The following is a 55646-nucleotide window of genomic DNA, read 5'->3' on the forward strand; positions in this document are numbered from 1 at the left end:
TTGATTAGAAAAAGTAATCCTCACTCGCGGGCGATGCGCTCGGGGCCGGGGGCTATCGCCACGAGCGAGTTGTGATAATTTTGTTAATTAATCGACAATTGAGTAATGAAAAGGTCAACGACTCAGGCAAAGGGGGACTTGCTGACACAGCCCGGGGTTTTGGGGGCCTGTTCCCGCAATTGCCACTCCGCCTCGGTATAGGTATGCAGCGCCAGCGCATGGATGGCGTGGGCCAACTCGTCCGCCAGCACGGCATTGACCTGACGATGACGCCCCAGCAGGCGCTGCCCCTCGAACGCCTGGCTCACCACTATCACCTTGAAGTGGCTCTCGGAGCCCGGCTCCACCCTGTGCATGTAGCTCTCATTGATCACCTCAAGGTGACTGGGGGACAAGGCTGCGGCCAGTTTGGCCTCGATCTGTTGTTGCATGCTCACGACAAAGACTCCCAAGATGGATGTCTGGCCATTGTAGCCAGGGTTGTGCCCCCGATGCATCAGGCCGGCGGGAAATAGGGCCGCCACCGTGCGTCGCGCCGGGCTGGTGAAATTCTCCGCCCCCGCTAGAATAGCGCCACTTCACACGCCTGCCGGGCAACACTCTGCGGGCAGTTGTCATCTATATGCATCATCCTGGACGCTTTCTTATGCAAACCCTTCTCGACACGGCCCATTGTCGCCTGACCCTGTATCGTTACCCGCGGCAGAGCCAGGATCCCCTGCAGGCCTGGGATGCGGCGGACGAGTACCTGATCAACCAGCTCGCCGAGACCCCCCTCGCGGCGGACGGCCCCGTCATCATCATGAACGACGGCTTCGGCGCCCTGACCGCCTACCTGCACGGCCATGCCCCGGTCTGTGTGAGCGACTCCTATATCAGCGAGCGGGCCACCCTGGCCAATCTGAGCGAGAACGAGCTGGATCCCGCGCAGGTCACCCTGCAGGATGCGCTGGCGCCACTGCCCGCGGCCCCCGCGCTGGTGGTGATCAAGGTCTCCAAGTACCAGGCCTTGCTGGAGCAACAGTTGCTGGCCCTGCGCCAGGTGGTGACCCCGGCCACCCGCATCCTGGCCGCAGGCAAGGCGAAAGACATCCACAGCTCGACCCTCAAGCTGTTTGAAAGATACCTGGGGCCGACCCAGACCTCCCTGGCCTGGAAGAAGGCGCGCCTGATCCACTGCAGCGTCGATGACACGCCGTCCGCCGAACGCCCGGCCCTGGCTAACCCCTTCCCGACCACTTGGCCACTGGAGGGCAGCAACCTGCTGATCCACAACCATGCCAACGTGTTTTCGCGCACCAGCCTGGATATCGGCGCCCGCTTTATGCTGGATAATTTGCCTGTGCACAGTGCACGCAAGGTGATCGATCTGGGTTGCGGCAACGGGGTACTGGGGCTGGCGCTGCTGGCGCGGGATGCCGAGGTGGAGGTGACCTTCATCGACGAATCCTATATGGCGGTCGCCTCGGCGCGGCTGAACGTCGAGCACAATCTGCCGGATGCCCTGCCCCGCGCCCGCTTCATGGTCAACAACTGTCTCGACGGCGTCGCGGTCGGCGCGGCGGATCGGATCCTCTGCAACCCCCCCTTCCATCAGTTGCAGGCGATCACCGATCATATCGCCTGGCAGATGTTCAGCGACGCGCACCGGGTATTGCCTCAGGGGGGGGAACTCTGGATAGTTGGCAACCGTCATCTGGACTATCACAACAAACTCAAGCGCCTGTTTGCCAACGCACAAGTCGTTGCATCGAACAGCAAATTCGTTATTTTGAAAGCCATCAAACGCTAAAGATAAAGCTAAAGGAAACCCACGATGAAAAAGTCACTCTTGCTGCTGGCCGCCCTGATGCTGGGTGGTTGCGCCACTCACTGGCCGGAGACCGCGCTGCTCAACCCGCAGGTCATCCCCTCCAATCAGCAGTACTACTCTGGCAACCGGATCACCATGGAAGGGGTGGACAAGCGCGAGGCCGCCTATGTCTTCTCCATCAAGAAGAAAGAGAAGGCCGCCGTGCTGGTCAACAGCGAGCAGCCGCTCAACAACCTGCTGGCCGAAAAACTGGCCGAGGGGCTGCGCAGCCAGGGCCTGGAAGTGGGCAACAGTGGCACCACCAACCTGACCCTGGCCATCTCCACCGCCGCGGTCAATGTGGAAGAGAAGACCTTCACCTATGTCACCAAGTCCAAGGTCAGCCTGCAGGTGATCGCCGACTTCCAGGGCAGCAAGCTGACCAAACAGTTCAACATGTCTTCCAGCAAGGAAGAGCCGGGTGAACCGAGCATGGCCGAACTGGAGTCCATCCTGAACCAGCAGCTTGGCAGTTTATTGCAGCAGATCATGGCAGACGAGGCGCTGCGCGGTTATCTCAAGGGCCAGCCGACGAGCTGAGCGAGGATAGTTAGATGAAAAAACTCTGGTTACTGGTCATGCTGATCGCCCCGCTGGCGTTCGCAGGCCCCAAGGTCAGGATGGAGACCAACCACGGCAACATCGTGATCGAGCTGGCCTCCAAGCAGGCGCCGCAGACGGTGAAGAACTTCCTGCGCTACGTGGCGGACGGTAGCTATGACGGCAGCCTGTTCCACCGCGTGATCCAGAACTTCGTGGTGCAGGGCGGCGGTTACAACCAGCAGTTCCAGCAACTGCCGACCTTCGAGCCCGTGGTCAACGAGTCCAAGGGCGGCCTGCCCAACAAGCGTGGCAGCATCGCCATGGCCCGCACCCAGGCGGTGGACAGCGCCACCCGCCAGTTCTATTTCAACCTGACCGACAACGATAACCTCAACGCCAATGCCGGCGCCGGTTATACCGTGTTCGGCCAGGTCGTCGAGGGCATGGAGGTGCTGGACAAGCTGGCTCAGGTGCAGACGGGCTACAGCTCGATCCTGCGCGCCAACGACGTGCCGACCAGCCCCATCATCCTGAAAAAGGTGGTGTTGCTGGCCGAGAGCAGCACCGACAAGAAAGCGATCAAGTAACCCCGGCTCATCCCTGTCGCCATGCAGTGACAGAGATTGCCGTCAGGCTGAAGGCCCACCCCGCCTGGGGTGGGCCTTTTGTCTGCCGCCCGTCGGGCTTGCCTTGGCTATCCCTCCCGAACCTGACAAAATGACCCCCTTTTCCCAGAGGAGTCAGGCATTTGAACACTGTTCGCCCCCCGAGCCGCACAACGAGCTGGCGCGACTCTCTCGTCGTCTATCTGGAGAGGCGGGTTCTCACCCTGTTTGCCATGGGCTTCTCCTCCGGCCTGCCACTGCTGCTGGTGTTTGGCACTCTCTCGTTCTGGCTGCGTGAGGCCGATGTCAGCCTGACCGACATCGGTTACATGAGCTGGGTCGCGCTGGCCTACGGCTTTAAATGGATGTGGTCACCGCTGGTCGACCGGCTGCCGCTGCCGCTGCTCTCCCGATTGCTGGGGCGGCGGCGCAGCTGGATGCTGCTCTCCCAACTGCTGATCGCCCTCTCCCTGGTGGGCATGGCCTACTGCGATCCCAAGACCCAGCTCGCCCAGCTCGCCCTGTTTGCCCTGCTGGTGGCGTTTTGCTCCGCGACGCAGGATATCGTCATCGATGCCTATCGTATCGAGTCGGCCCCTGAACGGTTGCAGGCGGCCATGGCGGCCTCCTACATGACGGGGTACCGGCTGGCGATGATCATGGCGGGGGCCGGCGCGCTGGCGCTGGCGGCCTGGCTCGGCAGCAACAGCGGTTACGACTACCGCGGCTGGCAGCTCACCTACCTGCTGATGGCGGGAATGATGTCCCTTGGCATCATCACCACCCTGCTCAGTCATGAGCCCGATATCGATGTGAAGCGTCAGGATGAACAGCAGGCGATGCGCAAGACGCTGCTGCTCGGCCAGGGCTGGCCGCGTCCGTTGGCGGGGCTGGGTGCCTGGCTCTACGAGGCTATCTGGTGCCCCTTCGCCGATTTCTTCCGCCGATACGGCGGCTCCGCCCTGCTGATCCTCGGGCTCATCGCCTGTTATCGCATCTCGGACGTGGTGATGGGGGTGATGTCCAACAGCTTCTACGTGGATCTGCAGTTCAGCAAGACCGAGGTGGCCACCATCACCAAGGTGTATGGCGTCATCATGACGCTGGTAGGCGCCGCTTTGGGAGGCGTGCTGGTGATGCGCTTCGGCACCCTGCGCATCCTGTTTCTCGGCGCCGTGCTCACCGCCAGCACCAACCTGCTGTTTGCGCTGCTCAATCAGGTCGGCCACAACCTGGAGCTGCTGACCCTGATCATCTCGCTGGACAACCTCAGCGCCGGGATAGCCACGGCGGCCTTCGTGACCTACCTGTCGAGCCTGACCAACGTCGCCTTCTCGGCGACCCAGTATGCGCTGTTCAGCTCCATCATGTTGCTGTTGCCCAAGCTGCTGGCCGGTTTTTCCGGCCACTTCGTCGAGCTGTTTGGCTACAGCAGCTTCTTCATCGGCACCAGCCTGCTCGGCATCCCGGTGATGGTGCTGATCATCATGGTATCCAAACGAAACAAACACTTGTCTTCGAAAGCGAACAAATAGCAAGCGTTTGCGCCAATGAGGGGGTGATTAGATTCACAATTCCTGACAAAGTTCCCTGGCTCTTGTTTATCCGCTGAATTTATTTGGCTAGAATCCCTCCCGCTCCTTGTGGGCAGGCTACGGAAAACCTCAACTAAATACACAAGAGACCAATAAAATGGCCAAATTTACCAAGACTCTGATCGCTGCCGGTCTGCTGGCTGCCTCCGCCACCCCGGCTTTTGCTGCCGATTACAGCGGTGACATCCACAAGAACGATTACAAATGGATGCAGTTCAACCTGATGCATACCATTGACCAGCGCCCCTTTACTTCTGGTCAAGATAGTTACAACGACACCTATCTGGAAATGGAATTTGGTGGTCGGTCCGGTATTTTTGATCTGTATGGCTATGTCGATATTTTCGATGTTTTCGATACCAGCCACAGTGACAAACACAATGGTCAGAACCTGTTCATGAAGTTTGCTCCGCGTATGTCTCTGGATGCGCTGACTGGCAAGGATCTCTCCTTCGGCCCGGTACAGGAACTGTACATTGCTAACCTGAACAACATTGCTGATGGCCAGATGGAGAACCAAATCGGTCTGGGCGCCGATGTGATGGTGCCTTGGTTCGGTAAGGTTGGGATGAACCTGTACGCTCGTTACTCCAACGAAAACGAATTCTTCCGCGAAGAAGAGAACTCATGGAACGGCTATCAGTTCTCCATGAACTGGTTCAAGCCATTCTACACCTTCGGCAATGGCAGCTTCGTCTCCTACCAGGGTTACCTGGACTATGCCTTCGATCTGGATACTTACGGTCGTGCTGACCGCACCAGCGATAACCTGGCAACCTTCCACGGTATCTACTGGCACTCCGATCGCTACGCTGTTGGTTACGGCCTGAAGTACTTCATGGATGCCTATGGTAACAAAGACGGTTCCACCGCATTTGACGGCACTCCTTGGAAGAGTTCTGGCTTCAGCCACTACTTCTCCGTTACCTACAAGTTCTAATCGAACTCGTATCGCGGACACAAAAAACCGGAGCAGCTGCTCCGGTTTTTTTATGGCTCGACCATCGACGGTCTTGCCATTGAACGTCTTGCCATTGAACAAGGGGGAGGGCCGAACCCTCCCCGCCTGCGATCAATCGCGGAAATTCTGGAACTGCATCGGCTGACCCAGCTCGGCCCCGCGCACCAGTGCCATGGCCTCCTGCAGATCGTCACGCTTCTTGCCGGTGACGCGCACCTCGTCACCCTGGATGGCGACCTGCACCTTGATCTTGGAATCCTTGATCAGCTTCACCAGCTTCTTGGCGATCTCCTTCTCGATCCCCTGCTTGAACTTGACGTTCAGGTGGAAGCGTTTGCCGGAGTGAACGCTGTCACCCACGTCGATGGAATTGCCTTCGATGTTGCGCTTGAGCAGGGCTCCGCGCAGGATCTCGACCATCTGCTTGAGCTGGAAATCGGCATCGGCCTCCAGCTTGACTTCTTCTTTGTTCAATTCGAAGCTGGCTTCAACACCACGAAAATCGAAACGGGTCGCTAGTTCACGATTGGCGTTATCGACGGCGTTCAACACCTCGTTCATTTTGACTTCAGAGACAATATCGAATGACGGCATGTCAGGGCTCCTCAAGTTGCGCTTATAGGGGGGCAAATCTACCAGAAAACCGGCAAATTTGCTGATTTCTATGGGGTTGCTCTGCTAGAATCCCCTGCGCACAGGAATGGCGAGACCCGTTAGTGTCCGCCACGCGACATCTTCACTTATCCCCGGCAGGTGGTTGTTCGGAACGCGACCCCTACCTTGATTGAGCCTCTCCATGCCAAGCGGATTACGCGATTTAAACCTTAAAAACAGCCGACAGCCCTCCTCCCCCCAATGGTCACTGCTGGGCTGTGGTGCCCTGGGTGGCGTGTTCGCATCCCTGTTGACCCTGAGCGGCCAATCGACCCGCGTCTTGCTGCGCGATCGGCACCGCTCCACCCTGCACCCCGGCATCGATTTCACCTCGCTGGAAGGCCATACCCAGTTGATCGCCATCGAGCGGGGCTTCGTCAGCCAGCCCGGCCAGATCAAGCGGCTGCTGGTGATGACCAAGGCCGGTCAGGTGGTATCGGCCCTGACCCCGCTGGTGGGCAAGCTGGCGGCAGGCATCCCCATTATCTTGCTGCACAATGGCATGGGCATCGCCGAGCAGGTGGTGCAGCTGTTCCCACACAACCCGGTGATCGCCGGCATCACCAGCCACGGCGCCATGCAGAACGGTCACTTCGTGTTCCGCCATACCGGCAAGGGTGAGACCTGGCTCGGCCCGGTCAACGAGGCCGCCAAGGCCCACGCCGGCCTGGCGGACGAGCTCGCCGCCGCCCTCGGCCAGGCCGGTTGGGATGAGCACATCTTGGCCCGCCAGTGGCAGAAGCTCGCCATCAACTGCGCCATCAATCCGCTGACCGCATTGTATAGACTCAAGAATGGCGATCTGACCGGTCCCCGCTTCGCCGACGCCCTGCAGCAGATCTGCGTGGAAGTGGCGGACGTGATGCACGCCGAAGGCCAGCCGACCAGTGCCGAGGAACTGCTGCGCCGGGTGATGATGGTGGTGGAGCTCACCGCCGACAATTACTCTTCCATGTATCAAGACATGGAGCTGGGCCGCGAGACCGAGATCGAGGCCATCACCGGCTTCCTGCTGGCCAGGGCCGCCCAGCACGGCATCGCGGTGCCGGTCAATCAGGGCCTCTATCAGGCCATCAAAGAGAAGAGCTGAGCCCGGCTGGATAGCCGGCAGAAGGAGTAACAGATGAGCGTACTGGTATTGGTAGCCCCGGGTTCGGAAGAGATCGAGACCGTCGCCATCGTCGACACCCTGGTGCGGGCCCGCATCGAGGTGTTGCTCGCCTCCTGCTGCCCGGCGGGTCTGCGCCAGATCCGCGCCTCCCGTGGGATGCAGCTGGTCGCCGACTGCCATATCGACGAGCTGGCCAGCCGTGACTTCGAGGCCATAGTCGTGCCGGGCGGCCTGCCCGGCAGCGAGGCGATCCGCGATACGCCGCTCGCCATCGACCTGCTCAGGGAGCAGGCGGCGCTCGGCCGCTGGCGGGCGGCCATTTGCGCCGCCCCCGTGGTGGTATTGCAACATCACCATCTGCTGGGGGATGCCAGCGTTACCTGTCACCCGGCTTTTCAGGCCCGGCTACCCGTCGGCCAGCTCAGCACGGCGCGGGTCGTGCGGGATGATGCCCATCGTCTCATCACCAGCCAGGGACCCGGCACCGCCATCGAATTTGCCCTCGAGATAGTGCGGGTGCTGCGCGGCGACGAGGCCGCCCTCGCGGTCGCCGGTCCCATGGTGATGCCATAAAGCGAAGGTTGTGAACGCGGCTGGCTAGTTGACTGGCTCCAGATCCGTTCTGGGCTGTTTGGCGCGGTAGGCATCCATAATCGGAGCCCAATCCATGCCCATCGGCACGGGATATTGCTTGAATAGCTCGCCATATTTTTTGTCGAAATCATCCATGCCATATTGGCGAGCTACCGGGACTTTTTTATCATACCAGTCGTCGGTCACCTCTTCGGCAATACCACGGATGAGTAGTTTGTCGGGGCTCAGTTGTAGTCCCCCTCCGGTTAGTACAACCTCAAAATAACCACCAGGAGCCAGACCAAAATAGAGGCGATTTCGGCGATCATAGCGTCCGTCAACTAAATAAACTTGGCGCATCTGTTTTTCTAAATCTACGGGCAAATTCACCTTGATGCGGTAACGCTTGCGATCATGAGATGAAACCATCTCGATCACGGCTTTATCGGGTACAGGCACGCCGTCAGTAGGCAGACCACCACCGCCAGCCCAGTAATAGCGCTGCCCTTTGATACGATCGGCAAGCAAACCGCCTGCTCCCCCTCCGGCCAAGCGGTCGGCATAAACCAACTCGCCACCACGATAAAACTCGGTCTTGGTATTTGTAGTTATATCGATATTGCTGCCGGTACCATAACGCCAAGAAAAGGGTTTCAGTGGCGCCTCCATCGCGCAGGCCAACAAGGGGCAGAGTATCCCCAGGATCCACAACCATCGCTTTAACATCATGACTCCTTGTTCCCTATCAGCTCGCGTCTCTCTTTGCTGACAGTAGGTTCATATTTATTGGTGTTGGCCGGATTGGCGATGCCTTGACTGCTGGCACTGTGGTGCAAATAATCACGACGCAAAGCACTATAAACGTCGAGTGACAATTGATGGGCCAGATTCTTGGCAACCTTATGCTCAATAGCTAATTGTGCCCAGAGTTTATCCAAAGCCTTCAAATCAGCCCCTGGCCGTTTGCTTGAGAGCGGTTCAAGCTGCAATGCTCTATTTTCCGGTTTCCACTCTTTAAAGGGGACCCCCACAGCACGCCCTGCCTCCACCATCATATGCAGTGGGATACGAGAATATTCTCCTTCTACCACTCGATTCATCAACACTTCTACATAGACAGATTTCTTGCCGGGGCCAGAGCTATTTTTCTCCTCAGGACGCCTAAAAGAGTAAGGCTTCAGACTTATGGTCCCAACCGACGGGACTGCACCACGGGGCAAGTTGGGATTGATGCGCTCTACCCATCCCATGGCTCGCTTTTCTTCGGCATAGGCCTTGGCTTGCAAATAAGCATGGCTCGCAGTTTCCGGTATATCGGCGCTTTCGATACTCATAAAACGCTCCAGCTCGATGCATTCCGTCAGTGCAGGATCGCTATTGGGATCACCCAGGCTCCAACGGCTATAGTAACCGCCGCCTACATCCGAGTGAGCCCCAGGTAGCGCTAATTCGGTGAAGTGGGCCGGGATGCTGGTACCCGCAGCATCCACTGTGATGCGCGACAGCGGGAAGTGTTTGCGCACTTCATCCAGTGCGGTGAGATGCACCACTCGCTCGGCACAATCTGCCTTGAGCTGCACATTGACCTTGGCGTTAAAAGAAGAAAGGACAGTATCGAACAGGCCGACGAAGGTAAAGCGCACATCGTCCCGGCTAGCCCAATCAAAACCAGCCTTCAGTCGAATATCCGGATTATTGGCCATCGCCATTACTAGCGGATGATTGGACTTTTGATCGATCACATTGACAAAATGGCGAGCGGCGGCGGCTCCTCGGCTAAAGCCAAATACATCGAACTCAATTCGATGGATACAGTCCACGGCCGGTAATACATCATGAAGATCATCGGTAATTCCCGTTAGAATAATGTCTGTGCAAGCTAGTGTTACCTTGCCAATGATGGAGGTATTTTCACCGGCAAAGTCGAGATCCAATCCCTGAGTCAGGGTATCGTCCGAACGATATTCAAGGCCATTGTCTCCTGCTATTGGATCTCGAGTCCCAATACCACTGATATAGCTATGCGCAACCAGAGAGCCCGCAGTAATGTCATATTGTTCAAACAATTTACCTACATTGGTCACATCATTGGCGGCACTCCCCTCGACCGGACTTCTCCCCATTTGACAACCACGCAGCTCCTTCTCCCGCTGGTATGGATCAGAGCAGGTCTCTAGCAGCCACTGCTCTACCTTTTGCAACCCGGCCTGAGCATTACGGGTATTATTGCCAGTACCATCAAAGAAGACCCCGATCCTCAGAGTATTGATTTGATAACCTTTTATCTCAATTACATAGGAGTGCCTGGTAAAGAAACGGGCATTGCCTGCTTTTCCTTCCTGATGTGCCTCCGGTAGTGGAGCTTGCGGTTTGGTCAGGCAGAGATCCCCTGTAGTGACCTTGATATGTTCCCGCTTAGTATCGTCGTACCCGAGCAGCTTATCGGTATAGGCCGGCACCTCGCTCTGTTCCCCCTCCTTGAGCATCTCGCGAGATTGCGCCACCTTGAGCCAGGGTTGTGTCTCAAGTTTTACCGTCACGGGGCCAACCGCAAAACCGCGCACCAGGATAGGTCCATCCTTCAGGGTGACAGTTCCAGACTTGCCGGTCTCGTCAGTCAGCGTGGCCTTGAGCCCCTTGAACGAGCGGTTATGTTCATCCCGAACATCTATCTCGATCCAGCAGTCATAACGCTCACAAGGGATACAGTGGGGATCTGCCGCCATCAACATACTCCTGTCAGTTCGTTGCGTTTGTTCAGCCAGTTGACCACCTGAGCCAGTTCATCATCGGCCAGCATCAGTGGCACCCGTATCTCTTCAAGAGGTGTCTTGGCCTGTAAGGCCAAGGCTCCCGCCACCACACCATCGCGCACATCCTCTTGCAGCCCATCCTGATTGGCCTGCTTAAGAACAGGTAAAATAGTGCCTTCCGGGTCTGGATGGCGTTCCATCATAGCCGTCATGGTCTGCCATAGGCGCCGCCGCAAGATATAGGCATGACGATTCTCGTCGTACAGGGGAGCCAGGTGATGGGGTTGGATCCTAAACCAGGGCGCATACCTAGGAATGAAATCAGCGCCGTCACTTCGTCGCCAACCACTTTCGTTGACCCACAGTCCGGCGCAAGGTCCCAATATGTCATCGAGATCCCGCTGGCTCATGGCATCTAGCATCTTCGAAAGAATCCGGTTGTCGGCATAGCGAAACCACATCACTTCCCCCTCTCGAGCCACCTCAATCAGACTCTGCCAATGCTTGCGCACCGTTTCAGACGATGCGCTGCTGACGACATAAAACCCGCATAGCTGGGGATCCGAGTCGATAAAGTTAGAAGAGGGGGACGGCAGCAGCCAGGGGCCCTGCTCTGCCTGGTCGGCAAACGCGGTACCGGCAAAGAGTGGGTAAGCATCTTCACCACCGGTTTCGTAGAAACGAGCGACCAATGTTTGGTCCAGCGCCGCATCGATGACAGCAAACAGCTGGCCGTGCAATTGGCTTCGCCACTCGTGGAACCTCATACCTTGCCCCCTGTTTCAGCCAGTGGGCATGATTTGGCGAGGGGCGCCATGGACTCCATGCTCTTTTGAATAGCAGGCGCCGGTATGGTCGCCGGTGGTGCTGTTGGGATTTCGACACCACCCGGCAACCCTGGCATCTGCCCACCCCAGCCGGAGCCAGCCCCCGGACTGCCACCCGAGTTCATCTTGATGGAGCCGCCGCTGAGGGTGACACCGCTCGGGTCGATTTTGACGAAGCTACCTCCCACTTTCAGGGTCAACTCGGAGCCCGCCTCCATCACTATTTTCATGCCCGCCTTGTGGTGCACCTCACTGCCCGCTTCCACCAGTAGGGATTGACCCAGCTTCTGGTGCATAGACGCATCCACGGTGAGCGAGTAATCAGCCTTGACCTGGTCCCGCTTCTCCCCCTCCACCATCAGATGGTCATTGGCCTTGATGCGGGCCACCCGCTCATTGTCGATGTCGGTGTGCTGGTCATGCTTGATGTGCCAGGCCGCATCGTTCTCAATCAGCACGTTCAGGTCTTTCTGACCGTGAAGGTAAATCTCTTCCTGCCCCGCCTGGTCTTCGAAGCGCAGCTCGTTGAAGCCCTCGCCCTGGTGGGTCTCGGTGCGCAGCACGGTGCGGGTCTTGTTAGCCGGTAACTCGTAGGGGGGTCTGTTGGTGGCGTGGAAGGTCCGGCCTGTGACTATGGGCTGGTCCGGGTCCCCTTCCAGGAAGGAGACAATCACCTCGTGGCCGATGCGCGGGATGGCCAGCATGCCGTACTGTCCGCCGGCCCAGCCCTGGCTCACCCGCACCCAGCAGGAGCTCTGGTCGTTGGAGCTGCCATATCTGTCCCAGGGGAACTGCAGCTTCACCCGGCCATGCTCGTCGCAGTAAATCTCCTCCCCCTCCGGCCCCACCACGGTGGCAATTTGCGGGCCGTCCACCATCGGCTTGTGGGGCACCTGTGGGCTGCCGATGCGGGCACGCCAGCTGGTGCTCGCCTTCACCACCGCAAATTCGTTGTGGTAGACGGTGGGGCCGCTGCCGCCCTCTTCCTCCAGCGCCTGCGGCTGCAATCCGGTGTGGCTGATACGCACCACTTGCCAGTCGGTGTTCAAGCTACCGTTCGGGTGCTCGGTCAGGGCAAAGGTCTGGCCCGGCAGCAGGACCGCGCAGTTGGACTTAGCCAAGCCGGTCACCGCATCGTTGCGCAGCGCATCCAGCCGGTGTTGGGCAAAGGCCTTGCCGCTCGGGTCCAGCTTGTAGCGGCCCGGGTAGTCGAAGTGCTGGTAGGTATCGCGCTGGTGTTCAAGCTCGGCCCCCAGCTTCTTGTGGGACAGGCCATAGGCCGGGGTCTTGAAGCTGTAGTCTTTCAGCTCCACATCTGAGGGGCGCACCGCCTCCCGGTAGTGGAACTGGCGCACGTAGGGCCCTTGCTCCAGCGAGCGGTTGCCCAGGTTGAAGAACAGCTCGGGACCGGCAGTCAGGGCCGCCGCATCGTCGGCAAACACCAGCCGGTGCTTGCCCTGCTCGAATTCGTGGAAGTAGAACAGTCCCTCCTCGGCGGCCATCCGGTTGACGAACGCGAGGTCCGTCTCCCGGTACTGCACGCAGTACTCCCGCTGAGCGTGCTCGTTTTTCAGCGCGAAGGCGTAGTCGGTGATGCCGTGCTCTTGCAGCAGGATGGAGAGGATTTCGTCGGGCTTCTGGGCCTGGAACATGCGGGAGTTCTGGCGCAAGGAGAGCCGCCACAGCGCCGGCTGTACCATGAGCTGATAGCGGGTGCGGCGAAAGCCGCTGTCCCCTTGCACAAAATCACTCACGACCCCGCACACCCGCCGCTGCAGCTCGCCGTTGTACCACACCAGCAGCTCGCACGGCTGGTCCAGCACGGCGCCAAAGTCGATGTCCGGCTGGGGGCTGGCCAGCTCCAGTCGCAGCTGGAAGGGACCGTTCAACGCCTCCTCCAGCATGAACTCGGCCACCACAAAGGTGGTCTCGGGCAGCGCCCCCACCTTGACGGTAAATTGTAATCCTGTGCTGTCTGCCATGAAGGGTTCCTTATCCTGCCTGTCCACTGCCCGAACCAATCACCACGCCGCCGCAACCGATGGCGGTACCGGTCACCGCGATGGGCTTGCCGTTCACCAGCACTGAGCCAACGCCACCCGAGATGCTGCGCGGATGAGGAGGATTGTTGGGTTTGTCGTGGGGTGCCAGCGGGTCGCCCTGACGGGCCACCGGCTTGCCGTCGAGGAAGACATTCGGGCTCGCGGCAATCACCGGAGAGGGGTGGAACCCCTCGTGGTCGGTGCCGATATCACCGAGCAATGCAATAGTGGGACACATCACGACTGACCTCTGTTGTGCTTTGCAATAAGACCGATGCCAGCGGTCATATGGCAAAATACAAAAGCTCCAGCCAAATCCCTGAGACAGGCTGGAGAAAGCTTGCACAGGCCTGACCATCGCTGACACTGCGACGGCCAGGCCCAAAAATGCACTACAAGGAAGGACCTGCTACAAAATCGAGGATCAAGCCTCGATCGGGGCACGCCAGTCATCGGCACCCGAGGTACCTGCAACGGTATGTTCCCAATCGATCTTGCGGTAGGCCAGGGAGACCTGGATCAGCTGGGTGAAGTCAGACTTCGCCGGATCCTGGCAGTGGGGCATCTGGCAGTCGATGTCGACGATGGTGGCATCGGTCAGCACGGTAGAGAAGAAGTGCTCCTGCTTGCCTTCGACCGAGGTGCGGTACCACTTCAGGGTCACTTTCGGCAACATCTCGCCGGAGGCCAGGGAGTTGTACATCAGCGGCACGGCCTTGTTCAGCGCGACGGTGAATTTGAACGGCTTGTGGACACGCTGGCCAGCCGGCTGACCGGATTGTGGATCGGTCGGTACGGTAACGACGTGCTGGAACTCTTGCACCAGCATCTCGTCTTCATGGCCCTGCACGAAGATGTTGCCGACGGAGTCGGAGGTGAAGGCACCGGCGGTGATGTTGCCCTGGGTTTTACCTTCGATGCTGATATAACATGGAGTTGGCATGAGTATGCTCCTGATTGGTTGAACGGTAATGACACTCGACCTAACCATTAGCAGCGACCATGCCACTCCATTTAATTCAATTATTTCAATATGTTATAAAAACAGCACTTCAAGCGCCCAGCCTCGCGGCGCAACAAGTTGTGGTTTTCCATTCTTTAAACCACCACCCGTTGCCTGACCAGTGCAATATCTTGTACATCGCGCAAACAGTTGCGCCATGCAGACTAAATCACTACCGCTCATCCACATTGGCGACCGAGGCCAGCTCGACATTCAGCCTGACGACCCCCTGCTTGAGCGCCCAGGAAATCGCCTGACACTTGCTGCTTGCCCCCAGCTTGGCGACCACATTGTTCAGATGGAATGTCACAGTGCGCGGGGTAATGCCGAGTATCTGCGCTATGTCACTGCTCTGTTTGCCCTCGGCCGCCCAGCGGCACACCTCCAGCTCACGCAGGCTCAGGGCATCATGGGGAGACAAGCCCACCAGACACACCCGCGCCACGGCTTCGAAGATATGCATGGAGAGCCAGGTCAGCGCCGGCACGGCGGCCAGCCACTGCTGCTCGGTACGGGGTTCACGGGTGATCAGGGAGAGCAGGCCGACATGGCCGTTTGCACCATGCCAGGGGAAGGTGATGCCGTCGCGTAGCCCTGCCTCCTGTGCCAGCCTCATGACCGCCAGGCTCTGCTCATCACAGGCCCCTTCCTCCATGAGATCCGCCCACAGGATGGGGGTGCTCTGCACCATGCCGCGTAGCACGACCGGATCTATCGCAAAAAAATTTGCCTTGGTATAGGCCTCCACCCAGGCAGGCGGGCAGCCGTTGAAGATGGTGACATCCGGTCGCTGTATGGTATTGGGAAAAATAAGGGCCAGTCGGAAATGATCAAACCCCATTTGTACCGTCAATTGGCGCAACAGCGCCACTATGGTGCGTTCATCGCCGGCTTGATCGAACCGGGAGATGAAATCTAATGCGTCAGATGTATCCATGTCATGATGCTGCTTTCAAACGGTAGCCATATTGTTCAGCATGAACCCCAATGGGTGCTGAATCACATGTTAATAACGTGAAACATGTGTGCTACAAAAACGAAAAAAACCAGGTGCTTGAGTCACTTGGATTGTAGGGATAGGTGGAGGGTACCACCGGTGGTCAGATCTGACAGATTCCATAAAATTTCAGAAAAATTAATTTTTACAATATATTGTATGGATGTTTATGTTTAATTCACACCAAATGAACTTAAAAACCACGGAAACATCACTACATTAAACCTGCATCACCCTATCCCTGGTCCCCCGAGCGGTGCAATCCCCCTCTCTGAGGGAGGGCCACGTGGCTTGGCAGGGTCTGTCTGGCCTAGGGTCAGACCAATGAAGCAAGGCGCCCGGGTGGGCGCCTTGCTTCATCATCACTCGGCGCAGCGAGTTCATCGCGCCCCTCATGGTCGTGTCAGGCGGGACGCTCCCCGCTCGCCAGACGGCGGTTGATATCGGCAATCACCGGCTCGATATCGGCCAGGGTGGCTATCACATAGTGGGCGCCCGCCTGCCGCAACTTGGTCTCGGCCGGGGCGCGCCGCGCGGTGATCTCGTCGTCACTCATGGCCGAAAACTCCTCCCAGGTGGCGCCAAATTCGTTGCCGGAGACCACCAGCCCCACGGTCCACATGCCGGCGTTCAGCCCCTCGGCAATGCCGGGCACCGCATCGTCCACCTTGATGGCGCGATGCACGGCATCGATCCCCAGTTCAATCACGTTGGCCAGCGCCATCCAGGGGCCGGGACGACCGCCGGCCTTGAGATCGTCGGTGGCCACCCAGTGATCCGGGCGATAGCCGTGCTCAGCCGCCGCCGGCACCAGGGCCTCCATCACCGGGCGGGGATAACCTGAGCAGGAGCCGATGCGCAGCCCCTGCCCGCGCAGGCGCGCCAGCACCGGCAAGACGCCGGGGATGGGGGCGGCAAAGCGGGCCACGGCGGCGATCTGCAGCGGCATGAAGGTGTGGTAGAGGTGATCCACCTCCTCCCGACTCATGGGGTGGCCGAAGCGGGCCTGCCAGCGGGCATCCACCGAGGGCAGGCGACCCAGGGTCGCGATGTGATCCCACTTGCCAAGGCCCATGGGCTGGCGCGCCTCGTCCAGAGTGACGGGGAAGTCGTAGGCCCGGGCGAAGGCCTCCACGAAGATGGAGGTCGGCGCGAAGGAGCCGAAATCGACCACGGTGCCGGCCCAGTCGAGGATCAGCGCTTGTACATCAGACTCTGGTTTAACAGACAGTTGTTTGGCAGACATGGGGGTTTTCCTGTTCCAGTGAGGCTTCGACCTGGCCGAGCGCCAGATCGAGAATGACGATGGCGTGCGCGAGTTCGGCACGACTGACCGTGAGTGGGGGAGAGAGTTGGATGACATTGCCCTGGGATACCTTGAAACTCAAGCCAAGTGCCAAACAGCGGTAGAGCACCTGTTCCGCCGCCTGGCTGGCCCGGGTCCGGCTCTGGTGATCTTCCACCAGATCCAGCGCCCACAGCAGGCCGGTTCCCCGTACCTGGCCGATCAGCGGATGACGGTCGATCAGTGCCGTCAACTCTCGCTCCATAAAGAGCGCATCCTCCCGCACCTTGGCCAACAGCCCCTCCTCCCGGATCACCGCTATGGTGGCGAGCGCCGCCGCGCAGCCGATGGGGCTCTTCTCGTGGGTATAGTGACCGAGGGAGATGGCGGCCGCCTGATTGAAGCGATCCCGGGTGATGAGGGCGGCAAACGGCACCACGCCGCCCCCCAGCCCCTTGCCGAGGCAGATGATGTCGGGCTCGATGCCGAACTGTTCGAAGCTGAACCAGTGGCCGGTGCGACCGAGGGCGTTGGGGATCTCGTCGACGATCAGCAGCACCTTGTGGCGATCGCAGATCTCGCGGATCCGCTGCCAGTAGGCCCGCGACGGCACCTGCACGTCGGTGTTGCGGATGGGCTCGGCGATGAAGGCGCCAATGCCCCCCTCCTTCTCGATCACGTACTCGAGGTAGTCGGCGTAGTGCAGATCCTCCCCCTCGCCGCGATACCAGACGCCGCGATAGCGGGTGGGGGGCGGAATCCGCTCGACCCCGGCCATCAGCGGTCCCATCCCCGCCCGGAAACAGGCCTCGCCGCCGACCGAGATGGCGTCGAGGGAGGCGCCGTGAAAGGCATCCCACAGCGACACCACCTTGCTGTTGCCGGTGATGAAGCGGGCGAGCTTGAGGGCTATCCCCACCACCTCGCTGCCACCTGGGGCGAACAGCACCCGGTTGAGATCCCCCGGCGCCAGCTCCGCCAGGGTGCGGGCGCACTCGATGGCGACCGGGTGGGTGTAGCGGCGCGGGGCAAAGGGCAGATCCGCCAGCTGCTGCTGCACCCTGGCTACCACGCGAGGGTGACCGTGACCGAGCTGATGGACGCTGTTGCCATGAAAGTCGAGGTACTGCTTGCCGGAGACGCTGGTCAACACAGTCCCCTGCGCCCCCGCCAGCAGATCCAGACAGGGGGTGGAGAGCGCCTGATGCAGAAAATAGCGGCCATCCTCGGCCAGCCCTTCCCGTACCGGCTCGCTTTGCGCCGCCCACCAGCGCTGGCGCGCCTCCCCCAGGTTGATGTCCCCTTCGGTATCGGCGAGGCCGCCGCCGGGCAGGCTGGCATGGCTGCTCATAGCGCGCCCTCCTGCCAGTAGCAGGCTGCGGCCATGACGGCCAGCAGTTCGCGCACCCGGGCCGGGCTCACATCGCCGATGTTGCCGATGCGGAAACAGTCCGCCTGGGAGACCTTGCCCGGGTAGATGACGAAGCCCTGGCCCTTGAGGCGCTGATAAAAATCGGCGAAGCGGTAGTCGGGATGGGTCGGCGAATGGAAGGCGGTGATGATGGGGGATTGCCAGGGCGCGGGCAGCAGGGGCTCAAATCCCAGGGTCGCCATGCCGGCGACCAGGGTACGCTGGTTCTCCTGATAGCGCCGATGACGGGCGGCGATCCCTCCCTCCTGCTCCAGCTCCCGCAATGCCTGGGCGAAGGCCAGCACTGTGTGGGTCGGCGAGGTGAAGCGCCACTTGCCCCCCTGCTGCTCCATGGTCTGCCACTGGGCGTGCAGATCGAGGGAGACGGAGCGGGCCCGTCCGGCGCAGGCCGCCAGCGCGGCGCGGCGGGCGATGACGAAGCCAAAGCCCGGCACCCCCTGGATGCACTTGTTGGCGGAGCTGATGAGAAACTCGATGCCGAGGCGGCCCAGATCGATGGGGATGCCGCCAAAGCTGCTCATGGCATCGACGATGAGGCGAATGCCACGGCGCCGGCACAGCGCCGCCACCTCCTCCAGCGGGTTGAGCATGCCGGTGGTGGTCTCGCAGTGCACCATGGCCAGGTGGGTGATCTCCGGGTGCCGGCCGAGCAGAGACTCGATGGCCTCGACCTCGGGCCGGGCCGTCTCCCCGCAGTCGAGCTCGAGGTGACGCAGGCCGAGGCAGCGCGCCATCTCCCCCATGCGGGCGCCGTAGGCGCCGTTATTGACGATCAGCAGGCCATCATCGGCCCCCAGCGCCGAGCCCAGCACGCTCTCCACCACATAGCTGCCACTGCCCTGCAGCAGCACGGCGCCGTAGTCGGCCGCCTGTTCCGGGGTGGTCGCCAGCCGCACCAGCTCGCGGCGGATGGGCTCCACCACCCCCAGGTTGTAGTCCGCATCCCAGGTGCAGCTGTCTTGCAGCATGGCGGCGCGCACCGTGGGGGTCGTCGAGAGGGGGCCCGGGGTCAACAGCAGGTAATCGACGGCAGCGGGGGCTGCAGGAATGTGGGTCATGGCTTGCTCCATTTGGTATATACCAGATTGAGCATATTCTGGATAACTCCCCCTCCCAGGTCAAAGGGGTGCCCTATCGTGCAACAAAAAATTCATTTTCGGCGCCCTCATCGCGATAATCTAGTCATCCCGAGCGGAGTGACCAGAACTGGTCTCTACCAAGCACTTTGACACCGACAAGGATCACCATGAGCAAACCGCAGTACCTGCAGATCAAGGATGCCCTCGCCACCCAGATCCAGGCAGGAGGCTTGCAGGCCAACGACAAGCTCCCCTCCGAGCGGCTGCTGGGGGAACTCTATGGCACCACCCGGGTCACCATTCGCGAGGCCCTGGTGCAACTGGAGGCCAACGGCCTCATCTATCGGGAGGATCGGCGGGGCTGGTTCGTCACCCCGCCGCGCTTTCGCCTCAACCCAAGACGCACCTCCAACTTCCACCAGATAGTGCGTGAGCAGGGCGGTGAGCCACGCACCGAGCTGCTGGAGAAGAGCCGCCAGGCGGTGCCGCCGGCCCTGCTGAGCCGGCTCCAGCTCAGGCCCTTTGACAGCCTCTTCCTGCTCAAGCGGCTGCGTTATGCCAACGGGCGCGCCATCTGTTACTGCGAGAACCACTGCCTGCCGGAGCGGGTGCCCGGCCTGCTCGAGCTGGACCTGGCCGGCAGCCTGACCGAGCTCTACCAGGCGCATTACGGCCTGCACTACGCCCGCATGCAGGTGCGCTTCTTCCCCACCGCCCTGCCCGACGAGGTGGCCAAAGCGCTGGGTGCCACCGCCGGCTTGCCCGCCCTGCGCCTGGAGCGACTCAACTTCGATCAGCACGGGCGGGTGCTCGACTTCGATCTGGAATACTGGCGCCACGACAGCCTGGAGATCGAGGTCGACACCCTGGATTGAGCTCATCAAAACGTCACACGGCCGTCACCTGAGCGTCATAAAGATTGCCTAGCCTCTGCTTCGACCAATCTGGTTTATACCAACTTTGATGGAGAAGAGGATGAAACAGGGAACCCCCTTGCTGGCGAGCGCGCTGCTGGCCGCCATGACAGCCCCGGTGATGGCCGCGACCGATCTCACCGTCTACACCGCCTTCGAGCCGGAGCAGCTCAGTGAGCTGAAGACCGCCTTCGAGCGCCAGCACCCCGACATCAACATCAAGTGGGTACGGGACTCCACCGGCGTGGTCACGGCCCGGCTGCTGGCCGAGAAGGCCCAGCCCAGGGCCGACGTGGTCTGGGGCCTGGCGGCCACCAGTCTGATGCAGCTCGATCAGCAGCAGATGCTGGCGGGTTACGCCCCCAAGGGGCTGGACAAACTCGACAGCCGCTTCCGCGATCCCAGGGCCGAGCCGCACTGGATTGGGCTGGATGCCTTCTTCAGCGCCATCTGCTTCAACAAGGTCGAGGCCGAGAAGCAGGGGATCCCGGCCCCCCGGAGCTGGGCCGACCTGACCAAGCCCATCTACAAGGGCAAGGTGATCATGCCCAACCCCAGCTCCTCCGGCACCGGCTTCCTGAGCGTGGCGGGCTGGCTGCAGACCATGGGTGAGCAGCAGGGCTGGCAGTTCATGAGCGGCTTGCACCAGAACATCGATCGCTACACCCATTCCGGCTCGGCCCCCTGCAAGCTGGCGGCCAGCGGCGAGACGGTGGTCGGCATCTCGTTCGACTTCCCGGCCACCAGCCTCAAGAGCAAGGGTGCCCCCATCGAGGTGCTGTTCCCGAGCGAAGGCTCCGGCTGGGACATGGAGGCCGCGGCCATCATCAAGGGCACCGCCAGGCTGGAAGCCGCCAGACAGTTGCTCGACTTCGCCGCCACCGAGCAGGCCAACAGCCTCTACAACCAGTCCTTCGCCGTGGTGGCCATCCCCCAGGTGGCCAAGCCCAGGGCCGGCTACCCGGCCGACATCAACGGCCAGATGATCAAGAATGACTTCGCCTGGGCTGCCCGGGAGCGCAACGCCATCCTGACCCAGTGGACCGCCAGCTTCGACGGCAAGTCGGAGGCCAAGCAGTAAGGGCGAGGCATCGCCGTGACCCCAAATACAAGGCCGGCCTCAACCGGCCTTGTTCTTTGCTAGCCCCCCTGAGCGGGAGTCACCCGCCATCACCGCCCTGTCATCTTTCCGTCATCCCTCGGTCACACTTCAAACTCAAACTGGTATATACCAAACCAGCAGTGAGTCTGATCATGACCCGGCCCTATCTGGATATCAAACACCTCAACAAGCACTTCGGGGCCTTCCAGGCCCTCAAGGACATCTCCCTCGCCATCGAGCAGGGGGAGTTCGTCTGCTTCCTCGGCCCCTCCGGCTGCGGCAAGACCACCCTGCTGCGGGCGATCGCCGGGCTGGATCTGCCGGGCAGTGGCGAGATCTGGCAGGGGGGTCGCGACATCTCCCTGCTGCCGCCCCAGCAGCGGGATTTCGGCATAGTGTTCCAGTCCTATGCCCTGTTCCCCAACCTGACGGTGGCGGACAACATCGCCTTCGGCCTGCAGAACCAGCGCCTCGACAAGGCGCGGATCAGGGAGACGGTCCAACACTGGCTGGAACTGGTCGGCCTCGGCGCCCAGTCCCACAAATACCCGAGCCAGATCTCCGGCGGCCAGCAGCAGAGGGTCGCCCTGGCCAGGGCGCTGGCGCTCTCCCCCGGCCTGCTGCTGCTCGATGAGCCCCTGAGTGCGCTCGATGCCCAGGTGCGCACCCACCTGCGCAGCGAGATCCGCGCCCTGCAGCAACGCCTCGGCATCACCACCATCATGGTGACCCACGATCAGGAGGAGGCGCTGACCATGGCGGATCGCATAGTGGTGATGGAGGGAGGCACCATAGTGCAGATAGGCACGCCAAGGCAGATCTACCACCAGCCAGTGAGCCGCTTCGTGGCCAGCTTCGTCGGCAGCATGAACTTCCTCGATGCCCTGGTGCTGAGCCCGAAGCAGGTGCGGCTCAACGAGCAGCCGCTCACCCTGGCGAACCGGGCGGCCGCCGGCAGCAAGCTGCAGCTGGCCATCCGGCCCGAGGCTATCAGCCTGGCGCCCCCGGCGCGGCAAGGGCTGCAGGCCGAGATAGCACAGGTGGAGTTTCTCGGCGCCGCCCAGCGGCTGATCTGCGTGGCACAAACCTATCTGGGCCCCCAGCGGGTGCTGGTGCAAGGCCCCAACGATGGGGGCAGCGACTGGCGCAGTGGCATGGCCTGCACCCTGCACTGGCCCGCCGACGCCATGCAGCTGTTTGAGGAGGCTGCCCCATGACCGCCCCCCTGCACGCCCCCCTCCTCGCTCCCCGTCCCGTCCATCCCTGGTGGCGACGCGCCCTCGCCGGCGGGAGCCGCGATCGGGCCATCCAGCTGGCGCTGCTGTTGCTGGGCATAGCCCTGCTGGTCGGCGGCCTGCTGCTGCCCCTGCTCGCCATGCTGCAAAAGAGCCTGCAGGACATGGACGGCAACTGGGTGGGGCTCGCGAACTTTCGGGACTACTTCCTCTCCCCCAACCTGACCCGCACCATAGGCAACACCCTCTGGCTCGGCCTGCTCATCACCACGCTGGTGGTCTGCATCGCCTTCGGCTATGCCTATGCCCTCACCCGCACCTGCATGCCCGGCAAGCCCCTGTTTAAGTTGATCGGCCTCATCCCGCTGCTGATGCCCTCCCTGTTGCCCGCCATCAGCCTGGTCTACTGGTTCGGCAACCAGGGCGTCGCCAAGGAACTGCTGGGGGGCGAGAGCATCTATGGCCCCATCGGCATCGTCATCGGCCTCGGCTTCTGGTGCTTCCCCCATGCCCTGATGATCCTGGTCACGGCGCTGGGTCACAGCGATGCCCGCCTCTACGAGGCCGCCAGGGTGCTGGGCAGCCCCGCCTGGCGCACCTTCCTCACCGTCACCCTGCCGACCGCCCGCTACGGCCTGCTGAGCGCGGCCATCGCCGTGTTCACCCTGACCATCTGCGACTTCGGGGTGGCCAAGGTGATCGGCGGCCAGTACAGCGTGCTGGCCACCGACATCTATCGCCAGGTGATCGGCATGCAGAACTTCTCCCTGGGGGCGGTCGCCAGCGTGACCCTGCTGCTGCCGGCGCTGCTCAGCTTTGCGCTGGAGCACAGGGTGCGCAGCAAGATGCAGGAGCAGAGCAACAGCAAGGCCGTGCCCTATAGCCCCACGCCCCATCGGCTGCGGGATCTGCTGGCGCTGCTCTGGTGCGGCCTCTGGGCCCTGCTGTTCCTGGCCCTGGTCGGCATGGCAGTGTACGGCTCCCTGGTGCAGTTCTGGCCCTACAACCTGACACTGACGCTGGAGCACTACGCCTTCGACAGCAACAGCGTCTACGGCTGGCAGCCCTTCCTCAACACCCTCAAGCTCGGTGCCCTCACCGCCATCACCGGCACCCTGCTCATCATGGTGCTGGCCTGGGCGCAGGAGAAGGGACGCCACTTCGCCCCGCTGCGCCAGCTGATGCACCTGCTCGCCATGCTCTCCCTGGCCGTGCCCGGCATGGTGCTCGGGCTGGGTTACATCTTCTTCTTCAACCGGGCCGACAGCCTGCTGGGCGGCCTGTATGGCACCCTGCCATTGATGGTGCTCTCCTGCATCATCCACTACTACACCGTGGGTCACATGACGGCGCTGACCAGCCTCAAGCAGTTGCCAAAGGAGCTGGAGCTGGTCGCCATCTCCCTGCGCATCCCGCTGCTCAAGGCGTTCTGGCGCGTCACCCTGCCCGCCAGCCTGCCCGCCCTGCTGGAGATCTTCATCTACCTGTTCGTCAACGCCATGACCACCACCTCGGCGGTGATCTTCCTCTACTCCAGCGACAGCGTGCTGGCCTCCATCGCCGTGCTCAACATGGAAGACTCGGGAGATACCGCGGCGGCCGCTGCCATGGCCACCCTGATCCTGCTGGCCGCCGCCGGCATCAAGCTGCTGCAGCTCTACCTCAGTCGCACCCTGCTGGAGCGCACCCAGCGCTGGCGCCACCCATGAGCAACCACCAAGGAGATTCCATGAGCCAACCCCACCCCTTCTGGCTGGCCGAGGCCCTCGCCACCGAAGCCCCTCCCGAGCCCACCCCGCTGCGGGGCCAGTTGCAGGCCGACGTCTGCATCGTCGGCGGCGGCTTCACCGGGCTCTGGTGCGCCATCCACCTCAAACAGGCGGAGCCCGGTCTGCGCATCCTGGTGCTGGAGAAGGGGCTGTGCGGCAGCGGCGCCTCCGGTCGCAACGGCGGCTGCCTGCTCACCTGGTCGGCCAAGTACCCCAGCCTGCGCCAACGCTTTGGCGAGCAGCAGGCCGCCTGGCTGGTGCGTACCTCGGAACAGGCGGTGCACGAGATAGCCAATTTCTGCGCGGCGCACGGCATCGAAGCCCAGCTGCGGGTGGAGGGCAGCTGCTACACCGCCACCAGCGAGGTCCAGCGCGGCGGCATGACGCCCATCATGAGCCAGCTGGAGCAGGCCGGGCTGAACCAGTGGCGGCCGATAGCGGAGCAGGATCTGGCCGGGCAGTGTGGCTCGTCGGCGCACCTGGAGGGGGTGTTCAGCCCCCACGGGGGCTCGGTGCAGCCCGCCCTGCTGGTGCGCGGGCTGCTGCGGGTCGCCCGGGAGCTGGGGGTGGAGGTGTATGAAAATAGCCCCATGTTACGCCTGGAGACGGGGCAACCGGCCCGCATCCTGACCCCGCAGGGGGAAGTACAGGCCGGGCGGGTGGTGCTGGCCCTCAACGGCGCCATGGTGGATCACTTCGCCGAGTTTCGCCGCAGCATAGTGCTGGTCTCCTCGGACATGGTGATCACGGAGCCGGCGCCGGAGCCACTGGCCCGCCAGCAGATGGATCACGGTCGCAGCGTGGTGGATGGGCGTACCTTCGTCTACTACCATCGCTCGACCCCGGATGGCCGCCTCATGCTCGGCAAGGGGGGCAACCGCTTCGCCTTCGCCAACCGCTACCTGGCCGACTTCGATCGGCCGAGTCGCTATCTGGCCCCGCTGACCCTGGCGCTGCGCCGCTTCTTCCCCGCGCTGGCACAGGTACCCATTGCCGCCAGCTGGTGCGGCGCCTCGGATCGCTCGGTGGATGGCCTGCCCTTCTTCGGCCACTGGCGCCACTCCGCCAACATCGTCTACGGCCTCGGTTATTCGGGCAACGGCGTGGCCCAGAGCTGGATCGGCGGCCGCATCCTGGCGGCCCTGGTCAGGGAAGACAAACGGGAAGAGGATGCCCCCTGGCGCCACTGCGCCCTGGTCGGCGGCCCGCGCGGCTACTTCCCGCCGGAACCCATCCGCTGGCTGGGGGCCATGCTGGTGCGCAACGCCATCCGGCGCAAGGAGCGGGCGGAAGATGAGGGACGGGCAGTGCGCTGGCTCGACAAGCGGCTGGCCAGCCTGGCCGATGCCGCCGGCAAGGCGGATAAATAGGCATTATCCCCCTAACCAGCCGGTATCAGGCGCAGTTCATCCGAAGCATGAAGAGGGGGCTGGCCGCCCCGACAGTCCGAGGTTGGCAAATGGCGGCGCCTGTCAGGGCACGCCCCTCATCTTCATCATTGCCCGTAGTAGTGGTCAAGCAGGGCGCTGGCCTCCGCCGGGGAGATCTGCATCTGGGGCCAGCGGGTGGCCTTGTCCCTGATATCCAACAAGTTCTCCTGCTCAGGGCGAAGCTGGCTGCCGAGCTGCCGGTTCAGGGACTCGTAACGGGCTATGACCGCCTGCCGGCTGAAGGCACCCGGCGTCAGATCCAGCCGGTAGCCTCGAAACAGCCACTGCAGCCCCTGATAGACCGCCAGGTGATAAACCGAATGATGATCTTCCTCCTCGTAGTATCGGCTGGTGACGTTCAGGTTTTCGGCGGGTTGTGCCGCCACGCGCCGGGCAAACTGCCGCAGGTGGTCCCGGTGAAACTCGGAGCGACCGAATCCCGGCGTGAACGGGTTGTTGGCCACCGCGATAAACAGCGATGATGCGTGCTTGAGCGGGTGGGTCAGGGCCCGCTCGATGCGCTGGTAGTTGTGCGGATAATCGAACCACAGGCTGGCATCCAGGGCGATGTATCCCTGAAACAGGCCGCTGTCGTTTGCCACCGTATCCAGCGTCAGCAAGCCGCCGAGCGAGTGACCCACCAGCAGGGCCGGCGAGGCGGTGCGATACCGGCCCTCGATGAGCGGGCGCAGCTCCCGAGTCAGGTATTGCATAAACGCCGGGCCGCCACCCGTCTTGGCATAACCGGCCCCCGCTGGCTCGCCATTGGGCAGCACCATGGTATGGCTCGGCGTGTAATCCCGCATCCTGTCCGTGTTGTGAACGGCCACGATGATGAGAGACGGGATCGCCGGATTCAGTCCGGCACGCAGCGCCTGGGTGATGCCCGCGACCTGCAACAGAAATTTCTCTCCATCGAGCAGATAGAGCACGGGAAAGCGCTGCTGCGGCTGCCGTTCATAGCCCTCTGGCAGATAGACGCTGTATTGCCGCGCCTCATTGAGCAGGGTCGAGTGATGAGTAAAGCGCTGGGCATAGTGGAGCATGTCTGCCTGGGCAGAAGAGAGACTGAGCATAGTGAGTAGCAAGGTGATGAGTGGTTTCATTGAGTCATACCAGAGTTGAGCGTCATGGATAAGCCTCTGGCGCGGCCTCTGGCGCAGGGTTCGCCGGGCGGCACAGATAATCGGCAACAGCGCCATCGGGCCCTGTTGCCGATTGCCGTTACAGCTTGTAGGTAAAGCCCGCCATCAAATTGGCCGGTTCGCCGTACATGTTGAAGGTGGTCGTCGAGCCGACACGATAGAAGTACTCGCGATCGAAGATGTTGTAGACATTCAGGGTCGCCTGCATCTTGTCCGTGATGTCGTAGCGCACGGCCGCATCAAACAGGGCATAGCCCCCCTGATGGGTCGTGACCCCATTCTGGTTGAAGGAGTAGTCGCTGACCGCCGTCATCCCGCCACCCAGGTGCAGGCCCGGTACCCAGTCCGCCAGATGGTAGTCGGTCCAGAGGGACAGGGAGTGGCGCGGGATCGCATCGAATTTCGGGTTGTGATCACCGGATTTCTCCTCGATATCGGTAAAGGTATAACCCGTCATGACCATCCAGTTCTGGCTCAGATAGCCGGTCGCCTCCAGCTCCACCCCTTGGGTGTCGACCTTGCCGGTCGCCCAGTAGGTATTGGAAATGGCGATCCCCTGCTCGTCATAGGCCTGGGCCGCGATGTTATTGTCCTTCATCAGGAAGGCGGTCGCTCGGGTGTTGAGCTGGCCATCCAGCAGGGATGACTTGATGCCGGTTTCCCACTGGCTGCCCTCACGAGGCGCCAACATGTCACCATTTTCATCCTGACTGGTCTGCGGCTTGAACACCTTTGAATAGCTGGCATACAGGGTGTGTTCATCGGTCAGGTCATAGACGGCCCCCGCATAGGGAGTGAATTTCCCATTGAAATCACCCGACTCGCTGTTCTGCGCCCCCGAGCTGAGGGTCGTGCTGACGACCTCGGTGTCATACCAGGAGACACGGGCCCCGGTGATCACGGCCAGCGGCTCCATCAAGCGCCAGGTCACCTTGCCATACAGACCCAGTTCTGACTTCTCTTCGTGGTCGTTCTTGGTGTACTGGTAGTTTGGCTTGGCGACCGTGGTCGGATCGAAATTGAACACATTGATCTTGCCGATATTGCGGTTGGTATAGGTCTGAATATCGGATTCATAGTGCTTGTAGTCAGACCCCAGCACGAACTCGCTCTTGTGCCCAAGCAGGCCAAACATCTGGCTGTAGTTGGCATCCAGCGCGACGTTCTGCTGCTGGTTCGCCTGGGCATTGAACATCAGCCCGGTGTTCCCCGCGGCATCCACCGGGCCGTTGGTATAGGTCTGCTCCAGGCGCATGTCGTGATCCATGTAACGGGCCGAGAGCTGGCCGACGCCACCGTTGGCAAAGGCATGCTGGAGGGAAGCGCCCACATCGGTGGTGTTCGCGTCGAAGAAATCTTCGTCAGAACCGAGGTAGGTGCTGCGACTGATGTCGAGCATGCTGCCATCGCTGTACGCCGGCAGGCCATTGGTCGGCAGTATGTCCTTGGTTTGATGCAGGGCATAGACCGACAGCAGGGTGCGATCCGACAGCTCGAACTCCAGGGTGCCGTAGTAGGTCCCGTTATCGTTGTTGTTGTAGTCAACCTGGTTCTTGATGTCGGCGTTGCTCACCACGAAGCGGCCGAGCACCGAGCCCTCCTCGTTGAGCGCCCCCCCCATGTCCGCTTCCAGATAGTGCCGATCCCAACTGCCATAGCGCGCCGTGACCGAGCCCTTGAACTCGTCGGTCGGACGCTTCAGCACCATGTTGATCACGCCACCCAGTTCGCTGGTGCTGTTAAACAAGCCGGAGGGGCCGCGCATGATCTCCACGCGGTCGACGGCGGCCAGCGACGGCAGGGTGCCGAATTTGCTCTGCATGGGCGATGGCAAGCCGTTGAGGCTCACTTCATCGTATTCGTAGCCGCGCGAGAAGATGGAGGAGCGGCCGCTGTCGTTGACCATGGTGCGCAGGCCCGGCGTGTATTTGGCCAGATCGTCCACCGCCACGAAGTTGCGCTCTTTGATGTAGTCATTGGTCAACACCGTGATCGACTGGGGAATGTCTTTCAGGGCTGCCGGGGTCTTGGTACCCACGGTGGCCGAGTCGACGCTGTAACCCCCGGTCTCCTCCGACGGCGCCATCCCGTAAAGCGGGTTGCCGTAGACAACGAGGGTTTCATCCGGGACGACGTTCTGCTCTTCCGCCAGAGCCGGGGAAGCAACAGTGACAGCCAGAGCGGCAGAGACGGCCAGAGCAAGCGGGCTGAGCGCTTTATCCTTAAAGACAACCATAGAAAGAGTGACCCCAAACAGAGATGATAATCATTTTCATTTGATTTTGTGGGGGCTAATATAGCATCCAAGAATCCGCAGTAGTTTTGCGGTTCGGTCATTTAATATTTCGAAATGGTCAAAGTGAGCATGACTGACACAGTGGCAAGAGATACCAGCGTTCGTAAACGCGGCCTGTTTACCGGAAGAGTCGAGAACCTGATGATTCAGGACGGCATCCTCTTCCACAACAAGGACATCGTTCACAAGGTCGATTTCGCCACCCAGCGAGAGCTGCCGCCGCAGCTGATCATCGCCATCCCGCTCGAGAGCAGGGCGCTGATGACCTATGGCGCTACCCACAGGCTCAGAGGTTGCCGCTTTCACAAGTCCGATCCCATTGTGGCCACCGCCATCTTCTATGCCGAGCCTGACATGGTGCAGGGCGCCGCCAAGGCCCATGTGCGCAGCCGCAGCATCGTCTTGTCGCTCAGCCTGCCCTGGCTTGAGCGCCACCTGATCGGCAAGCACCGCGCGCTGTTCGAACGCATATTCAACCATCACTTGAGTCGCTTCGACTGGTCGCTGCCGCCACACCTTGGCCAGATAGCGGAAGCCTTGAACCTCACCAGCAGTCAGAATGCCCCCGAGATGCTGATGAGAGAGGCATTCGCCCTCACCGTATGGGAGAGTCTGATGACCAACATCCAGCAGATCGCCTTTGCCTGTGGCCAGCGCCACAACGAACAACCGACCCGTCTGAAAATGTTGCTGATGGATGAAAGGGTGGACGAGATGGCACTTGCCGACATCGCCGATAGGTTGGGAATGAGTGTGTCTACCTTGCAGCGAGCGGCAAAGAAAGAGCTGGGCATGAGCCTGCAGCGTTATCTGCGCGAGCGAAAGTTGCAGGAGGCGAAGGTGAAGCTAGAAGCGCGAAGCCTGTCCCTGCAGGAAGCCGCGGAGCACGCTGGCTACAGCCATGTCTCGAACTTCATTACGGCGTTTCGAAAGCTGTTTGGCTTTTCACCAAAGCAACTCCTCAGGCAAGGCGAAGGCAAAATAGGAAATGGCTGCGCCCTGAACAGCCAAGCCATCGAGGACCAGAGAAGTTCCCTCGGCTAGCCTGGACGCCCACATTCATGAGCGTACTCAGTGGCGCGCGGATATGAAAAAGCCCAAGCGATTGAATCGCTTGGGCTCTGAATGAATGGCGGAGGAGGTGGGATTTGAACCCACGGATGGTCGCCCATCGCCGGTTTTCAAGACCGGTGCATTCAGCCGCTCTGCCACCCCTCCGCAGCAGTGCGCCGAATATTACCCATGCCGATCCGGCTTGTAAATCCCCGCCCCGTTCGTTTGCCGATTTATTGGGCTAAACTACGCAAAAAGCCCACAAACAGGGCATGAGCCGCGCTTTTTAGACCGGATAACTTGACTTGAAAACAGACTCACCCACTATAGTGGCCACCACGATATTCCAGCAAGATGGACTTATGAGAATCAAACATGCCCTGATCGCAGCCTTGACTGGCGCGACCCTGCTTGCGGCGCCGGTGCAGGCGAGCGAGCTGACCAAAACGGATGTCGAGCAGATCGTGCGCGACTACCTGGTCAAGAATCCTGAAATACTGGTCGAGATGTCCAATGCCCTGCGCGCCAAGCAGGAGAGCCAGCAGGCCGCCAGCGACAAATCCCTGATCGAGGCTCATGCCAAACAGCTCTATTCCAACCAGGATCCCGAGAGCGGCAACCCCAAGGGCAGCCTGACCGTGGTCGAGTTTTTCGACTACAACTGCGGCTACTGCAAGCGCGCTCACCCGCTCGTCAAGCAGCTGCTCGGTGAAGACAAGGAGATCCGCTACATCTACAAGCAGTTCCCCATCCTGAGCGAGACCTCCTACTATGCCGCCCGCGCCGCCCTGGCGGTGCAGCTGGGTCAGCCTGACAAATACCAGACCTTCCACGACAAGCTGTATGCCCATCAGGGTCCGCTGGCCGACGAAGCCCAGGTGAAAGCGATCGCCACGGCCGCCGGGGTGGATTGGAGCAAGGTCGAGGCCAAGTTCAAGGACGGCAGCATCGATCAGAACCTCGGCACCAACCGTGCCCTGGCCGAAGCCATGAGCATCTCGGGTACTCCGGCCTTCATCATCGGTGACCAGATCCTGCGCGGTGCACCGCGCGATCTGGCGAGCCTGCAGGCCATCGTCAAGGACGTGCGCGCGGGCAAGAGCATCCAGTAAGCTCGCCACGCGCTGATAAAAAAACGCCCCGGCCATGCCGGGGCGTTTTGCTATTCGGGCTTCAGCCCCTCAGGCCTGATAGCCGTTCGGATTCTGGCTTTGCCAGCGCCAGGTGTCCACCATCATCTGCTCGAGCCCGCGCTCCGCGCGCCAGCCCAGCTCGGTGCTGGCCTTGTGCGGCTCGGCCCAGCACTCGGCGATGTCGCCGGGGCGGCGGGGCTTGACCTGGTAAGGAATGGGGCGACCGCTGGCCGCCTCGAACGCACGGATCATCTCCAGCACCGAGTAGCCCTGGCCGGTGCCGAGGTTGTAGGTGAATACCCCGGTGTCGGTCGCGATGCGGGCCAGCGCCTTCAGGTGGCCGATGGCGAGATCCACCACGTGGATGTAGTCGCGCACCCCGGTGCCATCCGGCGTCGGGTAGTCGTTGCCAAACACCCCCAGCTCCTTGAGCTTGCCCACCCCGACCTGGCTGATGTAGGGCAGCAGGTTGTTGGGAATGCCGTTGGGATCTTCGCCGATGAGGCCGCTCTCGTGGGCGCCGACCGGGTTGAAGTAGCGCAGCAGCACTATGGCCCAGCGCGGATCGGACTTGGCGAGATCCCGCAGTATCTCTTCCACCATCAGCTTGGAGCGGCCATAGGGGTTGGTCGCGCTGGTGGGAAAATCTTCCCGCAGCGGCACAGAGGCGGGATCGCCATAGACGGTAGCCGAGGAGCTGAACACCAGCCGGAACACGCCGGCTTTGGCCATCTCCTCGCACAGCACCAGGGTGCCGGTCACGTTGTTCTGGTAGTAGGTGAGCGGTATCTGGCTCGACTCCCCCACCGCCTTGAGGCCGGCGAAGTGGATCACAGATTCAATCTTATGGGCGGCGAACAGCCGCTGCAAGCAGGCCCGGTCGAGAATATCGCCCTCGACGAAGGTGACCGCCTGACCGGTGATCCGCTCGACCCGCTTGAGGGACTCGGGGGAAGAGTTGGAAAGATTGTCCAGTACCACCACCTGCTGCCCCGCATTGAGCAGCTCGACCAGAGTGTGGGAGCCGATATAGCCGGCGCCGCCCGTGACCAGTATTGTCATTTGTTACCCCGTGTTCTGCTGAAACTGGGGCAGAGTGTACCCGTCCGCCCCCACAGGGAAAAGACGAAGAGATCAATGACGCCCTCAATACGCCAGACTGATGTCCCCTTTGGCGGTGCAGGAGCAGGCCAGCGCCACCCCGCTCTCGAGATCCTGCGTGCTGAGCGTCACCACGCTCTGGCGCTCGATCTCACCGGTCGTGGTGCAGCGGCAGGCGCCACAGACCCCGGCGCGGCAGGCGGCCGCCATGGTCTCGCCGGCACCCTCGAGGGCGGCCAGCAGGGTCTGGCCCGGCAGTATCTTCACCTTCTTGCCGCTTTTTTTCAGGGTCAGCCAGAAATGGTCGCCATCGGTGGCCACCGGCGCCGCCTCGGGTAGGCCGAATGACTCCTGATGCAGTTGAGCGACCGGCAGGCCCAGCTCCGCCAGCATGGCGCTCACCGCGGCCATGTAGGGCGCGGGCCCACACAGATAGACGTGGCGGCCGAGCAGGTCCGGCGCCAGTTCCCTCAGCATGGCGGGGTCGAGCCGGCCGAGCCAGGGGTGAGTGGTCTGGTCCTGCTCCAGCACTTTCTCCAGCACTAAAGCATGGCGCAGCCCGCTATGTGCCTCGGCCAGTGCCGCCAGTTCGCTGGCGAAGATCACATCCTCGGGGGAGCGGGCGCTGTGGATGAAACGAATGTCCGCCTCAGGGCGTTTGGCCAGCTCGTCGCGCAGCATGGCCCACATGGGGGTTATGCCGGAGCCCGCGCTCAGCAGCAGCGGTCGCTCGCAGGGCAAGGCGCTCAGGTTGAAGTCACCGAAGGGGCCGTCGGCCCGGATCTCATCCCCCAGCTGCAGGTGCTGGTGCAGATGATGGGACACCAGTCCCACATCCTTGATGGTGACCTGCCAGAAAGGATCTTGCGGGCTGGAGGAGAGGGTGTAGGCGCGGCACTTGGGCTCGCCGCCTACCTCGGTGTGCAGGGTCAGGCACTGGCCGGCCAGCACCGGGGGCAAGGCGCCATCGACGGCGGCGAACTGCCAGCTCACCACATCATGGGTGTCGGCACGGCGGCCAATGCAGCGCAGGGTGAGAGAGGTCATCACAAGGCTCCTCGGTCTGATGAAAAGGTCTGATTCGAAAAAAGGCGAGCCGGGGGGCTCGCCAAAGGCTTACAACACGCTGAGATGATCAGGCTGGCACAGCCTGCGGCGTCAGGCCGCCAGGATCTCGGCCAGATCCGCTTCGGCCGTGGTGGTGCCTTTCAGGCCGAACTGCTCCTCCAGCACCTTGAGCAGGGCCGGGGTGAGGAAGGCCGGGGCGGTCGGGCCGGTGCGGATGTCCTTCACCCCGAGCGCCAGCAGGGTGAGCAAAATGACAATGGCCTTCTGCTCGAACCAGGAGAGCACCAGGGTCAGCGGCAGATCGTTGACGCCGCACTCGAACGCCTCGGACAGCGCCAGTGCCAGCTGGATGGCGGAGTAGGCGTCGTTGCACTGGCCCACGTCCAGCAGACGGGGAATGCCGCCAATGTTGCCGAAGTCGAGTTTGTTGAACTTGTACTTGCCGCAGCCCAGGGTGAGCAACAGGCTGTCTTGGGGGGCGGCCTTGGCAAACTCGGTGAAGTAGGCGCGCTCGGCCTTGTCGCCGTCACAACCGCCCACCAGGAAGAAATGACTGATCTCGCCGGCCTTGACCTTGTCGATCACCGCGGGGGCGGCCTGCATCAGGGCGTTGCGGGCGAAGCCGATGGTGATGAAGTGCTCGAGCTCGGTGTGCTTGAAGCCCTCCAGCGCCTGCGCCTTCGCCACCACGGCGGAGAAGTCTTCCCCCTCCAGATGGGTCACGCCCGGCCAGCCGACGATGGAGCGGGTGAAGATGCGATCGCTGTAGTCGCCCACGTTCGGATCGATGATGCAGTTGGAGGTCATCACCACGGCGCCGGGGAAGTTCGCGAACTCCTTCTGCTGGTTCTGCCAGGCGGAGCCGTAGTTGCCCACCAGATGGGGATACTGCTTGAAGAAGGGATAGGCCAACGCCGGCAGCATCTCGCCGTGGGTGTAGACATTGATGCCGGTGCCTGCGGTCTGCTCCAGGATCAGCTTGAGATCCACCATGTCGTGGCCGGAGACCAGGATGCACTTGCCAGGCACAGGGGTGACCCTTGCTTGAGTCGGCTCAGGGTGGCCGAAGGCGCTGGTTTCACCGAGATCCAGCATCTCCATGACACGGAAGTTGAGCAGGCCTATCTCCATGGCGCACTTGAACAGGGGATCCAGCTCGCTCGGATCGGTGCTGAGCCAGCTCATGATGCGATGGAACTCGGCGGCCACCTCGCTATCCTGCTGACCCAGCACCCGGGCGTGCTCCATGTAGGCGGCGGCGCCCTTGAGGCCATAGAGGCAGAGCAGACGCAGCCCCATGATGTCTTCGTGCACCTCGCTCTTGCCGCGGTTGACCGCGGTCTGGGGCGCATGGGCCAGCTGCTCCAGCAGCTCGGCACCCGGCTCGAAGCCGGCGGCCTCGGGCAAACCGGTAACCTGCACCGCCAGCGCGGCCAGACGGCCGGCCAGTTGCTGACGATGAGCCAGCGCCTGGTTGACATAGCCGACGATGCGGGCGGAGTCGAAGTTGACGTTGGTGAGGGTGGCGAAGAAGGCCTTGGGCACGAAGGCATCGATCTCGTTGTCGATGACGCCGTGCTCGCGGGCGGCCAGCGCCCAGGCACTGAGGCCCTGCAGCGCATAGATCAGCACATCCTGCAGATCCGAGGTCTCGGCCGTCTTGCCGCACATGCCCTGTGCGTAAGCGCAGCCATTGCCTGCCGGGGTACGAATTGTCTGTTCACATTGCACACAAAACATCATGCCTCTCCTAATTGGACATTTCAGTTACTTGTTTTGTGGCGATTCTATGCCCCTCGCGAAAAACTTAATAGGCATTCAATTTGCCAATTAAGTTTTCATTGATGCAGATCAAAAACAAAAAAGCCGCCCAGACAGGGCGGCAAGCGGGTGGATTAAAGGAGAGACAATTCGGTGTGCGATAACGAGAAGAGCGGATCAGGCCAGATAGGCGCGCAGCATCCAGACCAGTTTTTCCTGCTGCTGCACATAGTCGGAGAGGATGGACGCGGTGCCCTCGTCACCGGCCTCGGCGGCTTGCCCCAGGATCCTGCGTTGGGCGACCAGCAGCTCGCGGAAGCTCTCAAGCAGGGATTCGACGCAGGCGCGGCCGTCGTGCAGCCCCTTCTGCTCGGGGATGGCGGAGACCTTGAGATAGTCGCTGAAGCTGTGCATGGGCACCCCATCCAGGGTGAGGATGCGCTCGGCCAGGGCATCGACCTTGAGCAGCAGATCGTTGTAGATCTCTTCAAATTTCAGGTGCAGCTCGAAGAACTGGTTGCCGCGGATATTCCAGTGGAAACCACGGACGTTCATGTAGAGGATCTGGTAGCTGGCCAGCAACTTGTTCAGCTCGGCAGCCAGGGCTTGTGATTGAACGGTATCAAGACCAATGGGGCTCTTCATCATTCACCTCCAGGTGGTAAACATTATTGGGAACGGAGTCAGCATATCCCTGCGCAGACTCAAAGGACAATCGCCTCTGCCTTGCCGATTGATAGCGAATGGCTATCGCCCAGCGGGCTCCAGCTCCTGACTCATGCCCCGAGCCGCTCGATGTAGAGGATCACCTCCCCCAGGTGAATGCCGAACTTGCTGATCTCGGCGCGATTGATCAGGCGATCTTCATCCAGCAGATACATCCAGTCATCGAAGCTCACCCGCACCAGCTCCCCGTCCGGCAGGGCCAGATCGAGTTGATAACGCCAGTTCAGGGCAAAGCCTGCCGTCTTGCCCACCGCCTCCCCCACCACGTCCGATGCGGTGCCGCGCCAGTGCCCATCCGCCCCCTTGTGCAAAAACCAGGTGCGGGTCTGCCGGCGGCCGTCATCGAAATAGAACTGCTCGAACAGCTCCCCCTTACCCTCTCGCCAGCGCCCCAGCATCTCGACCCGAAAGCGACTGGTCACTTCGCCGCTACGGTCTGTCACCAGGCCATGGGCCACCAGCTTGCCATTGAAGAAACGGGCGAGATCCCAGTTCGGCTCCTGACCACGGTAGTCATCCAGACTGCTGCCACACCCCGTCAGTACCACGAGTGACAACAGCAGCAGAAAGCGACAATAACGATAGAAAGACAGTGAGTATTCCAGCATCAGAGTTGACCCCGCAGGCGGCGGGTGAGCCCGGGATCACGACTGTTGTCGGCGAGCCAGATGGCCAGAAAGGCAGCAGAAAACTGCGGATCGGCGAGGGAACCCAGGGGCTTGTCCTGCCACCAGAAGTGGCCGGCTCCCGCACTGTCCACATAGAAGGTCAGTCTGTCCCCCGCTCCGACGTCGGGCCAGAGGGCGGCGAGCCGACCGAGCCAGCGCTCGCGATCCGTCTCGCTGCCAAGCCCGAGCCGCTGCCACTCGGCGGCGGTGGCGCTCAAAAGATCCTCCTGCTCTATGGCTCTGGCATAGGTCAGGGTGAGCGCCTGCGGATAGCGACCGGGCTCGTAGCGGCCGCTCGCGCTATAGAGGGTGGCATCATAGAGCTTGAACCAGAGCCAGCTCATCTCCCCCTGCCCGACCGCGCGCAGCTGCTGCCAGGGGACGGCAGAGGCCTGCACGGCAGTAGCAACAAGTAGCGTCAGCGCCGCCAGCAAGGCACTAATTCCACCCCATGTGCCAATGGGCAGGATCTTCCAGTTCATGCCAGTCCATCTCCTGTTCCTGCAGGGTATTGATATCCTGCATCACCACGCTCGCCAGTTGACCTCGCGCATCCCGCTGGCAGGCCACCACCAGGTAGAAGCGGTCGGCCAGCTCGTACTGGCTCTCCTTGGTCCATTTGGAAAACAACAAGGCGTCGGTCGAAAAGGCGTTCATCTCGGCTCACCCTCCAGCGTCACCGTTACCCACAGCAGTACGGGTAACCACCACATCCAGATCACCGCCAGCAGCGCCGTGCTGATCCAGATGCCCCAGGGTAAGTGTACGGCCTCCATGGCAGCCCCCGCCACATAGGAGCTGGCGCCCCCCACCATGCCAAAGAGCGCCTGCTGCCAGCGGGGCAAGGGCCGAAGCCAGCGCAGACCGTGGGAGAGGGTCAGGGCAAAACCGCACCAGAGCAGCAACAGCCAGAGGGGGAAGCCGGACGGAAACTGGAACAGGCCGAGCCGCCAGAGCAGGCCGTCGAGCAGACAGCCAGCCAGGGCCACCGGCAATAACCGCAGATCGCGCCTGCGGCTGGGGGAGAAGAGGAAATGAAGCAACAACATCAGCAGCAGCGGGCCTGGTTGCTGCCATTTCACCGCCAGCAACCAGTAGAGGTTGAACCCCAGCAGGTGGGCCCACTGCCACATAGTCAGTGACCGCTCACTGGCAGATCGCCGGACCAGCCGAGCGGGCCCGGCTTGGCCGCCTCCAGCTGCACCAGGCTGATGGCCCGCTCCCAGAAGCCCCCCTCGCAGTAGGCAAAATAGAAGTGCCACAGCCGGATGAAGTCCTGGCTGTAGCCGAGCCTTGGCAACTCCGGGGCCAGCGCCAGGAAGCGTTCACACCAGTGGGCCAGGGTGCGGGCGTAGTGGTGGCCGTGATCGTGCAGCCGCACCAGCTGCATGTCGGTCTCCCGGGCGAGCAGCCCCGCCATCTGGGAGACGCTCGGCAGACAGCCGCCGGGGAAGATGTAGCGCTGGATGAAGTCGACACCGCGCAGATACTGGGCGTGGCGCTGATCGGCTATGGTGATGGCCTGAATGAGCAGGCGGCCGCCGGGCCTGAGCAGGCGCGACAGCTGGCGGAAGTAGTCCGGCAGGAAGGCGTGCCCCACCGCCTCTATCATCTCGATGGAGACCAGCTTGTCGAAGCTCCCCTCCAGCTTGCGGTAATCCTCCAGCAGCAGGGTGATGCGATCCCCCAGCCCCTCCCGGGCAATCCACTCTTTTGCGTAATCATGCTGGGCCTGGGAGATAGTCGTGGTGGTCACCCGGCAGCCATGGTGGCGAGCGGCATAGACAGCCAGGCCGCCCCAGCCGGTGCCTATCTCCAGCAGGTGATCGTCAGGCCCCAGCTCGAGCCGCTCGCAGATGGTGCGCAGCTTGGCCTGCTGCCCCTGCTCCAGAGTGGCCTCGGCGCTCGGGTAGATGGCGCTCGAGTACTGCATGTGGCTGTCGAGGAAGCCCTGATAGAGGGTATTGCCGAGATCATAGTGAGCGGCGATGTTGGATCTCGAGCCGGTCAGCGTGTTGCGGCTCCGCCAGTGACGCACCTTGTTGAAGGGGAAGCTGAGCCAGCCCAAACGCCGCTCCAGGCTGTCGAGCAGCGTCAGGTTGCGGGCCAGCAGCCGCACCAGGGCCACCGGATCCGGGCTGGTCCAGAGCCCCTCCACCCAGGTCTCACCGGCGGCTATGCTGCCCCCCAGCAGCAGGCGGCGATAGAAGGCCGGATCCTGCACTATCACCTCGGCATGGAGATCTGTGCCCGCCACCCCGAAGCTGTGGCGCTCGTTGCCGTCCCGCAGCAGCAGTTGCCCCTGTTCGAGGCGTCCCAGCAGGCTGAGCAGCAGTTGCCTGGCCCCCTTGTCGATGAAGGAGGCAGAGAGGGTTGATTGAGCAAGTTCCATTAGCGGCTCTCCGGATGGCTGAAGATCGGGATTCGTTTGATAAAAAGACGCAGGGCCTGCCAGTAGATACCGAGCAGCACCTTCAGGGTCATCCAGGGCCAGCGGGCGAGCAGGGCCACCAGCCCCTGGCGCGACAGCGGCTCGCGGCGCAGCGCCAGGGTGGCGTCGAACAGCTTGGCCTCGCCGGACGTCGGATGACTCTCAATATGGATCAGCGTCTCCTGCGCCGGCGCCCTGATGCGCCAGTGGTAGCGCATGGCCAGTCCCATGAAAGGGGATACGTGAAACGCCTTGTCGTGGGGCGCCAGGGCCGCCAGATCCAGCAGGTAGTAGTGGCGCTCGTTCCAGGGGGTGTTCGACACCTCCGCCAGCAGATAGCGCGCCTCCCCCTGCTGGTAGCAGAAGTAGAAGTTGACCGGGCTGAAGTAGAAGCCCAGGCAGCGCACGTTGCCGAGCAGCAGCACCCGACCGTCCGGCTCGGCACTGCCGCCAAGAGCGGTCACCTTGTCCCACACCGCCTGCTTGAGACTGCCGTCGCTGCCACTCAGATAGTCGCTTCGGCGAAAGGAGAGCAGCCCGGCCCGCTCCACGGCGAACCAGCGCCCCTGGCTGAGCCCCGGCAGTTCGTCCAGATCCAGCCCCAGCATGAAGAGGCCGTAAGAGAAGGCGTGGCGGCTCGGCGCGAAGCGGCGGTGGCGCACCGAGCCCTGCCAGATGGCGCTGATGGTATCGCTGGCGGCCTTCACAGGCTGGCTCCGAAGCGACTGGCCACGTCCAGGGCGCTGCGCACCCCGTCCTCGTGAAAGCCGTTGTACCAGTAGGCGCCGCAGAAATGGGTGTGCTGCCGGCCGCAGATCTCGGCTCGTCGCTGCTGGGCGGCGATGGAGGCCTGATTGAAGACCGGATGGTGATAGACGAAGCGGCGCAGCACCTTGCTTTCGTCCACCCGGCCCTGGGGATTGAGGCTGACGCAGAAGGACTGCGGCGAGCTTATCCCCTGCAAGATGTTCATGTTGTAGCTCACCAGGGGGCGCGCCTCGTCATCATCCCCGAGCTGATAGTTCCAGCTGGCCCAGGCCTTGCGACGGCTGGGCAGGCAGCTGGCATCGGTATGCAGCCAGACGTCGTTGGCCTGATAGGCCATGGCGCCGAGAATGGCCTGCTCCCCTTCGCTGGCATCCGTCAGCAGGGCCAGCGCCTGATCGCTGTGACAGGCGAGGATCACCTCGTCAAAACGCTCCTCCCCGTAGCCGCTTAGGACCAGTACCCCCTCGGCCGTGCGCCGTATCCGCTGCACCGGGCAGGCCAGCCGGATCCGCGGCAGCCAGCCTGCGGTGAGCGGGCCTATGTATTCCCGCGAGCCTCCCGGAATGACGTACCACTGGGGGCGGTTGGCCACATCGAGCAGGCCGTGGTTGGCAAAGAAACGCAGGAAGAAGCCCAGCGGAAAGGCGCGCATGTCCGCCAGGGTGGAGGACCAGATGGCCGCCCCCATGGGCAGTATGTAGTGACGGGCGAAGTAGTCGCTGAACTCCCCCAGTTGCAGGAAATCCCCCAGGGTAGGTTCGCTGCCACCGCCGTGGCGCCCAAGCTCCGCCAGCCAGGCGCGGGCCTCTCGGTTGAAACGCAGTATCTCGGCGACGAAGCGGTAAAAACGCGGGCTCAGCAGGTTGCTGCGCTGGGCAAACAGGGTATCCAGGTTGTAGCCGTTGTACTCCAGCCCCTCTGGGCTCTTGACCGAGAAGCTCATCTCGGTGGGCTGGCGCGCCACCCCGATCCGCTCCAGCAATTTCAGGAAATTCGGGTAGGTGCGATCGTTGAAGACGATAAAGCCGGTGTCGATGGCATAGCTGCGACCGGCCAGGCTGACATCTACTGTGGCGGTATGTCCGCCGAGCAGGGGGGCCGCCTCGAACAGGGTGATGTCGTGCAGCTTGTGGAGCAGATAACCGGCGCTGAGCCCCGAGATCCCGGAACCTATGATGGCGATCTTTTTCTTCATGACGGGGATCCTTTCGAGATGAGGGCGCGACCGAGGCGCAGCCAGAGCCCTGTCGGCAGCGCCCCCAGCAGGCGCAGCAGCCAGATGAAGCGACGGGGGAAGTGGATCTGGTGACGACCGGCGGCCAGCCCGGTCAGGATGGCGCGGGAAGCCTGCTCCACCGTCACCAGACAGGGCATGGGAAAATCATTCTTCGCGGTGAGCGGCGTCTGCACGAAGCCCGGGCGGATCAGGGTCACCCCTATGCCCCGGGCCGCGAGATCGAGACGCAGGGTGGCGGCCAGATAGTCGAGGGCGGCCTTGGAGGCGCCATAGGCCTCGGCCCTTGGCAGGGGCAGCCAGCTCACCGAGGAGCCGACGATGGCGAGCCGCGACCCGGACGCCAGCCGCGGCAGGAAGGCGGCCAGGGCGTGGCCGGTGGCGACCAGGTTGGTCTCGATCACCCGGGCAAAGAGGGCGCCGTCAAATCCCTGGGCCAGGTCCATGTATTCGCAGTTGCCGGCGTTGAGGATCAGCAGATCCAGTGCGGGCAGGCCGGCGGCAACCTCTGCCATGGCGGCGCTGTCCCGTGCATCGAACTGCAGGGGGGTGATCCCCTCATGAGCCAATGCCTGCAACCGCTCGCCGTCGCGGCCACAGCCCCACACCTGCCAACCAGAGCGCCGATAATCGAGTGCCAGCTGGCGGCCTATGCCGGAGGTGGCCCCGGTGATCAGCACACGTCCGCTCATGCTCCCAGCCTCCCCTTGATGGCGCGCACCACGGGCCCCAGCAGTGGTAACTGCTCGTAGATCATGGCGCCGAGATCGAAGTAGTCCCGGTGCAGGCAGACCTTGCCCCAGGCATCGAACTGCAGCCGGGTGGCGCCCTCGACCCGCACGGGCCGACCACCGGCGATCCTGGGATGGGCGAAGACCATGACCCAGCTGAGCCAGGCTTCGTTGCCCTGCTGCTGCTGGCTGGTGATCTCGAAGCGGCACTCCTTGAGCCGCCCGTAGAGGGAGGAGAAATAGCGGGTGAGCGCGGCCAGCCCCTCGATGCGGTGGGCCGGATCGATGAACACCACCTGATCGGCATAGATCTCCGGCAGGCGGTGCAGCTGATGCTTGTCCAGTTGCAGGTAGAGGACGATGAAATGGGCCAGCGCGTCGTTCATGTTATTTTTTCTCCAGGTCACGGAACATCGCGATGGCCCTCACCCGAGCAACGGCATGATCCACCATGGGCGCCGGGTAATACTGCCGCCCCTTGAGCCGCAGCCAGTCATGGGGCTGGTGCACACAGGTGGCAGGCAGATCGGCAAGCTCAGATACCCAGGTACGGATAAACTCCCCTTGTGGATCAAATCGTTGCCCCTGAGTGGTCGGGTTGAACACCCGAAAGTAGGGGGCCGCATCGGCGCCTGTGCCCGCCGCCCACTGCCAGCCGCCGTTGTTGGCCGCCAGATCCCCGTCAATCAGCCGGCTCATGAAGTAATCCTCCCCGAGCCGCCAGTGAATGTGCAGATCCTTGGTGAGAAAGCTCGCCACTATCATCCGCAGCCGGTTGTGCATCCAGCCGGTGGCGTTGAGGCAGCGCATGGCGGCGTCGACTATGGGGTAACCGGTACGCCCCTCGCACCAGGTGGCGAAGGCATCCGGATCCCAGCTCCAGGGCAGGGCCGCCGTCTCCGGCTTGAAGGGCCGGTTCATGGAGAGGCTTGGCACCAGCACCAGCAGGTGGCGATAGAACTCCCGCCAGATGAGCTCGTTCAGCCAGACAAAACCGGGCTGCGCCTTGGACTGGGGCCGGCAGCCGAGCCGCTGCTGCAAGGCCGCCACGCACTGACGGGGGCTTATGATGCCCGCCGCCAGATAGGGAGAGAGGATGGAAGTCCCCGCCAGAGCCGGAAAATCCCGGGTCTCGCCGTAGTCCAGCACCGCCTGCTCCAGAAAATCATTCAGACGGCGACTTGCCTCGGCTTCCCCCACGGGCCAGCGGGGATCCGGGGTCACGTCCCCGATCGCCTCATCGACAAAGGCCCTCTCGGCCAGCGACTGCCACGGCAGAGGGGCCCCCCGCGGCGGCGGGGCCCGGTGGATGACGAAGCCATCCTCATCCAGCGCCTTGAGCCAGGCGCGGCTGAAAGGGGTGAACACCTTGAACATCTCCCCCGAGCCGGTCAGTACCCGCCCCGGCGGCAGCACGCAGCAGCCGTTGAGCCAGTGGCAACTCACCTCCTGCTCTGCCAGCGCTGCGGTGACGGCACCATCCCGGCGCTGTTCGTCAAGCTCGATGGCCTGATTGGCGTAGAGCCGGGTGACGCCGAGCTCGCGGGTCAGCGCGGCCAGCGCCGCCGGCACCTCGGCAAAGGTCTCGACCCGCAGCAGATGAAGCGGAATGCCGAGGGCCGCCAGCTCAAGGCCCAGCGCATCGACCCGGGCCAGGATGAAGCGCTGGCGGATAGGGGCCATCTTGTGCCGCCGCCACTGGCTCGGCGAGATGACAAAGAGGGCCGCTACCGGCTCCTCATCGGCGCAGGCATGACGCAAGGCCGGGTTGTCGGCCAGACGCAAGTCATTGCGAAACCAGACCAGCCTCATGATTTCTTGCTCCCACGCCCGCTCAAGCCGCGCGTGGCAGGCTGGTCCGCCATCACCTCGGCCAGGGTCGCCCGCCAGCCGTGGGCCACCAGCCAATCCGTGTCATAGAGTCGCCCCAGCTCGCCAAAGAGGCGGGTACCGGCGGGCCAGCCAGCGGCCAGCGCCGGCTTGCCAAGCCCGGCCCCCAGCAGCACCCGCCAGGGGGTGGTCGCCCGCCCCTCCAGCAGGGCGACGTGGCGCGGCTCGACTGCCCCCAGCAGTTGCACCTCATAGCCTTGACCTATCAGCTCGTAGGCCGCCCAGACCAGATCCTGCGGGCCCACCTGACCCCAGCTCGCCAGGGTGACGGGCAGGCCCTTCTCCTGCTCGATAAGGTGGCGGGCGAAGCGGGTGTGAAGCCAGCCCAGCCACACCTGTTGCAGCAGCTCGCCGTCCGGCCGCTCGCGCCAGAGGCCCAGCAGCCGCTCCACCAGCGGCTGCAGCACCCTGCTGCGGACCAGCTCGAAGGGATAGCTCGCCAGCAGATCGTTGAGCTCGGCCTCCGCCTTGCGCTGGTTGAAGGCGAGCAGCGCCTGGCTGACCCGATCCAGGGTCTGCTGCCAGTGATCGCTCACCGGCTGGGCGTGGGGCTCGCTCAGCAGCCCCTTGACCTGGCCTATGCTGACCCCCCGCTCGAGCCAGCTCAGGATCTCGCCTATCTGGCGGATATCCTGCTCGCTGTAGAGACGGTGGCCCTTCTCGGTGCGGGCGGGCTGCACCAGCCCGTAGCGGCGCTGCCAGGCCCGCAGGGTGACGGCATTGACTCCGGTGAGGCGGGAGACCTCGCGGATGGGGTAGATCCCCTCATCAGGCAGAGGAGCAACTTCTTGCGGTAAATCAGACATGGTTACTTCCATTCAACAGGGTATGGACGCCCCGGCGCTGATGCGTATCCGGGGTCGCAGCACAAGGATTCAAAGCCCGTAGCGCAGCTTGAGCGTATCGGGGTGCGGGTTGAGATAGACCTGCTCGGCGAGATAGGCATTGGGATATTCCCGCAGATGGTGGCGGATCAGGGTGAGCGGCACCAGCAACGGAAATATGCCGGTGCGGTACTTGTCGATGGTCTCGGCCAGCTCCTGCTTCTGGGACGAGCTCAGCACCCGCTTGAAGTAGCCCTGCAGGTGCATCAACACATTGGTGTGGCTGCGGCGATTGGCGCGCAGGGTCAGCGCCGCCATCAAGCCCCTTATGTAGCTGTCTGCAACCTCCTGCAGGTTGGCCTTGCCGAGGTTGCCGAGCAGCTTGCCGAGGGTGCGGTAGTGGGTGCTGGCGTGGGAGAGCACCAGATACTTGTAGCGGGAGTGAAAGCGAATGAGGGCGGCGGCGGTAATCCCGCGGGCGCAGAGCTGCTGCCAGTCGTGATAGGCGAAGACCCGCAGCACGAAGTTCTCCCGCAGTATGGGATCGCACAGGCGGCCATCCTCCTCCACCGGCAGCAATGGGTTGGCCGCCATCAACGCCTTGGCAAAGAGGCCTATCCCCTCCTTGGCGCTCCCCTCGTTGTTGGCACCATAGATGCGCACCCGCTCCATGCCGCAGCTGGGGGACTTGGCGCAGAGGATGTAACCGGAGAGGAAATCGAGCTGACGGGCTTTTTGCTCGCTGAAGGCGATGAGCCGCTCGGTGACGTCGAAGCTGCCGTTGCTCGCCTCGGCACGCACCTCCCCATGGCGCTTGACCAGGCGGATGGCGGCACGCGGCGCGCCGAGGCCGATGGCCATCTCGGGGCAAACGGGGTGATAGTCGAAGTGAGCGCCAAGATCCCGTTCGCAGAAGCTGGAGCGCTTGTGGCCCCCGTCAAACCGCACCGCCTGCCCCAGCAGGCAGGCACTGATACCGACCTTGATCTTGTACATGATTTCCACCCTTGTATAAGTATTGAATCAGTTATAGCAGTTATACAAAGGAATGGAAGTTGTATAACTATTAAAGACCGATACGACACAAGGGCGAAAACAGGATCACCGGAAAATGAAAAAGCCCATGACCGGGGCCATGGGCAAAGACACGACAGGATGGAAAAATTAGAAGCTGTACTTCACACCCACGCTGGAGATGGAGCCCTGTTGCAGGTCCCACTTGCGATAGGTGTAGTCGGCGGTAAGGGCCAGGTTCTGGCTCACCTTGTAGGCGGCGCCCACTTTGAAATCGTGCATGTCATCGGTCATGTTGGCGTAGCGATAGCCGGTGGAGAGTTCCATCACTCCCAGGTCGTAGCGCAGACCCACTTCGCCGTACAGGCTGCCGCTCTCCTTGCGGGTGATGTTGTCCCAGCCGGAGTCGTTCACGTCGGCGGCCAGCTCACGCTCCATGCTGTAGCCCATCAGGCCCGCTTCACCGTACAGGTTCAGACCTGAGCTGAGCGGGGTGAACACCCCCATCCCCAGATTGGTGATGGCCATGCTGTCGTTGCCGCTGTTGCGCGAGGTGTATTCGGTGCCCAGACGACCATAGAAGTTGGAACCGAAGCTCTTGGAGAGATCCAGGCTCAGGCCGCCAAAGTCACGGTTGTTGCTGTCCTTGCCACCGACGTAGTCAGACTTGCTGTGAGCCCAGGTAGCGGAGCCCTTGACGTAGCTGAAGGCATCCTGCGCCATGACGGAGGTGGAAGAGAGGCCGGCCAGTACCAGAATAGACAGTGCGACTTTTTGCATTTTGTTGACTCCATAGGTAGAGCTAGTGAGGACCTAGCTGGAATGGAGCCATTGTGACGGCTAGCGGGGACGGTGCCGAGCGGCAAGCTGTTGCCAAACCATTGCAGATGTAAGCAAATATTGCTGGCCGTGACCGGGTTAACAATTGAACGAAAACAGGCTCCGTGATGGAGCCTGTTTTCAGGTGGTGGCCGTGTGGCGAAGAGTCAGCGGAATTCCACTTCGTCGATCTGCACTCGCACCAGCGGCTTGCCGCCGAGGCCCGCGGGGCGAGCCAGCTCGATGGCCCGCGAGGGACGCTGCTCGCCCTTGCGCAGATAGGAGTCGGGCAGGCGGTTCTCGCCGGCCCAGAACCTGACCTCCTGGCTCGTCAGCTGGACGCCTTGCTCGGTGAACAGGGTGATACTGCCGCTGACCCGCACCACGTTGCGACTGCCGCTATTGTTCAGCATGAATTGCAGTTGCAGCGGATCGTCGCCATCGATCTGGGTCAGCTTGACGCCTATACCATCCTTGCTCGCCTGGGAGAGCATGTCCGGATTGGTCAGCGCCTGCTCGGTCAGCACCGGCGCCACCACGGTGCCTGTCGCCACCCTGGTCGTCGCCGCCGGCTTGACCAGCAGATATTCCCAGGTGAAGTCATCGTTGAGCTGAACCTGGCGTCCATCCGGCAGGGTGACCTGGCTGAGGGGGGCGGCCTGGGCCAGCAGGGGAGAGAGACAGAGGGCGACCAGCAGTCGGGACAGGGGCTTCATAGGCTAGTGACTCGATAGAGATGCAGGAGGGCGTCAGTATAGAGAGTCGGGACCCGCTTGCCTATGACCCGACTCACGTAACGGCGCTCTCCCGCCCTGGACTCAGACGGCCAGCTCTTGCGGATCCTCGCCCGGCACCATGTCCAGGGTCACCAGATCGAACTCTGTGCTCTGCAGGGCCTTGAGGATGCTGGCCTGCATGTCGAAGGCCCGCGCCCGCATGCGCTGGGGGACCCGCACCCTGGCCAGGGTGGTCACCCGATCCGCCAGGGTGTGGAAGAACACCTGTACCCCATCCAGCCCCATGTCGGCCAGCATCTCCTCGGCCATGTCCACCATCCGCAGGTGATCCCGGTCGAGGGAGTCGGGATCGGCGAAGCGGCTGCTCAGGCAGCCGTTGCCGCCATGACCCCAGAGATCCAGCCGCCGCTTGTTGAAGCCGTAGCGAAAATCGCGATCCGTCATGCCCTGCTCGGCGAAACACCAGAGCGTGTTGGCCGGCAGGCTGCCGAAGTGGTGCAGATAGCGCAACTGCTCCTCGGCAGAGGCGGGCAACAGGATCGGCTGATGACCCCAGTTGCTCTCCAGCGCCGTCAGCTGACAGACGTAACGGATGGGATCGATCGCCTTGCCAGAACGGCCGGGGGCGTTGCAGATGAGGATCTCGTCGGTCTTGAGCACCTTGTGCTCTATGCCGTAATGGCGGCAGTAGCGCTTGGCCCGGGCGACCGCCTGGCGGCTGAGGGTCGGGCTGTCCAGGGTGATGGCCCGGATCCTGGCCCCGCTGGCGCGGCACAGATCCATGCTGTAACAGGACGCCAGCCGGCCGGAGAAGGAGACGATCAGTTCGCCATGACCGGCCAGGGTCTCGATGAGCAGCTGTTCCCTGGCCTGAAAGGTCTGATCGTATCCCCGATTCAGCACGACAACATTGGCATCCATGACAACAGCTCCGGATGGTGAATTGGCTGCCATTTTGTCGTTTTAAAGCTGAATAGACCCTTAAAGGATGCGGATAAAACCGTGTTTTATTTCATCAGGCCTCTAACGGAGCCTGCCTGAGTCGAGCGCGGATCCCCACGCGCTACCCGGCTCAGCCGGGCAGCCATCCCTGCTCGACCAGCGTCCGGCGGCACTGGGCTGCGTCGAGAAATACCAGGCCCCGGATGCCGAGCGCCTCGGCGGCGGCCACGTTAGCCGGGCTGTCATCGATAAACAGGCAGTCCCCTGCCTGCAAGTCGAACGACACCAGCAGGTAGCGGTAGATGTCCGGCTCGGGCTTCATCATCCGCACCCGCGCCGACACCACCTTGCCGCTGAAGCAGCGCCAGAACGCGTGTTGCTCCAGCCAGTCGATGCTGGCATGGCCCATGTTGGAGAGCGCATAGAGCACCTGACCGGCGGCGTGCAGCTCCTCGATCAGCGTCAGCATGGCGGGATCCGGCAGCAGGGAGGCCGGCACCGCCTGCAAGATGGCGAGGTTGTCGGCGGCCGACAGGCCGGTGCGCGCCTCGGCCTGACGCGCCATGGTATGCAGGGAGAGGGTACCCCGATCAACCTCCAGCCAGTCGGGATGATTGAACAGCCGATCGGCCAGCGCCTCGGCATCGTCGGGCCCTCTCACCCTGCGCACTATGCCCACCGGATCCCAGCTCACCACCACCCGTCCCAGATCGAAGATAATCGCCATCGTCACCCGCTCCTGATATCCGTCCTCACCATAGACAGGACCAACATGACGCTGATCACCGCCTCTGGCCCGTGCCAATTACCCTGCCCCGTTCGCCGCCCCCGGGCAAGTTTTACTTGCATCCGGCGACCAAATCCCTTAATGGTTATGACGTTACATTCAGGACTAGATCATGCACACACCATTCTTCATTGTTTTCTCGTTTATCCGGCCCACTTGAGGGAAGGCCCTGTCGTCGCATCAACAGAAACCAAAGACGAATCGAGCCTCCCCTAGCGGAGGCTTTTTTTTGCAGCTACCACCACAGATTACTTGGATAGGGAACCACAATGGCAACGCTCGACGAGATCAGACACGACATTACCCAGTTGGATCAGGAGCTGCTCGCCCTGCTGGCCAAGCGCAAGACCCTCAGCATCGAGGTCGCCCGCGCCAAGCAGGCCAACCCGCGTCCCATCCGCGACACCCAGCGTGAGCAGGATCTGCTGGTCGCCCTGATCCAGCAGGGCCGGCCCCTCGGGCTGGATGCCCAGTACATCACCCGCCTCTATCACACCATCATCGAAGACTCTGTGCTCTCCCAGCAGGCTTATCTGCAGAGCCTGCTCAACCCCGAGCAGCAGGAGCCCATGACCAGCGTCGCCTACCTGGGCCCGCGCGGTTCCTACTCCAGCCTGGCGGCGCGCAAGTACCTGGCCCGCTACAAGGATCAGGTGATCGAGGTGAACTGCCAGAATTTCCGCGAGGTGCTGGATTCGGTGGAATCGGGCCGCGCCGCCTTCGGGGTGCTGCCCATCGAGAACACCAGCTCGGGTTCCATCAACGAGGTGTATGACGTGATGCAGCACACCACCCTCTCCATCGTCGGTGAGCTGACCTACCCCATAGAGCACTGCATCCTCACCGCGGTCCCGACCGAACTCGCCCGCATCAAGACCTTCTACGCCCACCCGCAAGTGTTCCAGCAGTGCTCCCACTACCTGAGCAAGCTGGAAGGCGCCCGCCACGAGATCTGTGACTCCTCCTCCAGCGCCATGATGAAGGTCAAGGAGCTGGCGAGCCCGGAGGCCGCCGCCATCGGCAGTGCCGCCGGAGGTGAACTCTATGGGCTGGATGTGCTGGCCGAGCAGCTCGCCAACCAGAAGGAGAACTACAGCCGCTTCATCGTGGTGGCGCGCAAGCCCATCGACGTGGCGCCCCAGATCCCGGCCAAGACCACCCTCATCATGTCCACCTCCCAGAAGCCGGGTTCCCTGGTGGAGGCGCTGCTGGTGCTGCGCAGCCACGACATCAACATGACCAAGCTGGAGTCCCGTCCGGTGCAGGGCAATCCCTGGGAGGAGATGTTCTATCTGGATGTCTCCGCCAACCTGCAGACCCCCGACATGCAGGCGGCCCTGGTGGAGCTGACCAAGATCACCCGCTACATCAAGGTGCTGGGCTGCTATCCGAGCGAAGACGTCAAGCCGACCACGGTGCCACCGGTGCTGCTGGGCAACCAGTGATGCGCGGCTGAGGCCCCTCGCCCCCGAGATAGACAAAAGGCGAACCCTGGGTTCGCCTTTTTGCTGTCACGCTGCGGGCCGCGTCCGGCCACTCATCTCAAAACTGGTCAGCCATCAGCTGATTGATGTTATAGAGGGTGCGGGTATCGAGCTCCATCTCGGTCGCATAAGTATTGCCACGAGGATAGGTCGCCACCACCCGGGCACCGCGCACCATGCCGGCCACCGACACATCAAGCGCGTTGGACGTCTGGGTCAGGTCCTTGTAGCTGCTATGGGCTTTGACTTGCTGACCATTGAGCTGCTCCGCCAGTTCGCGGTAGGCATCCATCTTGGACGCGCGGATAGCCTGCAGCATCTTTTCTGACTGGGTCGGCCCCGGCTGGATGTTGATCACCGCATAGCCGACCGCCTTGAGCACCGGAAAGTCGTCGGGCTTCCCCCCTGTCCCGTAATCCACCACGTAGTTATCGCTGGCGCACGCCGTCAGCAGCAGGGCCAGCAGGCCACCAAACAGGACTTTCATTGCATTCACTCCTTGTCAGGGGGTCAGATTGACCAGGTGGCCGCTGGTGCTGGCCTGGCTGCCGCGCATCAGGTAACCCCGATTGACCGAGGCCCGGCCGAACGAATTGCTGGCACCGGACAGATATTGTTGCGGGATCAGGCTCTGGGCCGTGGTCTCCACCATCTTGGTGCGCAGATCGATGATGCGGGCGTTGACCAGGATCCCCTGCGAGTTGCGGCTGAAGGTGCCGGTCAGGATGCGGGAGATCGGCAAACGGGAGGAGAGATCCCGGTAGTTGCGGCTCATCACGAAGTCACCCTGCTGCGTCACCTGAATGTTGCCCGTGGTCTTGAAGTCCACCACCACTTCCCCGCGCCGGTTGAGCTCATGAATAAAGCTCTCCTCGATCTGCAGCCCCATCCAGTTCGTATTCTTCAGGGTATCGAGATCGACGAAGGAGGCGACGGCGATGGGCTCGGTCACCGTCGTGGTGGACTTGCGCTGCATCAGTTGCTCGGTCATGCGGGCCACCAGCCAGTTGAGCTCCATGCCTGGCGCAGCCTGGGGATCCCCCTTTTGCCGATTAATGGGGTCGGCGGAGCCACAGCCGGCCAGGGCCAGCACGAGCGCCAACGCCGTGATAAATCTGTTCATGGATACCTATCCTGTATCTACACCTGACCTGTTATCGGTCGCGGCGGCCAACACTTGAGGCTGGAATGCGCCTGACAGCCCGTCATCGCGCTGCTACCAGCCTGGACCCGCCCCGCTGGCCGCCCCCCCACCCCATGATGAGAGTGCGCCAGCCGCCGGAATGCCAGGGATCCTGCCACCTCTCCTCCACCGGCACGGACAGGAACGGCGGAGAGCTGGAATGAGGCATGGATCTTGCTTTTATTTGCACCATGGGTGCAAACCGACCAGTGTCATGCTGCGTATCGGCCGCTGGCGTCAACTCGGAGGCCTTTGCCGGTCCGTCTATTCAAGGTGTCTGTTATGAAAGTTCCGCTGCTGTTAACCCTGCTGCTGGTCAGCCTGTCGGCCCGGGCCGAGATCATCGAGGCCCAGGGCAGCGCCGCCATTCTCGGTGGCGACGAGGCCTATGCTCGCGAGCAGGCGACCCGGGATGCACTGCGCCAGGCCCTGCTGGCGAGCGGCGCGGCCGTCTCCAGCATCCAGCGCCTGGAAAATGGCAGCCTGCGCTCGGAGCAGATCCAGATCCGCTCCGGCGGCGACATCCGTCAGTATCGGCTCAAACGGGAAGAGGTGCGCAACGGCCGCATGTACATCACGATCAAGGCTGACATCCAGGCGGAACGCCAGATCTGCCAGACCCAGCACTACGCCAAAGATTTGACGCTGGTCAGGCTGCGGCTGCGCTATCCGGATCAGGCCAGCACCGGCGCCCTCGATGACATGCCGGCCGATCTCTCCCGTCACCTGTTCGAGACCCTGGCCGGCACGCCGCAGGGAGTGGTTGCCCGTCAGTGGCTGGACGAGAATCTGCGTATCGATCCGCTCCATCTGCAACAGGGGGATCGCAGCGCCCTCGAGGAGATCAAGGCACTCAGCCTGCGCACCGACAGCCAGTATCTAGTGCTCGGCAGCATAGATGACCTATCCCTCGAACCCCAGGGCAATCAGCTGACCAGCTGGTACCAGGATCCCATCCGCAACTTCCGCATGCAGCTCTACCTGTTCGATGGCATCAACGGCAGCCTGCTCAGCCGCAAGGAATACCAGGGGCGCGCCAACTGGACCTTCTCCAAACGGGAGCAGGTAGGCAGCAACAGCGGCCAATTCTGGCAGTCCAGCTACGGCCAGGAGGTGAACTACCAGCTGCAGGAGGCGGCGCAGGAGATCGTCTCCCAACTGAGCTGTGCCCCGGTCACCGCCCGGGTGGTGGGCCAGCACGAGCGCGGCCCCCATATCAACCTCGGCCGCCGCAACGGCGTCCGGCTCGGGGATCAGTTCCGCATCCAGCACAGCGCCGACTTCGTCGACCCCTATGGCAAGTCCCGCATGATGCGCAACCCGGCCGACGGCCTGTTCGAGGTGGTGCAGGTGTTCGAGGATGGCGCCGTCATCAGCAGCCAGAACAAATATTCGCCGTTTAACGTCCAAGTCGGCGATCTGGCCCTATTGGAATAGGAATCAAGGGTTTAAAAGAGTGCGGCTTCTTGTATAATGCCCGCCACAAGGTTCCCGTAGCTCAGTTGGATAGAGCGGTCCCCTCCTAAGGGACAGGCCACTGGTTCGACTCCAGTCGGGAACACCATACAAGACAAGGGGTTGGCATCATCAGATGCCAACCCCTTGTCGTTTTTAACACCCACTCTGTACCCAGCCCCGGGGATTGGCCAGGCCTGCCGGCGGTGGCGGGCGTGACTCCCCCACGGCCATCCGGGTGCCCGCTCGCCCATTCCCTGATTTCGGTCAACGACGCCCCCGGATCGCACAAGTAATCTGCCTCGCCCCGATCGGCATGGCGCACGCCGTGCCGTCTGCGGGAATGGTTTGGCACCGGCGCCTAGCGCCGCCAACCCGGGCGGCTATTTCCAAAACCATGTTCAAATGACATGCTCACCACACGCCATGGCCCGCAAAGCTGAGATGGCCACCCGACAGGAGTCGTTGATATGCAGGATGAGACGGAGGCAGGCAGCATCTCTGCCTACCAGTTCGGCAACTATCGCTTCGATGTGAACAGGCGGGAACTCAGCCTGTGCGCCGATCCGGCCTCTCCCCAGCCCCTGAGTTCGGCCCGGCTCTCCTGCGCCGAGGCCCTGATCCTGGCGTACCTGCTGGATCACCACGACGAGATCTGTGACAAGGAGACCCTGCTCGCCGCCGGCTGGCAGGGACGCCCCATCAGCCCCAACTCCCTGAACGTCGCCATCGCCAACATCAGGCGCCATCTGCTCCCCTCGCCCCGCTGCGCCGAGATCCGAAGCACGGCGCGCAAGGGCTATGCGCTGCACCTTGGCGGCCCGCTGAGCCACATCGGCGGCAAGCAGGAGCCGGCCCAGGTGCCGCAGCCAGAGCTAGCCGGGTCCCAGGTACCGCCCCAACCGGCGGAGCCGGCGTGGCACTCCCCCTCTGCCCGACCCCTCTGGCAACGCGGCAAGCGGCTCTGGCTGAGCTGCCTCGATCGGCTGCAGCAAACGAGGACCCTGTGCTATGTCAATCTGGCCCTGCTGCTGTGCCTCCTGCTGGCCGCGGGCCTGTTGCGCTTCGAGTGGCTGGGGGTGCGCTGCGAGCAGGCCGCCGGCCACAGCCTCTGCCAGATGGAGGCCAAGGACAGCCCTGCGGCCATGTCCCCCGGCACCCTGACCCTGATCTCGGGTCACCGGGTGCTGACACTCTCATACCATGAACTGGACAAGGAGTTCTGATGCCCCGGGTGGAACCATGAAACGCACGCTGCGCAATGCCCTGCTGCTGTCGCCCCTGCTGCTGCTCCTGCTCTGCACGGGCGGGCTCGTCATCAACAGCTTCGGCTGCCATTACGATCTGAAGATGTCGGCCAACGGCGTCAACTATCATGGCATCTGTCGCTGGGGCAAGATGACCGTCATCCAGGAGGAGCTGGCCAGCGGTGAGGTGTGGCGCGTCACCGGCTTCCAGCTCACCTTTCTCAATCAGCTGATCTACCTGATCGACAGCCGTACCCAGCTGCACGCCTCCGGCAAGAAGGATTCCTACCTCAACGAATACAACCAGTTGCAGTCGGAATACGCGCTGGTCAACTACGCCTGGGTGCCCCTCACCGAGAACAAGATAGCCCTGTTCCAGCGGGATCCGGTGCACGATGTGGTGATTGCCCAGCGCGACGGCTGGTTCGATCTCTATCGCTGGTGGTTCCCCCCCACACCTATCCTGGCGCCGCCCACCCGGGATCCCTCGCACTGACCCGCACTAGCCTCGGCTAGTCATCCCGGGGCTATGGCATAAGGGACAAGATTGACACTCAACGGCCAGGCCTGTCACGGCGGATTCAGTCATGTACACTCTTGAAGTGAGTCGTCGATGACGAGACGACCATTCTTCATTGGCTCGCATCAAGAGAAGGGAATCATGGCTAGCAAAAAAAAATCCAAACCTGAACAGCCGGTACTGGCCGAGGAGCTCAAGGCGCTCGGCACCAAGGAGTACGAGAAGGAGCTGCGGCGCCTGCACGTGGAGCTGGTGAAGCTGCAGCAGTGGGTGGTGCACAAGGGGCTCAAGGTGTGCATCGTATTCGAGGGACGCGACGGCGCCGGCAAGGGCGGCACCATCAAGGCCATCACCGAGCGGGTCAGCCCGCGGGTGTTCAGGGTCGTGGCCCTGCCCGCCCCCACCGAGCGGGAGAAGAGCCAGCTCTATGTCCAGCGTTACGTCCCCCATCTGCCCGCCGCCGGCGAGGTCGTCATCTTCGATCGCAGCTGGTACAACAGGGCGGGGGTGGAGCGGATCATGGGCTTCTGCACCCCGGAGGCGAGCGACAAGTTCCTGGCCAGCACGCCGCAGATGGAGTGGTCCATGGTCGATTCGGGCATCATCTTGCTGAAATACTGGCTGGAGGTGAGCCCGGAGGAGCAGGAGCGCCGGTTGCGGGATCGCATCGACGATGGTCGCAAGACCTGGAAACTCTCGCCGATGGACATCAAGTCATTCGATCGCTGGGATGACTACACCGAGGCGCGGGATGCCATGTTTGTCGCCACCGACACCAGTTGGGCCCCCTGGTTCGTGGCCCGCTCCGAGGACAAGAAGCGGGTGCGGCTCAACATCATCTCCCACCTGCTGACCCATATCCCCTAC

General features: G+C 62.3%; 56 protein-coding genes, 2 tRNA genes and 1 other annotated feature (1 of these 59 running past the window's edge). Of the genes, 21 read left to right on the forward strand and 37 right to left on the reverse strand.

Annotation, left to right across the window (positions count from 1 at the left end; all coding sequences use genetic code 11):
- Window positions 1–122: 122 nt before the first annotated feature.
- A complete protein-coding gene (locus EL255_RS16210; RefSeq protein WP_042654102.1) occupies window positions 123–431 on the reverse strand; it encodes a BolA family protein in 309 nt (102 codons plus the stop codon).
- 215 nt (window positions 432–646) lie between these two features.
- Between EL255_RS16210 and EL255_RS16215 the strand changes: the two genes are divergently transcribed.
- From EL255_RS16215 to EL255_RS16235, 5 genes are all read left to right on the forward strand, one after another.
- On the forward strand, window positions 647–1792 hold the full coding sequence (locus tag EL255_RS16215) for a methyltransferase (protein WP_042654103.1): 1146 nt from the start codon (window positions 647–649) through the stop codon (window positions 1790–1792).
- A 24-nt stretch (window positions 1793–1816) separates the two neighbouring features.
- Window positions 1817–2392 (forward strand): YajG family lipoprotein, encoded by a 576-nt coding sequence (locus EL255_RS16220; protein ID WP_042654104.1) that lies wholly within the window; start codon window positions 1817–1819, stop codon window positions 2390–2392.
- Window positions 2393–2406: 14 nt separating this feature from the next.
- A complete protein-coding gene (locus EL255_RS16225) occupies window positions 2407–2982 on the forward strand; it encodes a peptidylprolyl isomerase (RefSeq protein ID WP_042654105.1) in 576 nt (191 codons plus the stop codon).
- Between the two features lie 161 nt (window positions 2983–3143).
- On the forward strand, window positions 3144–4535 hold the full coding sequence (locus EL255_RS16230) for an AmpG family muropeptide MFS transporter (RefSeq protein WP_042654106.1): 1392 nt from the start codon (window positions 3144–3146) through the stop codon (window positions 4533–4535).
- Between the two features lie 157 nt (window positions 4536–4692).
- A complete protein-coding gene (locus EL255_RS16235) occupies window positions 4693–5535 on the forward strand; it encodes a nucleoside-specific channel-forming Tsx family protein (RefSeq protein WP_042654107.1) in 843 nt (280 codons plus the stop codon).
- Between the two features lie 132 nt (window positions 5536–5667).
- On the opposite strand, the gene EL255_RS16240 is transcribed toward EL255_RS16235, so the two are convergent.
- Window positions 5668–6150: a YajQ family cyclic di-GMP-binding protein gene (locus tag EL255_RS16240; protein WP_033132093.1), complete on the reverse strand. Its 483-nt coding sequence runs from the start codon at window positions 6148–6150 to the stop codon at window positions 5668–5670.
- A 202-nt stretch (window positions 6151–6352) separates the two neighbouring features.
- On the opposite strand from EL255_RS16240, the gene EL255_RS16245 reads away from it, so the two are divergent.
- Together EL255_RS16245 and EL255_RS16250 are read left to right on the forward strand one after the other, a co-directional pair.
- Window positions 6353–7300 (forward strand): ketopantoate reductase family protein, encoded by a 948-nt coding sequence (locus tag EL255_RS16245; protein WP_042654108.1) that lies wholly within the window; start codon window positions 6353–6355, stop codon window positions 7298–7300.
- Window positions 7301–7333: 33 nt separating this feature from the next.
- Window positions 7334–7894 carry a DJ-1 family glyoxalase III gene (locus EL255_RS16250; protein ID WP_042654109.1) on the forward strand — a complete coding sequence of 187 codons (561 nt, stop codon included), beginning with the start codon at window positions 7334–7336 and terminating at the stop codon, window positions 7892–7894.
- Between the two features lie 24 nt (window positions 7895–7918).
- On the opposite strand, the gene EL255_RS16255 is transcribed toward EL255_RS16250, so the two are convergent.
- The 10 genes from EL255_RS16255 to phnW all read right to left on the reverse strand — a co-directional run bounded on the left by EL255_RS16255 (window position 7919) and on the right by phnW (window position 19291).
- Complete coding sequence (locus tag EL255_RS16255; protein ID WP_042654318.1) at window positions 7919–8563, reverse strand: DUF2931 family protein; 645 nt, start codon at window positions 8561–8563, stop codon at window positions 7919–7921.
- Between the two features lie 56 nt (window positions 8564–8619).
- Window positions 8620–10620 carry a T6SS phospholipase effector Tle1-like catalytic domain-containing protein gene (locus EL255_RS16260; RefSeq protein WP_042654110.1) on the reverse strand — a complete coding sequence of 667 codons (2001 nt, stop codon included), beginning with the start codon at window positions 10618–10620 and terminating at the stop codon, window positions 8620–8622.
- Window positions 10620–11414, reverse strand: coding sequence for a DUF4123 domain-containing protein (locus EL255_RS16265; RefSeq protein ID WP_042654111.1), 795 nt, complete (start codon window positions 11412–11414; stop codon window positions 10620–10622). The genes EL255_RS16260 and EL255_RS16265 overlap by 1 nt, the downstream gene beginning before the upstream one ends.
- Window positions 11411–13456 (reverse strand): type VI secretion system Vgr family protein, encoded by a 2046-nt coding sequence (locus EL255_RS16270; RefSeq protein WP_042654112.1) that lies wholly within the window; start codon window positions 13454–13456, stop codon window positions 11411–11413. The genes EL255_RS16265 and EL255_RS16270 overlap by 4 nt, the downstream gene beginning before the upstream one ends.
- Window positions 13457–13466: 10 nt before the next feature.
- Complete coding sequence (locus EL255_RS16275) at window positions 13467–13754, reverse strand: type VI secretion system PAAR protein (RefSeq protein WP_042653499.1); 288 nt, start codon at window positions 13752–13754, stop codon at window positions 13467–13469.
- 186 nt (window positions 13755–13940) lie between these two features.
- Complete coding sequence (gene hcp1, locus EL255_RS16280; protein ID WP_010634822.1) at window positions 13941–14459, reverse strand: type VI secretion system effector Hcp1; 519 nt, start codon at window positions 14457–14459, stop codon at window positions 13941–13943.
- Window positions 14460–14691: 232 nt separating this feature from the next.
- Window positions 14692–15456 (reverse strand): LuxR family transcriptional regulator, encoded by a 765-nt coding sequence (locus EL255_RS16285; RefSeq protein ID WP_042654113.1) that lies wholly within the window; start codon window positions 15454–15456, stop codon window positions 14692–14694.
- 463 nt (window positions 15457–15919) lie between these two features.
- Entirely contained in the window at window positions 15920–16762 is an 843-nt protein-coding gene (gene phnX, locus EL255_RS16290; protein WP_042654114.1) for a phosphonoacetaldehyde hydrolase, read from the reverse strand.
- Window positions 16737–18152 carry an aspartate aminotransferase family protein gene (locus EL255_RS16295; RefSeq protein ID WP_042654115.1) on the reverse strand — a complete coding sequence of 472 codons (1416 nt, stop codon included), beginning with the start codon at window positions 18150–18152 and terminating at the stop codon, window positions 16737–16739. Before EL255_RS16295 ends, phnX begins: the two co-directional genes overlap by 26 nt.
- Window positions 18149–19291 (reverse strand): 2-aminoethylphosphonate--pyruvate transaminase, encoded by a 1143-nt coding sequence (gene phnW / locus EL255_RS16300; RefSeq protein ID WP_042654116.1) that lies wholly within the window; start codon window positions 19289–19291, stop codon window positions 18149–18151. Before phnW ends, EL255_RS16295 begins: the two co-directional genes overlap by 4 nt.
- A gap of 188 nt (window positions 19292–19479) precedes the next feature.
- On the opposite strand from phnW, the gene phnR reads away from it, so the two are divergent.
- The 5 genes from phnR (at window position 19480) to EL255_RS16325 (ending at window position 25702) form a co-directional block, all read left to right on the forward strand.
- The gene (phnR, locus tag EL255_RS16305) at window positions 19480–20187 is read left to right on the forward strand and encodes a phosphonate utilization transcriptional regulator PhnR (RefSeq protein WP_042654117.1); all 708 of its coding nucleotides are present in this window, start codon (window positions 19480–19482) and stop codon (window positions 20185–20187) included.
- Window positions 20188–20287: 100 nt separating this feature from the next.
- Window positions 20288–21307 carry a putative 2-aminoethylphosphonate ABC transporter substrate-binding protein gene (locus EL255_RS16310; RefSeq protein ID WP_084228372.1) on the forward strand — a complete coding sequence of 340 codons (1020 nt, stop codon included), beginning with the start codon at window positions 20288–20290 and terminating at the stop codon, window positions 21305–21307.
- 173 nt (window positions 21308–21480) lie between these two features.
- Complete coding sequence (locus EL255_RS16315; protein WP_042654119.1) at window positions 21481–22545, forward strand: putative 2-aminoethylphosphonate ABC transporter ATP-binding protein; 1065 nt, start codon at window positions 21481–21483, stop codon at window positions 22543–22545.
- The gene (locus EL255_RS16320) at window positions 22542–24272 is read left to right on the forward strand and encodes a putative 2-aminoethylphosphonate ABC transporter permease subunit (RefSeq protein WP_042654120.1); all 1731 of its coding nucleotides are present in this window, start codon (window positions 22542–22544) and stop codon (window positions 24270–24272) included. The genes EL255_RS16315 and EL255_RS16320 overlap by 4 nt, the downstream gene beginning before the upstream one ends.
- A gap of 20 nt (window positions 24273–24292) precedes the next feature.
- A complete protein-coding gene (locus EL255_RS16325) occupies window positions 24293–25702 on the forward strand; it encodes an FAD-dependent oxidoreductase (protein ID WP_042654121.1) in 1410 nt (469 codons plus the stop codon).
- A 125-nt stretch (window positions 25703–25827) separates the two neighbouring features.
- Here the strand turns inward: EL255_RS16325 and EL255_RS16330 are convergent, their stop codons facing one another.
- Entirely contained in the window at window positions 25828–26868 is a 1041-nt protein-coding gene (locus tag EL255_RS16330) for an alpha/beta hydrolase (RefSeq protein WP_042654122.1), read from the reverse strand.
- Between the two features lie 118 nt (window positions 26869–26986).
- Window positions 26987–29143 carry a TonB-dependent siderophore receptor gene (locus tag EL255_RS16335; RefSeq protein WP_042654123.1) on the reverse strand — a complete coding sequence of 719 codons (2157 nt, stop codon included), beginning with the start codon at window positions 29141–29143 and terminating at the stop codon, window positions 26987–26989.
- Between the two features lie 129 nt (window positions 29144–29272).
- Between EL255_RS16335 and EL255_RS16340 the strand changes: the two genes are divergently transcribed.
- A complete protein-coding gene (locus tag EL255_RS16340; protein WP_232018877.1) occupies window positions 29273–30247 on the forward strand; it encodes a helix-turn-helix transcriptional regulator in 975 nt (324 codons plus the stop codon).
- 86 nt (window positions 30248–30333) lie between these two features.
- Here EL255_RS16340 and EL255_RS16345 read toward each other — a convergent pair.
- Window positions 30334–30421 (reverse strand) — tRNA-Ser (locus EL255_RS16345).
- A gap of 197 nt (window positions 30422–30618) precedes the next feature.
- On the opposite strand from EL255_RS16345, the gene EL255_RS16350 reads away from it, so the two are divergent.
- Entirely contained in the window at window positions 30619–31368 is a 750-nt protein-coding gene (locus tag EL255_RS16350; protein ID WP_042654124.1) for a DsbA family protein, read from the forward strand.
- 69 nt (window positions 31369–31437) lie between these two features.
- Here the strand turns inward: EL255_RS16350 and galE are convergent, their stop codons facing one another.
- The 20 genes from galE to EL255_RS16450 all read right to left on the reverse strand — a co-directional run bounded on the left by galE (window position 31438) and on the right by EL255_RS16450 (window position 48830).
- Window positions 31438–32451: a UDP-glucose 4-epimerase GalE gene (galE, locus tag EL255_RS16355; protein WP_042654125.1), complete on the reverse strand. Its 1014-nt coding sequence runs from the start codon at window positions 32449–32451 to the stop codon at window positions 31438–31440.
- Window positions 32452–32535: 84 nt separating this feature from the next.
- Entirely contained in the window at window positions 32536–33537 is a 1002-nt protein-coding gene (locus tag EL255_RS16360; protein ID WP_042654126.1) for an FAD-binding oxidoreductase, read from the reverse strand.
- Window positions 33538–33648: 111 nt separating this feature from the next.
- Window positions 33649–35298: a hydroxylamine reductase gene (gene hcp, locus EL255_RS16365; protein ID WP_042654127.1), complete on the reverse strand. Its 1650-nt coding sequence runs from the start codon at window positions 35296–35298 to the stop codon at window positions 33649–33651.
- 198 nt (window positions 35299–35496) lie between these two features.
- Window positions 35497–35964 carry a Dps family protein gene (locus EL255_RS16370; RefSeq protein ID WP_021140949.1) on the reverse strand — a complete coding sequence of 156 codons (468 nt, stop codon included), beginning with the start codon at window positions 35962–35964 and terminating at the stop codon, window positions 35497–35499.
- A 131-nt stretch (window positions 35965–36095) separates the two neighbouring features.
- Window positions 36096–36653, reverse strand: a complete 558-nt coding sequence (locus tag EL255_RS16375) for a DUF3833 domain-containing protein (RefSeq protein ID WP_042654128.1) — start codon at window positions 36651–36653, stop codon at window positions 36096–36098.
- Complete coding sequence (locus EL255_RS16380; RefSeq protein ID WP_042654129.1) at window positions 36653–37195, reverse strand: chalcone isomerase family protein; 543 nt, start codon at window positions 37193–37195, stop codon at window positions 36653–36655. The genes EL255_RS16375 and EL255_RS16380 overlap by 1 nt, the downstream gene beginning before the upstream one ends.
- The gene (locus tag EL255_RS16385) at window positions 37152–37370 is read right to left on the reverse strand and encodes a TIGR02450 family Trp-rich protein (RefSeq protein WP_042654130.1); all 219 of its coding nucleotides are present in this window, start codon (window positions 37368–37370) and stop codon (window positions 37152–37154) included. The genes EL255_RS16380 and EL255_RS16385 overlap by 44 nt, the downstream gene beginning before the upstream one ends.
- Entirely contained in the window at window positions 37367–37846 is a 480-nt protein-coding gene (locus EL255_RS16390; RefSeq protein ID WP_042654131.1) for a DUF2878 domain-containing protein, read from the reverse strand. The genes EL255_RS16385 and EL255_RS16390 overlap by 4 nt, the downstream gene beginning before the upstream one ends.
- A 2-nt stretch (window positions 37847–37848) precedes the next feature.
- Window positions 37849–39105: an SAM-dependent methyltransferase gene (locus EL255_RS16395; protein WP_042654132.1), complete on the reverse strand. Its 1257-nt coding sequence runs from the start codon at window positions 39103–39105 to the stop codon at window positions 37849–37851.
- Window positions 39105–39851: a DUF1365 domain-containing protein gene (locus EL255_RS16400; protein WP_042654133.1), complete on the reverse strand. Its 747-nt coding sequence runs from the start codon at window positions 39849–39851 to the stop codon at window positions 39105–39107. The genes EL255_RS16395 and EL255_RS16400 overlap by 1 nt, the downstream gene beginning before the upstream one ends.
- Window positions 39848–41107: an NAD(P)/FAD-dependent oxidoreductase gene (locus EL255_RS16405; protein ID WP_042654134.1), complete on the reverse strand. Its 1260-nt coding sequence runs from the start codon at window positions 41105–41107 to the stop codon at window positions 39848–39850. Before EL255_RS16405 ends, EL255_RS16400 begins: the two co-directional genes overlap by 4 nt.
- Window positions 41104–41838: an SDR family NAD(P)-dependent oxidoreductase gene (locus EL255_RS16410; RefSeq protein WP_042654135.1), complete on the reverse strand. Its 735-nt coding sequence runs from the start codon at window positions 41836–41838 to the stop codon at window positions 41104–41106. The genes EL255_RS16405 and EL255_RS16410 overlap by 4 nt, the downstream gene beginning before the upstream one ends.
- On the reverse strand, window positions 41835–42263 hold the full coding sequence (locus EL255_RS16415; RefSeq protein ID WP_042654136.1) for a nuclear transport factor 2 family protein: 429 nt from the start codon (window positions 42261–42263) through the stop codon (window positions 41835–41837). Before EL255_RS16415 ends, EL255_RS16410 begins: the two co-directional genes overlap by 4 nt.
- A 1-nt stretch (window position 42264) precedes the next feature.
- Window positions 42265–43689 (reverse strand): deoxyribodipyrimidine photo-lyase, encoded by a 1425-nt coding sequence (gene phrB, locus EL255_RS16420; protein WP_042654137.1) that lies wholly within the window; start codon window positions 43687–43689, stop codon window positions 42265–42267.
- Window positions 43686–44573, reverse strand: coding sequence for a MerR family transcriptional regulator (locus tag EL255_RS16425; RefSeq protein ID WP_042654138.1), 888 nt, complete (start codon window positions 44571–44573; stop codon window positions 43686–43688). The genes phrB and EL255_RS16425 overlap by 4 nt, the downstream gene beginning before the upstream one ends.
- Window positions 44574–44642: 69 nt before the next feature.
- Window positions 44643–45587, reverse strand: a complete 945-nt coding sequence (locus tag EL255_RS16430; protein ID WP_042654139.1) for a YbgA family protein — start codon at window positions 45585–45587, stop codon at window positions 44643–44645.
- A 168-nt stretch (window positions 45588–45755) separates the two neighbouring features.
- Window positions 45756–46385 (reverse strand): outer membrane beta-barrel protein, encoded by a 630-nt coding sequence (locus EL255_RS16435; RefSeq protein ID WP_042654140.1) that lies wholly within the window; start codon window positions 46383–46385, stop codon window positions 45756–45758.
- A 206-nt stretch (window positions 46386–46591) separates the two neighbouring features.
- A complete protein-coding gene (locus EL255_RS16440; protein WP_042654141.1) occupies window positions 46592–47140 on the reverse strand; it encodes a DUF3157 family protein in 549 nt (182 codons plus the stop codon).
- Between the two features lie 102 nt (window positions 47141–47242).
- Window positions 47243–48115 carry an adenine nucleotide alpha-hydrolase family protein gene (locus EL255_RS16445; RefSeq protein WP_084228374.1) on the reverse strand — a complete coding sequence of 291 codons (873 nt, stop codon included), beginning with the start codon at window positions 48113–48115 and terminating at the stop codon, window positions 47243–47245.
- Between the two features lie 118 nt (window positions 48116–48233).
- A complete protein-coding gene (locus tag EL255_RS16450; protein WP_042654143.1) occupies window positions 48234–48830 on the reverse strand; it encodes an HAD family hydrolase in 597 nt (198 codons plus the stop codon).
- Window positions 48831–48998: 168 nt separating this feature from the next.
- Window positions 48999–49121: a sequence feature (Phe leader region), on the forward strand.
- Between the two features lie 38 nt (window positions 49122–49159).
- Between EL255_RS16450 and pheA the strand changes: the two genes are divergently transcribed.
- Window positions 49160–50335 (forward strand): prephenate dehydratase, encoded by a 1176-nt coding sequence (gene pheA, locus EL255_RS16455; RefSeq protein ID WP_042654144.1) that lies wholly within the window; start codon window positions 49160–49162, stop codon window positions 50333–50335.
- Window positions 50336–50432: 97 nt separating this feature from the next.
- On the opposite strand, the gene EL255_RS16460 is transcribed toward pheA, so the two are convergent.
- Window positions 50433–50861 (reverse strand): LPP20 family lipoprotein, encoded by a 429-nt coding sequence (locus EL255_RS16460; protein WP_042654145.1) that lies wholly within the window; start codon window positions 50859–50861, stop codon window positions 50433–50435.
- A 15-nt stretch (window positions 50862–50876) separates the two neighbouring features.
- Entirely contained in the window at window positions 50877–51497 is a 621-nt protein-coding gene (locus EL255_RS16465; RefSeq protein WP_042654146.1) for a FlgO family outer membrane protein, read from the reverse strand.
- A gap of 65 nt (window positions 51498–51562) precedes the next feature.
- Between EL255_RS16465 and EL255_RS21405 the strand changes: the two genes are divergently transcribed.
- From EL255_RS21405 to ppk2, 6 genes are all read left to right on the forward strand, one after another.
- Complete coding sequence (locus EL255_RS21405) at window positions 51563–51721, forward strand: hypothetical protein (RefSeq protein ID WP_170176016.1); 159 nt, start codon at window positions 51563–51565, stop codon at window positions 51719–51721.
- A 118-nt stretch (window positions 51722–51839) separates the two neighbouring features.
- Window positions 51840–52994, forward strand: a complete 1155-nt coding sequence (locus tag EL255_RS16470; protein ID WP_042654147.1) for a flagellar assembly protein FlgT — start codon at window positions 51840–51842, stop codon at window positions 52992–52994.
- A gap of 50 nt (window positions 52995–53044) precedes the next feature.
- A tRNA-Arg gene (locus tag EL255_RS16475) sits at window positions 53045–53121 on the forward strand.
- 361 nt (window positions 53122–53482) lie between these two features.
- Entirely contained in the window at window positions 53483–54238 is a 756-nt protein-coding gene (locus EL255_RS16480; RefSeq protein ID WP_042654148.1) for a winged helix-turn-helix domain-containing protein, read from the forward strand.
- A gap of 16 nt (window positions 54239–54254) precedes the next feature.
- On the forward strand, window positions 54255–54755 hold the full coding sequence (locus EL255_RS16485; protein ID WP_042654149.1) for a hypothetical protein: 501 nt from the start codon (window positions 54255–54257) through the stop codon (window positions 54753–54755).
- A 165-nt stretch (window positions 54756–54920) separates the two neighbouring features.
- Window positions 54921–55646 carry the 5' portion of a polyphosphate kinase 2 gene (gene ppk2 / locus EL255_RS16490; RefSeq protein WP_042654150.1) on the forward strand. Its footprint extends 99 nt past the window's final position, so the window shows 726 of its 825 coding nt (coding positions 1–726); its start codon is at window positions 54921–54923; its stop codon lies off the right edge, out of view.

It is taken from the genome of Aeromonas encheleia (assembly GCF_900637545.1).
Lineage (GTDB): Bacteria > Pseudomonadota > Gammaproteobacteria > Enterobacterales > Aeromonadaceae > Aeromonas > Aeromonas encheleia.

Excerpts from the sequence above, each read along its gene's own strand:
- EL255_RS16210 (WP_042654102.1), bottom strand. The coding sequence starts at position 431 with ATGCAACAACAGATCGAGGCCAAACTGGCCGCAGCCTTGTCCCCCAGT.
- EL255_RS16215 (WP_042654103.1), top strand. The coding sequence starts at position 647 with ATGCAAACCCTTCTCGACACGGCCCATTGTCGCCTGACCCTGTATCGT.
- EL255_RS16220 (WP_042654104.1), top strand. The coding sequence starts at position 1,817 with ATGAAAAAGTCACTCTTGCTGCTGGCCGCCCTGATGCTGGGTGGTTGC.
- EL255_RS16225 (WP_042654105.1), top strand. The coding sequence starts at position 2,407 with ATGAAAAAACTCTGGTTACTGGTCATGCTGATCGCCCCGCTGGCGTTC.
- EL255_RS16235 (WP_042654107.1), top strand. The coding sequence starts at position 4,693 with ATGGCCAAATTTACCAAGACTCTGATCGCTGCCGGTCTGCTGGCTGCC.
- EL255_RS16240 (WP_033132093.1), bottom strand. The coding sequence starts at position 6,150 with ATGCCGTCATTCGATATTGTCTCTGAAGTCAAAATGAACGAGGTGTTG.
- EL255_RS16245 (WP_042654108.1), top strand. The coding sequence starts at position 6,353 with ATGCCAAGCGGATTACGCGATTTAAACCTTAAAAACAGCCGACAGCCC.
- EL255_RS16250 (WP_042654109.1), top strand. The coding sequence starts at position 7,334 with ATGAGCGTACTGGTATTGGTAGCCCCGGGTTCGGAAGAGATCGAGACC.
- EL255_RS16255 (WP_042654318.1), bottom strand. The coding sequence starts at position 8,563 with ATGGAGGCGCCACTGAAACCCTTTTCTTGGCGTTATGGTACCGGCAGC.
- EL255_RS16260 (WP_042654110.1), bottom strand. The coding sequence starts at position 10,620 with ATGGCGGCAGATCCCCACTGTATCCCTTGTGAGCGTTATGACTGCTGG.
- EL255_RS16265 (WP_042654111.1), bottom strand. The coding sequence starts at position 11,414 with ATGAGGTTCCACGAGTGGCGAAGCCAATTGCACGGCCAGCTGTTTGCT.
- EL255_RS16270 (WP_042654112.1), bottom strand. The coding sequence starts at position 13,456 with ATGGCAGACAGCACAGGATTACAATTTACCGTCAAGGTGGGGGCGCTG.
- EL255_RS16275 (WP_042653499.1), bottom strand. The coding sequence starts at position 13,754 with ATGTGTCCCACTATTGCATTGCTCGGTGATATCGGCACCGACCACGAG.
- hcp1 (WP_010634822.1), bottom strand. The coding sequence starts at position 14,459 with ATGCCAACTCCATGTTATATCAGCATCGAAGGTAAAACCCAGGGCAAC.
- EL255_RS16285 (WP_042654113.1), bottom strand. The coding sequence starts at position 15,456 with ATGGATACATCTGACGCATTAGATTTCATCTCCCGGTTCGATCAAGCC.
- phnX (WP_042654114.1), bottom strand. The coding sequence starts at position 16,762 with ATGTCTGCCAAACAACTGTCTGTTAAACCAGAGTCTGATGTACAAGCG.
- EL255_RS16295 (WP_042654115.1), bottom strand. The coding sequence starts at position 18,152 with ATGAGCAGCCATGCCAGCCTGCCCGGCGGCGGCCTCGCCGATACCGAA.
- phnW (WP_042654116.1), bottom strand. The coding sequence starts at position 19,291 with ATGACCCACATTCCTGCAGCCCCCGCTGCCGTCGATTACCTGCTGTTG.
- phnR (WP_042654117.1), top strand. The coding sequence starts at position 19,480 with ATGAGCAAACCGCAGTACCTGCAGATCAAGGATGCCCTCGCCACCCAG.
- EL255_RS16310 (WP_084228372.1), top strand. The coding sequence starts at position 20,288 with ATGAAACAGGGAACCCCCTTGCTGGCGAGCGCGCTGCTGGCCGCCATG.
- EL255_RS16315 (WP_042654119.1), top strand. The coding sequence starts at position 21,481 with ATGACCCGGCCCTATCTGGATATCAAACACCTCAACAAGCACTTCGGG.
- EL255_RS16320 (WP_042654120.1), top strand. The coding sequence starts at position 22,542 with ATGACCGCCCCCCTGCACGCCCCCCTCCTCGCTCCCCGTCCCGTCCAT.
- EL255_RS16325 (WP_042654121.1), top strand. The coding sequence starts at position 24,293 with ATGAGCCAACCCCACCCCTTCTGGCTGGCCGAGGCCCTCGCCACCGAA.
- EL255_RS16330 (WP_042654122.1), bottom strand. The coding sequence starts at position 26,868 with ATGAAACCACTCATCACCTTGCTACTCACTATGCTCAGTCTCTCTTCT.
- EL255_RS16335 (WP_042654123.1), bottom strand. The coding sequence starts at position 29,143 with ATGGTTGTCTTTAAGGATAAAGCGCTCAGCCCGCTTGCTCTGGCCGTC.
- EL255_RS16340 (WP_232018877.1), top strand. The coding sequence starts at position 29,273 with ATGACTGACACAGTGGCAAGAGATACCAGCGTTCGTAAACGCGGCCTG.
- EL255_RS16350 (WP_042654124.1), top strand. The coding sequence starts at position 30,619 with ATGAGAATCAAACATGCCCTGATCGCAGCCTTGACTGGCGCGACCCTG.
- galE (WP_042654125.1), bottom strand. The coding sequence starts at position 32,451 with ATGACAATACTGGTCACGGGCGGCGCCGGCTATATCGGCTCCCACACT.
- EL255_RS16360 (WP_042654126.1), bottom strand. The coding sequence starts at position 33,537 with ATGACCTCTCTCACCCTGCGCTGCATTGGCCGCCGTGCCGACACCCAT.
- hcp (WP_042654127.1), bottom strand. The coding sequence starts at position 35,298 with ATGTTTTGTGTGCAATGTGAACAGACAATTCGTACCCCGGCAGGCAAT.
- EL255_RS16370 (WP_021140949.1), bottom strand. The coding sequence starts at position 35,964 with ATGAAGAGCCCCATTGGTCTTGATACCGTTCAATCACAAGCCCTGGCT.
- EL255_RS16375 (WP_042654128.1), bottom strand. The coding sequence starts at position 36,653 with ATGCTGGAATACTCACTGTCTTTCTATCGTTATTGTCGCTTTCTGCTG.
- EL255_RS16380 (WP_042654129.1), bottom strand. The coding sequence starts at position 37,195 with ATGAACTGGAAGATCCTGCCCATTGGCACATGGGGTGGAATTAGTGCC.
- EL255_RS16385 (WP_042654130.1), bottom strand. The coding sequence starts at position 37,370 with ATGAACGCCTTTTCGACCGACGCCTTGTTGTTTTCCAAATGGACCAAG.
- EL255_RS16390 (WP_042654131.1), bottom strand. The coding sequence starts at position 37,846 with ATGTGGCAGTGGGCCCACCTGCTGGGGTTCAACCTCTACTGGTTGCTG.
- EL255_RS16395 (WP_042654132.1), bottom strand. The coding sequence starts at position 39,105 with ATGGAACTTGCTCAATCAACCCTCTCTGCCTCCTTCATCGACAAGGGG.
- EL255_RS16405 (WP_042654134.1), bottom strand. The coding sequence starts at position 41,107 with ATGAAGAAAAAGATCGCCATCATAGGTTCCGGGATCTCGGGGCTCAGC.
- EL255_RS16410 (WP_042654135.1), bottom strand. The coding sequence starts at position 41,838 with ATGAGCGGACGTGTGCTGATCACCGGGGCCACCTCCGGCATAGGCCGC.
- EL255_RS16415 (WP_042654136.1), bottom strand. The coding sequence starts at position 42,263 with ATGAACGACGCGCTGGCCCATTTCATCGTCCTCTACCTGCAACTGGAC.
- phrB (WP_042654137.1), bottom strand. The coding sequence starts at position 43,689 with ATGAGGCTGGTCTGGTTTCGCAATGACTTGCGTCTGGCCGACAACCCG.
- EL255_RS16425 (WP_042654138.1), bottom strand. The coding sequence starts at position 44,573 with ATGTCTGATTTACCGCAAGAAGTTGCTCCTCTGCCTGATGAGGGGATC.
- EL255_RS16430 (WP_042654139.1), bottom strand. The coding sequence starts at position 45,587 with ATGTACAAGATCAAGGTCGGTATCAGTGCCTGCCTGCTGGGGCAGGCG.
- EL255_RS16435 (WP_042654140.1), bottom strand. The coding sequence starts at position 46,385 with ATGCAAAAAGTCGCACTGTCTATTCTGGTACTGGCCGGCCTCTCTTCC.
- EL255_RS16440 (WP_042654141.1), bottom strand. The coding sequence starts at position 47,140 with ATGAAGCCCCTGTCCCGACTGCTGGTCGCCCTCTGTCTCTCTCCCCTG.
- EL255_RS16445 (WP_084228374.1), bottom strand. The coding sequence starts at position 48,115 with ATGGCAGCCAATTCACCATCCGGAGCTGTTGTCATGGATGCCAATGTT.
- EL255_RS16450 (WP_042654143.1), bottom strand. The coding sequence starts at position 48,830 with ATGGCGATTATCTTCGATCTGGGACGGGTGGTGGTGAGCTGGGATCCG.
- pheA (WP_042654144.1), top strand. The coding sequence starts at position 49,160 with ATGGCAACGCTCGACGAGATCAGACACGACATTACCCAGTTGGATCAG.
- EL255_RS16460 (WP_042654145.1), bottom strand. The coding sequence starts at position 50,861 with ATGAAAGTCCTGTTTGGTGGCCTGCTGGCCCTGCTGCTGACGGCGTGC.
- EL255_RS16465 (WP_042654146.1), bottom strand. The coding sequence starts at position 51,497 with ATGAACAGATTTATCACGGCGTTGGCGCTCGTGCTGGCCCTGGCCGGC.
- EL255_RS21405 (WP_170176016.1), top strand. The coding sequence starts at position 51,563 with ATGCGCCTGACAGCCCGTCATCGCGCTGCTACCAGCCTGGACCCGCCC.
- EL255_RS16470 (WP_042654147.1), top strand. The coding sequence starts at position 51,840 with ATGAAAGTTCCGCTGCTGTTAACCCTGCTGCTGGTCAGCCTGTCGGCC.
- EL255_RS16480 (WP_042654148.1), top strand. The coding sequence starts at position 53,483 with ATGCAGGATGAGACGGAGGCAGGCAGCATCTCTGCCTACCAGTTCGGC.
- EL255_RS16485 (WP_042654149.1), top strand. The coding sequence starts at position 54,255 with ATGAAACGCACGCTGCGCAATGCCCTGCTGCTGTCGCCCCTGCTGCTG.